Source organism: Exiguobacterium sp. EA-TM-5, from assembly GCF_053878415.1.
In genome coordinates, this window is the sequence record NZ_CM132670.1 from 2614797 (window position 1) to 2672213 (window position 57417).

Annotated in this window: 64 protein-coding genes and 2 other annotated features (2 of these 66 running past the window's edge); of the genes, 12 read left to right on the forward strand and 52 right to left on the reverse strand. The window is 47.2% G+C overall.

All coding sequences use genetic code 11. The features are described 5' to 3' along the window. The 5 genes from ACV3PA_RS13795 to ACV3PA_RS13815 all read left to right on the forward strand — a co-directional run. Position 1, forward strand: partial view of an alanine/glycine:cation symporter family protein gene (locus tag ACV3PA_RS13795; RefSeq protein WP_456125084.1) — a 1-nt sliver only. 1463 nt of this gene lie to the left of the window's left edge; only 1 of the gene's 1464 nt is visible here; its start codon lies off the left edge, out of view; the stop codon is cut by the window's left edge — 1 of its three bases falls inside, at position 1. Between the two features lie 137 nt (positions 2–138). After that, positions 139–1032: a diacylglycerol/lipid kinase family protein gene (locus ACV3PA_RS13800; RefSeq protein ID WP_456125085.1), complete on the forward strand. Its 894-nt coding sequence runs from the start codon at positions 139–141 to the stop codon at positions 1030–1032. A 238-nt stretch (positions 1033–1270) separates the two neighbouring features. Next, entirely contained in the window at positions 1271–1987 is a 717-nt protein-coding gene (locus tag ACV3PA_RS13805) for a peptidoglycan DD-metalloendopeptidase family protein (protein ID WP_456125086.1), read from the forward strand. Between the two features lie 116 nt (positions 1988–2103). After that, positions 2104–4077, forward strand: coding sequence for a penicillin-binding transpeptidase domain-containing protein (locus tag ACV3PA_RS13810; RefSeq protein WP_053452823.1), 1974 nt, complete (start codon positions 2104–2106; stop codon positions 4075–4077). A gap of 16 nt (positions 4078–4093) precedes the next feature. Beyond that, positions 4094–4564 (forward strand): GNAT family N-acetyltransferase, encoded by a 471-nt coding sequence (locus tag ACV3PA_RS13815; protein WP_456125087.1) that lies wholly within the window; start codon positions 4094–4096, stop codon positions 4562–4564. 53 nt (positions 4565–4617) lie between these two features. On the opposite strand, the gene trpA is transcribed toward ACV3PA_RS13815, so the two are convergent. The 15 genes from trpA to ACV3PA_RS13890 all read right to left on the reverse strand — a co-directional run bounded on the left by trpA (position 4618) and on the right by ACV3PA_RS13890 (position 21224). Continuing rightward, complete coding sequence (trpA, locus tag ACV3PA_RS13820; RefSeq protein ID WP_053452821.1) at positions 4618–5400, reverse strand: tryptophan synthase subunit alpha; 783 nt, start codon at positions 5398–5400, stop codon at positions 4618–4620. Then, on the reverse strand, positions 5400–6596 hold the full coding sequence (trpB, locus tag ACV3PA_RS13825) for a tryptophan synthase subunit beta (RefSeq protein WP_053452820.1): 1197 nt from the start codon (positions 6594–6596) through the stop codon (positions 5400–5402). The genes trpA and trpB overlap by 1 nt, the downstream gene beginning before the upstream one ends. Further along, a complete protein-coding gene (locus ACV3PA_RS13830; RefSeq protein WP_053452819.1) occupies positions 6593–7162 on the reverse strand; it encodes a phosphoribosylanthranilate isomerase in 570 nt (189 codons plus the stop codon). The genes trpB and ACV3PA_RS13830 overlap by 4 nt, the downstream gene beginning before the upstream one ends. Beyond that, positions 7159–7926: an indole-3-glycerol phosphate synthase TrpC gene (gene trpC / locus ACV3PA_RS13835; RefSeq protein ID WP_456125088.1), complete on the reverse strand. Its 768-nt coding sequence runs from the start codon at positions 7924–7926 to the stop codon at positions 7159–7161. Before trpC ends, ACV3PA_RS13830 begins: the two co-directional genes overlap by 4 nt. Then, on the reverse strand, positions 7923–8939 hold the full coding sequence (gene trpD / locus ACV3PA_RS13840) for an anthranilate phosphoribosyltransferase (RefSeq protein ID WP_456125089.1): 1017 nt from the start codon (positions 8937–8939) through the stop codon (positions 7923–7925). Before trpD ends, trpC begins: the two co-directional genes overlap by 4 nt. Positions 8940–8945: 6 nt before the next feature. Then, positions 8946–9512 carry an anthranilate synthase component II gene (locus ACV3PA_RS13845; RefSeq protein WP_456125090.1) on the reverse strand — a complete coding sequence of 189 codons (567 nt, stop codon included), beginning with the start codon at positions 9510–9512 and terminating at the stop codon, positions 8946–8948. Next, complete coding sequence (gene trpE / locus ACV3PA_RS13850) at positions 9509–10903, reverse strand: anthranilate synthase component I (RefSeq protein WP_456125091.1); 1395 nt, start codon at positions 10901–10903, stop codon at positions 9509–9511. The genes ACV3PA_RS13845 and trpE overlap by 4 nt, the downstream gene beginning before the upstream one ends. Before the next feature lie 52 nt (positions 10904–10955). Further along, positions 10956–11205, reverse strand: a binding site (T-box leader). A 48-nt stretch (positions 11206–11253) separates the two neighbouring features. Then, positions 11254–11505, reverse strand: a binding site (T-box leader). A gap of 56 nt (positions 11506–11561) precedes the next feature. Further along, positions 11562–12833 (reverse strand): dihydrolipoamide acetyltransferase family protein, encoded by a 1272-nt coding sequence (locus ACV3PA_RS13855; RefSeq protein WP_456125092.1) that lies wholly within the window; start codon positions 12831–12833, stop codon positions 11562–11564. Positions 12834–12847: 14 nt separating this feature from the next. Next, positions 12848–13831, reverse strand: coding sequence for an alpha-ketoacid dehydrogenase subunit beta (locus ACV3PA_RS13860; protein ID WP_023467596.1), 984 nt, complete (start codon positions 13829–13831; stop codon positions 12848–12850). Then, positions 13828–14841 carry a thiamine pyrophosphate-dependent dehydrogenase E1 component subunit alpha gene (locus ACV3PA_RS13865; RefSeq protein ID WP_456125093.1) on the reverse strand — a complete coding sequence of 338 codons (1014 nt, stop codon included), beginning with the start codon at positions 14839–14841 and terminating at the stop codon, positions 13828–13830. The genes ACV3PA_RS13860 and ACV3PA_RS13865 overlap by 4 nt, the downstream gene beginning before the upstream one ends. A 13-nt stretch (positions 14842–14854) precedes the next feature. Further along, entirely contained in the window at positions 14855–16276 is a 1422-nt protein-coding gene (lpdA, locus tag ACV3PA_RS13870) for a dihydrolipoyl dehydrogenase (RefSeq protein ID WP_456125094.1), read from the reverse strand. Beyond that, positions 16246–17349 carry a butyrate kinase gene (buk, locus tag ACV3PA_RS13875; protein WP_456125095.1) on the reverse strand — a complete coding sequence of 368 codons (1104 nt, stop codon included), beginning with the start codon at positions 17347–17349 and terminating at the stop codon, positions 16246–16248. Before buk ends, lpdA begins: the two co-directional genes overlap by 31 nt. A 16-nt stretch (positions 17350–17365) precedes the next feature. After that, positions 17366–18490 (reverse strand): Leu/Phe/Val dehydrogenase, encoded by a 1125-nt coding sequence (locus tag ACV3PA_RS13880; RefSeq protein WP_023467593.1) that lies wholly within the window; start codon positions 18488–18490, stop codon positions 17366–17368. A 13-nt stretch (positions 18491–18503) separates the two neighbouring features. Further along, complete coding sequence (gene yqiS, locus ACV3PA_RS13885; protein WP_456125096.1) at positions 18504–19424, reverse strand: phosphate butyryltransferase; 921 nt, start codon at positions 19422–19424, stop codon at positions 18504–18506. Positions 19425–19568: 144 nt separating this feature from the next. After that, complete coding sequence (locus ACV3PA_RS13890; RefSeq protein ID WP_456125097.1) at positions 19569–21224, reverse strand: sigma-54 interaction domain-containing protein; 1656 nt, start codon at positions 21222–21224, stop codon at positions 19569–19571. A 123-nt stretch (positions 21225–21347) separates the two neighbouring features. On the opposite strand from ACV3PA_RS13890, the gene ACV3PA_RS13895 reads away from it, so the two are divergent. Beyond that, positions 21348–21602, forward strand: a complete 255-nt coding sequence (locus ACV3PA_RS13895) for a DUF2627 family protein (protein WP_053452809.1) — start codon at positions 21348–21350, stop codon at positions 21600–21602. A gap of 680 nt (positions 21603–22282) precedes the next feature. Further along, entirely contained in the window at positions 22283–22861 is a 579-nt protein-coding gene (locus ACV3PA_RS13900) for a dihydrofolate reductase family protein (RefSeq protein ID WP_456125098.1), read from the forward strand. Positions 22862–22897: 36 nt separating this feature from the next. On the opposite strand, the gene spo0A is transcribed toward ACV3PA_RS13900, so the two are convergent. From spo0A to aroQ, 15 genes are all read right to left on the reverse strand, one after another. Further along, complete coding sequence (spo0A, locus tag ACV3PA_RS13905; protein ID WP_082318515.1) at positions 22898–23620, reverse strand: sporulation transcription factor Spo0A; 723 nt, start codon at positions 23618–23620, stop codon at positions 22898–22900. Between the two features lie 3 nt (positions 23621–23623). Beyond that, positions 23624–25330: a DNA repair protein RecN gene (gene recN, locus ACV3PA_RS13910; protein WP_053452808.1), complete on the reverse strand. Its 1707-nt coding sequence runs from the start codon at positions 25328–25330 to the stop codon at positions 23624–23626. Positions 25331–25342: 12 nt separating this feature from the next. Continuing rightward, positions 25343–25792: a transcriptional regulator AhrC/ArgR gene (gene ahrC / locus ACV3PA_RS13915; protein WP_023467586.1), complete on the reverse strand. Its 450-nt coding sequence runs from the start codon at positions 25790–25792 to the stop codon at positions 25343–25345. A gap of 153 nt (positions 25793–25945) precedes the next feature. Next, a complete protein-coding gene (locus tag ACV3PA_RS13920) occupies positions 25946–26752 on the reverse strand; it encodes a TlyA family RNA methyltransferase (RefSeq protein ID WP_456125099.1) in 807 nt (268 codons plus the stop codon). Between the two features lie 6 nt (positions 26753–26758). Beyond that, entirely contained in the window at positions 26759–28645 is a 1887-nt protein-coding gene (dxs, locus tag ACV3PA_RS13925) for a 1-deoxy-D-xylulose-5-phosphate synthase (protein WP_456125100.1), read from the reverse strand. A 117-nt stretch (positions 28646–28762) separates the two neighbouring features. Further along, positions 28763–29632 (reverse strand): polyprenyl synthetase family protein, encoded by an 870-nt coding sequence (locus tag ACV3PA_RS13930; protein ID WP_053452805.1) that lies wholly within the window; start codon positions 29630–29632, stop codon positions 28763–28765. Beyond that, a complete protein-coding gene (gene xseB / locus ACV3PA_RS13935; protein WP_023467583.1) occupies positions 29629–29850 on the reverse strand; it encodes an exodeoxyribonuclease VII small subunit in 222 nt (73 codons plus the stop codon). The genes ACV3PA_RS13930 and xseB overlap by 4 nt, the downstream gene beginning before the upstream one ends. A 2-nt stretch (positions 29851–29852) precedes the next feature. After that, the gene (gene xseA / locus ACV3PA_RS13940; protein WP_456125101.1) at positions 29853–31175 is read right to left on the reverse strand and encodes an exodeoxyribonuclease VII large subunit; all 1323 of its coding nucleotides are present in this window, start codon (positions 31173–31175) and stop codon (positions 29853–29855) included. Beyond that, positions 31172–32005 (reverse strand): bifunctional methylenetetrahydrofolate dehydrogenase/methenyltetrahydrofolate cyclohydrolase FolD, encoded by an 834-nt coding sequence (gene folD / locus ACV3PA_RS13945; protein ID WP_456125102.1) that lies wholly within the window; start codon positions 32003–32005, stop codon positions 31172–31174. The genes xseA and folD overlap by 4 nt, the downstream gene beginning before the upstream one ends. A gap of 71 nt (positions 32006–32076) precedes the next feature. Further along, positions 32077–32481, reverse strand: a complete 405-nt coding sequence (nusB, locus tag ACV3PA_RS13950; protein WP_023467580.1) for a transcription antitermination factor NusB — start codon at positions 32479–32481, stop codon at positions 32077–32079. A gap of 120 nt (positions 32482–32601) precedes the next feature. Continuing rightward, positions 32602–33954, reverse strand: a complete 1353-nt coding sequence (gene accC, locus ACV3PA_RS13955) for an acetyl-CoA carboxylase biotin carboxylase subunit (protein WP_053452803.1) — start codon at positions 33952–33954, stop codon at positions 32602–32604. Between the two features lie 16 nt (positions 33955–33970). Next, complete coding sequence (accB, locus tag ACV3PA_RS13960; RefSeq protein ID WP_053452802.1) at positions 33971–34420, reverse strand: acetyl-CoA carboxylase biotin carboxyl carrier protein; 450 nt, start codon at positions 34418–34420, stop codon at positions 33971–33973. 168 nt (positions 34421–34588) lie between these two features. Continuing rightward, complete coding sequence (efp, locus tag ACV3PA_RS13965) at positions 34589–35155, reverse strand: elongation factor P (RefSeq protein WP_023467577.1); 567 nt, start codon at positions 35153–35155, stop codon at positions 34589–34591. A 34-nt stretch (positions 35156–35189) separates the two neighbouring features. Continuing rightward, positions 35190–36254, reverse strand: coding sequence for a M24 family metallopeptidase (locus ACV3PA_RS13970; RefSeq protein ID WP_035409103.1), 1065 nt, complete (start codon positions 36252–36254; stop codon positions 35190–35192). 14 nt (positions 36255–36268) lie between these two features. After that, complete coding sequence (gene aroQ, locus ACV3PA_RS13975) at positions 36269–36697, reverse strand: type II 3-dehydroquinate dehydratase (RefSeq protein ID WP_456125103.1); 429 nt, start codon at positions 36695–36697, stop codon at positions 36269–36271. Positions 36698–36852: 155 nt separating this feature from the next. Between aroQ and ACV3PA_RS13980 the strand changes: the two genes are divergently transcribed. Further along, complete coding sequence (locus ACV3PA_RS13980) at positions 36853–37785, forward strand: DUF1385 domain-containing protein (RefSeq protein WP_053452800.1); 933 nt, start codon at positions 36853–36855, stop codon at positions 37783–37785. Positions 37786–37805: 20 nt separating this feature from the next. Continuing rightward, positions 37806–38207, forward strand: coding sequence for an SA1362 family protein (locus ACV3PA_RS13985; RefSeq protein ID WP_053452799.1), 402 nt, complete (start codon positions 37806–37808; stop codon positions 38205–38207). Between the two features lie 58 nt (positions 38208–38265). Here the strand turns inward: ACV3PA_RS13985 and hpt are convergent, their stop codons facing one another. The 3 genes from hpt to ACV3PA_RS14000 all read right to left on the reverse strand — a co-directional run bounded on the left by hpt (position 38266) and on the right by ACV3PA_RS14000 (position 40219). Then, positions 38266–38793: a hypoxanthine phosphoribosyltransferase gene (gene hpt / locus ACV3PA_RS13990; RefSeq protein WP_053452798.1), complete on the reverse strand. Its 528-nt coding sequence runs from the start codon at positions 38791–38793 to the stop codon at positions 38266–38268. A gap of 148 nt (positions 38794–38941) precedes the next feature. Next, positions 38942–39364, reverse strand: a complete 423-nt coding sequence (mntR, locus tag ACV3PA_RS13995; RefSeq protein ID WP_035398709.1) for a transcriptional regulator MntR — start codon at positions 39362–39364, stop codon at positions 38942–38944. Between the two features lie 24 nt (positions 39365–39388). Next, the gene (locus ACV3PA_RS14000; protein ID WP_456125104.1) at positions 39389–40219 is read right to left on the reverse strand and encodes a lipoate--protein ligase family protein; all 831 of its coding nucleotides are present in this window, start codon (positions 40217–40219) and stop codon (positions 39389–39391) included. A gap of 138 nt (positions 40220–40357) precedes the next feature. Here ACV3PA_RS14000 and ACV3PA_RS14005 point away from each other — a divergent pair, with 138 nt between their 5' ends. Then, positions 40358–40738, forward strand: a complete 381-nt coding sequence (locus tag ACV3PA_RS14005; protein ID WP_035409116.1) for a rhodanese-like domain-containing protein — start codon at positions 40358–40360, stop codon at positions 40736–40738. A 66-nt stretch (positions 40739–40804) separates the two neighbouring features. Here the strand turns inward: ACV3PA_RS14005 and gcvPB are convergent, their stop codons facing one another. From gcvPB to ACV3PA_RS14065, 12 genes are all read right to left on the reverse strand, one after another. Further along, positions 40805–42274: an aminomethyl-transferring glycine dehydrogenase subunit GcvPB gene (gene gcvPB, locus ACV3PA_RS14010; protein ID WP_053452797.1), complete on the reverse strand. Its 1470-nt coding sequence runs from the start codon at positions 42272–42274 to the stop codon at positions 40805–40807. After that, positions 42267–43613 carry an aminomethyl-transferring glycine dehydrogenase subunit GcvPA gene (gene gcvPA, locus ACV3PA_RS14015; RefSeq protein ID WP_053452796.1) on the reverse strand — a complete coding sequence of 449 codons (1347 nt, stop codon included), beginning with the start codon at positions 43611–43613 and terminating at the stop codon, positions 42267–42269. The genes gcvPB and gcvPA overlap by 8 nt, the downstream gene beginning before the upstream one ends. 13 nt (positions 43614–43626) lie before the next feature. Beyond that, complete coding sequence (gene gcvT, locus ACV3PA_RS14020) at positions 43627–44709, reverse strand: glycine cleavage system aminomethyltransferase GcvT (RefSeq protein WP_456125105.1); 1083 nt, start codon at positions 44707–44709, stop codon at positions 43627–43629. A gap of 184 nt (positions 44710–44893) precedes the next feature. Next, a complete protein-coding gene (locus tag ACV3PA_RS14025) occupies positions 44894–45208 on the reverse strand; it encodes a hypothetical protein (RefSeq protein WP_053452794.1) in 315 nt (104 codons plus the stop codon). Further along, positions 45205–45690, reverse strand: a complete 486-nt coding sequence (locus tag ACV3PA_RS14030) for a shikimate kinase (protein ID WP_053452793.1) — start codon at positions 45688–45690, stop codon at positions 45205–45207. The genes ACV3PA_RS14025 and ACV3PA_RS14030 overlap by 4 nt, the downstream gene beginning before the upstream one ends. Further along, entirely contained in the window at positions 45683–45916 is a 234-nt protein-coding gene (locus ACV3PA_RS14035; protein WP_456125106.1) for a hypothetical protein, read from the reverse strand. Before ACV3PA_RS14035 ends, ACV3PA_RS14030 begins: the two co-directional genes overlap by 8 nt. Positions 45917–45951: 35 nt before the next feature. After that, a complete protein-coding gene (locus tag ACV3PA_RS14040; protein WP_456125107.1) occupies positions 45952–46380 on the reverse strand; it encodes a hypothetical protein in 429 nt (142 codons plus the stop codon). 222 nt (positions 46381–46602) lie between these two features. Next, a complete protein-coding gene (locus ACV3PA_RS14045) occupies positions 46603–47064 on the reverse strand; it encodes a prepilin-type N-terminal cleavage/methylation domain-containing protein (protein ID WP_456125108.1) in 462 nt (153 codons plus the stop codon). Next, entirely contained in the window at positions 47033–47344 is a 312-nt protein-coding gene (locus ACV3PA_RS14050; protein ID WP_023467559.1) for a competence type IV pilus major pilin ComGC, read from the reverse strand. The genes ACV3PA_RS14045 and ACV3PA_RS14050 overlap by 32 nt, the downstream gene beginning before the upstream one ends. A gap of 17 nt (positions 47345–47361) precedes the next feature. Further along, positions 47362–48303, reverse strand: a complete 942-nt coding sequence (locus ACV3PA_RS14055) for a type II secretion system F family protein (protein ID WP_456125109.1) — start codon at positions 48301–48303, stop codon at positions 47362–47364. Between the two features lie 14 nt (positions 48304–48317). Then, a complete protein-coding gene (locus ACV3PA_RS14060) occupies positions 48318–49160 on the reverse strand; it encodes an ATPase, T2SS/T4P/T4SS family (RefSeq protein ID WP_456125110.1) in 843 nt (280 codons plus the stop codon). Between the two features lie 61 nt (positions 49161–49221). Continuing rightward, positions 49222–49608 carry a Spx/MgsR family RNA polymerase-binding regulatory protein gene (locus tag ACV3PA_RS14065; protein WP_035409130.1) on the reverse strand — a complete coding sequence of 129 codons (387 nt, stop codon included), beginning with the start codon at positions 49606–49608 and terminating at the stop codon, positions 49222–49224. Positions 49609–49832: 224 nt separating this feature from the next. Between ACV3PA_RS14065 and ACV3PA_RS14070 the strand changes: the two genes are divergently transcribed. Continuing rightward, a complete protein-coding gene (locus tag ACV3PA_RS14070) occupies positions 49833–50096 on the forward strand; it encodes a DUF2626 family protein (protein ID WP_023467555.1) in 264 nt (87 codons plus the stop codon). 40 nt (positions 50097–50136) lie between these two features. Here the strand turns inward: ACV3PA_RS14070 and ACV3PA_RS14075 are convergent, their stop codons facing one another. After that, positions 50137–50754, reverse strand: a complete 618-nt coding sequence (locus ACV3PA_RS14075; RefSeq protein ID WP_053452788.1) for an MBL fold metallo-hydrolase — start codon at positions 50752–50754, stop codon at positions 50137–50139. A gap of 168 nt (positions 50755–50922) precedes the next feature. Here ACV3PA_RS14075 and ACV3PA_RS14080 point away from each other — a divergent pair, with 168 nt between their 5' ends. Beyond that, on the forward strand, positions 50923–51102 hold the full coding sequence (locus ACV3PA_RS14080; protein ID WP_023467553.1) for a DUF2759 domain-containing protein: 180 nt from the start codon (positions 50923–50925) through the stop codon (positions 51100–51102). A gap of 104 nt (positions 51103–51206) precedes the next feature. Here the strand turns inward: ACV3PA_RS14080 and ACV3PA_RS14085 are convergent, their stop codons facing one another. From ACV3PA_RS14085 to ACV3PA_RS14110, 6 genes are all read right to left on the reverse strand, one after another. Continuing rightward, positions 51207–53129 carry an LTA synthase family protein gene (locus ACV3PA_RS14085; RefSeq protein ID WP_456125111.1) on the reverse strand — a complete coding sequence of 641 codons (1923 nt, stop codon included), beginning with the start codon at positions 53127–53129 and terminating at the stop codon, positions 51207–51209. 216 nt (positions 53130–53345) lie between these two features. Further along, positions 53346–54296: an ROK family glucokinase gene (locus tag ACV3PA_RS14090; RefSeq protein WP_053452786.1), complete on the reverse strand. Its 951-nt coding sequence runs from the start codon at positions 54294–54296 to the stop codon at positions 53346–53348. Between the two features lie 83 nt (positions 54297–54379). Further along, positions 54380–54583, reverse strand: a complete 204-nt coding sequence (locus ACV3PA_RS14095; RefSeq protein ID WP_053452785.1) for a YqgQ family protein — start codon at positions 54581–54583, stop codon at positions 54380–54382. Next, complete coding sequence (locus ACV3PA_RS14100) at positions 54567–55604, reverse strand: M42 family metallopeptidase (protein ID WP_456125112.1); 1038 nt, start codon at positions 55602–55604, stop codon at positions 54567–54569. The genes ACV3PA_RS14095 and ACV3PA_RS14100 overlap by 17 nt, the downstream gene beginning before the upstream one ends. 161 nt (positions 55605–55765) lie before the next feature. Then, positions 55766–56275: a GNAT family N-acetyltransferase gene (locus tag ACV3PA_RS14105; RefSeq protein WP_053452783.1), complete on the reverse strand. Its 510-nt coding sequence runs from the start codon at positions 56273–56275 to the stop codon at positions 55766–55768. A gap of 257 nt (positions 56276–56532) precedes the next feature. Then, positions 56533–57417 carry the 3' portion of an L-lactate dehydrogenase gene (locus tag ACV3PA_RS14110; RefSeq protein WP_053452782.1) on the reverse strand. 72 nt of this gene lie beyond the right edge of the window, so the window shows 885 of its 957 coding nt (coding positions 73–957); its start codon lies off the right edge, out of view; it ends in the stop codon at positions 56533–56535.

The window sequence follows — 57417 nt, forward strand, 5'->3', positions numbered from 1 at the left end:
AAAATTGAACCCTATTCTTTAGCACCGAGTATGCCTTTTGTGCCTACTCGGTGTTTTTTATTTGCCAAAAAGAATTTGGATTATGTTTTCACCGGACAGGGAAAAAGTCAACAGATTGTCCTGAAGGAGGAATTCAATTTGTCTCAAGCCATGCTGATCATCAACCCGTCTTCCGGTAAAGAACTTGGAAAAAAACACGCGACGCTCGCTGAAGAAACACTCGCTACTCGTTTTCAAACCGTCGACGTCCGGTTCACGGAAAAAGAACACGACGCGACAGAATTCGCACGTCACGCCGCTCAGTCTAATTACGATGCTGTCATCGCCATGGGCGGTGATGGTACAGTCAATGAAGTCATTACTGGGATCGCTGAGCAACCACATCGCCCAACTCTTGGCATCGTACCACTCGGAACAGTGAACGATTTATCACGCGCTTTACACATTCCGACTGATCCGGAAGAGGCCATTCAGATTCTAGCAGAAGCCCCTGCCCGACCGCTCGATATCGGTAAATATGATGATCACTATTTCATGAACGTCATCGCCGTTGGTCTGATCGCAGAAGCTGTCGAAGAGGTTAGCGTCGAACAAAAGACATCGCTCGGATCGGTTGCCTATTTCATTGAAGGTCTGAAAGCCTTTAAAGATCATAGTCCTTATCCAATTGAAATCGATTCTGCTGAGAAGCAGTTCGACGGAGAAGCACACTTGTTGATCATTGCTTTGACAAATTCCGTCGGCGGATTCGAATCGTTTGCTGAAGACGCGAAAGTCGATGATGGACTTTTGCACGGTTTCATTATTACGAAGCTCGGCTTCTTTGATGCGCTTCAAGCGTTACCTAAACTCATCACAGGCGGGTTATCAAAGGCTGATCAAATCGAACACTTCACGACGAAACGTGTCGAGATTCGCTCAAAAGAAGAATTGCCGATCAATGCCGATGGAGATACAGCCGGTCATGTTCCCGTAACTGTTGAAGTACTTCCGCAGCATTTAAGCGTATTCTCGCCAGACACATCAAATTAAAATTTCACTACTCTCAAGAGCTGACTTACGGTCAGCTCTTTTGCTTATTTTACCATTACAATATATGTTAATATTGCGTAATTTTGAAATACATTTGAAATATTTTTGTGTTATTGACGATGCTATAATCATCTCAGGCGAAAAATCATTCCCTAAAATAAATAAATATACATAAAATCTTACAATTTTGTAATGATCAGTTCTGTCGCTTCAGATTTTTAAGGAGGAAATACACTCAATGAAACGTTTACTTACAACAATGACAATGACAGCTTTGGTAGTTTCAGGTTTTGCGACAACGAGTGCTTCGAAAGTTGAAGCTGCAACGACGTATAAAGTAAAGGTCACGGCAGACGGGCTTCGTGTTCGTACAGGTCCATCAACGGCTTATAAAATCGTCGGTAGCGTCAATAAAGGACAAACTTTCAATTATCTTGGTGTTTCCGGTTCATGGACGAAAATTTCTTATGGCGGCGCATCACGCTATGTTTCTTCTACATATGTAAAAAAATACAGTACGACGACTTCGTCAAAAGCAACGACTGGTTTCTCGCGCCCAGCAAGTGGTCCGATCACACAAGGATACGGTGCAGCTAGCGGTGTTTACGGCTATACATTCCACAACGGCATCGATATCGGTGCTCCAACAGGTACACCTGTCTACGCATCAGCTGCAGGTAAAGTCATTACGTCTCGCTATTACGGTGCATATGGCAATCATGTCATGATGACACACACTGTTAACGGCATTCAATATACGACGGTGTATGCACACTTGAACAGTCGCTCTGTCTCAGTCGGACAAACGATTGCTAAGGGGTCAAAAATCGGTACAATTGGCGCAACAGGAAATGCGTTCGGTGCTCACCTCCACTTCGAGATGCATCGCGGGTCTTACGTCTATAGCGGAACATCTGCCGCAAACAGTGTTAATCCACTCAATTACTTCAACTAAGCTTGATTCACCGGACTTCTCGTCATGAGAAGTCCGGTTTTGTGTTTCAGATGAAATCTCCTAACAGGAGTGGTACGGTATGATTATGAGTCTAATCCATAATGGAGGCGAAGCACATGAAACGAACGATCCCCCTTCTTTTATCCGCAACGTTTGGCGTGACCTTACTTGCCGGTTGTCAAGATCAACCAACACCAGAAGAACGGCTTGATGCCTACATCAAACTTTGGGAAAAACAAGATTACGATAAGATGTATACGTATGCGAGTACGGCTACTAAAAAGGAGTACGGTAAAAAAGAATTCATCGAGCGAACGAAACAATTATCAAAATCGCTTGATATTAAAAAGTTATCCGTCGAGCGAAAAAAAGCAGAGGAAGCGACGGATGACAAAAAAGCGTCTCTTCCCGTCCAAATCTCATTTGATACGATTGCAGGATCCGTTGCTTACGATAAACAAGTTCCATTGACGTTCGAAAAACAAGGTGAGACCGAAAACTGGTTTATCGACTGGGATACTTCTTTTGTCCTAAAAGATTTTAAAAAGGAGGACAAAGTCCAACTACAAACTGTTGAAGGCAAACGTGGTGATGTACTCGATGCGAACAATAAACCACTCGCGACCTCTGGTAAAGGATATGAAGTCGGTGCGACAGCCGGGCAATTAAAAGACGTCGCAAAAGTCGCTGAATTGCTCGACCGCCCGACCTCTTCGGTCGAAGATTCCTTAAAGGCAAGTTGGGTCAAAGATGGACAATTCGTTCCGCTCAAAACGCTGACCGACGAAGCAACGATTGATAAATTGCGTAACATCTCTGGAATCAGCGTCAAAGAGACAGAAGTCCGAACGTATCCGCTAGGTAAGGCAGCGTCTCATTTGATTGGATATATCGGTTCTGCAACAGCAGACGAAATCAAAGAATCGAAAAATCAAATCAAAGCTGGCGAACAAGTCGGGAAACGTGGGCTTGAACAAGTACTTGATGATCGCTTACGTGGTAAAGCTGGTGCGACGATCACCTTGCAGAAAAAAGACGGTTCAAGCGTTACCGTTGCCGAAACGAAACCGACGGATGGCGAAGATATCGCGTTGACGATTGATGCCGCTCTTCAGAAAAAAACCTATGACACGATGCAGGATGATCCCGGAACAGCATCAGCGATTGATCCGCGGACCGGTGAAACGCGTGTCTTACTCAGTTCTCCTGGCTTTGATCCTTCTGAATTCATGTCAGGAATCTCGCAAGCGCGACTCGATGAACTGACGCAGGATCCGGATCAGCCATTGTTGAACCGATTCACGAGTGCCTTTGCACCCGGTTCGACTCAAAAACCTTTAACAGCCGCTGTCGGATTGAAGAGTGGAACACTCGATCCCGAAAAAGCCTATACGATCAACGGACTGAAGAATAAAATTGATGGCTTTAACGTCACCCGCATCCATGAGACACCGGGTCCGGTCAATCTTCATAATGCACTCGTCTATTCCGACAACATCTACTTCGCCCGTTCGACACTCGAACAAGTCGGAACAAAGGCGTTTACGTCTGGTCTCGAAGCACTCGGGTACGGCGAAAAGCTACCGTTCACGTATCCGTTACGTGCCTCACAGATCTCAAACGACGGCACGATTGCTTCTGATGGACAGCTGATGGACACGTCTTACGGACAAGGTCAGATGTTGACGAATATTCTACATTTGGCATCGATGTATGAGATTTTCCTGACGGATGGAACAATCTATCGTCCGACACTCTTACAAGAAGAAAAAACGAAGCAAGTCTTTAAGAAGGATCTACTCGATGCAGACGATGCGAAGATGATTCGCGATGATCTCTATGATGTCGTTCATAACGGTTATACGCTTCCGGCTGACATCAAGGAAGTTGATGTTGCCGGTAAGACAGGTACCGCAGAATTGAAAAAAGCAGGTGAAACCGACGGCAAAGAGAATGGCTTCTTTGTCGGCTATGATAACGACAAAAAAGATCTTCTTGTTGCCATCATGATCGAGTCAGTCGAAAAAGAAGATCGTGGTAGTCCGTATGTATCCGGACTCGTCGCCGAAGTACTCAAACAAAATCGATGATCGGAGTGATTCCGTAATGATCCGAATAAGCCGCACTTCAGACCTCCCTGCCCTGCTTACAATGACGGCTGAGACATTCGCGCATCATAAGCAGTTGTCGCCTCACTTTCACCCAGATGTAACGACACCATACACGCTGGAGTCTTTAAGTCAGATGGTAGAAACAGAACAACAACTCTGTCTGACAGCGCTCGACGGAGAAACAATCGTTGGTTACTTGTTCGGTAAGTGGACGGCACCAAAATCCGACCGGTTTACGCCCGTTCGGATTTTGAACATCACTGACGTCGGTGTCACGGATTCCCATCGTTCGTCGGGAATCGGTCGCCAGTTGATGCAGGTTGCGGAAGAAGTCGCGCTCGAACGCAAGTTTGATGCGGTTCGCTTAAGCGTTTGGGCGGTCAACGACCGGGCCGCAACGTTTTATGAGGAACTCGGGTTTGAGCCACTGTATATGAGTCTGCAAAAGCCACTCACTCAAAAATAATATTAAACTAGACACGAAAGAGCGGATGATCACTTGATCATCCGCTGTTTTTATTAATGTGAAGGAGTCGTCGCAAGGCGTGCTGCCATCAATTGTTTGATTGTCTCGCGATCGTTCTGATGGAGCAAGTCGACGATTTTACTGCCGACGATGACACCAGAAACCGGTCGACTCAATTGTTTGACGTGTTCCGGTGTACTGATTCCGAATCCGGCAAGTACTGGTACCGGGCTATGGGCTGCGACATTTGCTAAATGGTCTTCGAGCGTCGTATCAAACGTCGTTTGTCCGCCTGTTGTCCCGTTGACTGTGACCGCATAAAGGAATCCTTCGCTTTTATCCGCAATCTTTTGGATCCGCTCCATCGGACTCGTCAAGGAGACGAGTTGGACGAGCGCGATGTCTGACTTGTCTTCTTGTTCGAAGAACTGTTCGCTCTGCTCAAGTGGAAGATCGGGAATGATCAATCCGTCGACACCGACTTCGCGGCACGTCGCAAGAAACGCCGTTAAACCATACCGGAAAATCGGATTCAAGTACGTCATCAAGACGATCGGAACATCGACATTCTGACGCGCGGTCCGGACTGCATCGAGCACGTCCTTTAGTCCGACGTTCGTTTCTAAAGCACGAAGCCCTGCTTCTTGAATGACCGGACCATCGGCGACGGGATCCGAAAACGGTACGCCGACTTCAATCGCTGTCGCGCCAGACTCAGCGAGGAACGCCAGTATTTCTGGGAGTTGATCGATGCCCCCATCTCCCCCCATGACGTACGGGATGAAGGCTTTTTCGCCCTTACTTGTAACGCTACGAATCGCTGTTTCTAATCGCATCATGCTTCCCCCTTTAGTGCGTTTCGAACAGTGACGACATCTTTGTCACCGCGTCCAGATAAACAAATGACCAGAACTTCATCTTCCTTCATCTCAGCAGCGAGTTGTGTCGCATAGGCAATCGCGTGTGCTGATTCGAGTGCAGGGATAATTCCTTCCTTGCGGCTCAATAGTTGTAGTGCTTCGAGTGCTTGTTCGTCGGTCACAGCTTCGTATTTGACGCGACCGATATCTTTGAGCAGACTATGTTCCGGTCCGACACCTGGATAATCAAGTCCTGCTGAGATCGAGTGCGCTTCTTGTACTTGACCGTGTGCATCCTGTAAGAGATACATCATCGATCCGTGCAAGACTCCGACCTCTCCTTTTGTCATCGTCGCTGCGTGTTTATCCGTCTCAACACCACTTCCGGCTGCTTCGATGCCGTACAATTCCACGTCCGTATCATCGATGAACGGATGGAACATCCCGATCGCATTACTGCCACCGCCAACACAAGCAACGATTGCCTCTGGCAGACGCCCTTCTTTTTCGATGATTTGACGACGCGTCTCTTTTCCGATGACCGCTTGGAAATCACGAACAAGTTGCGGGAACGGATGTGGTCCGAGAACGGATCCCATCAAGTAGTGTGTATCGTCAACGTGTTTGACCCAGTAGCGAAGTGCCTCGTTGACGGCATCTTTAAGTGTCCGGCTTCCTTGTGTAACTGGGATAACGGTTGCTCCGAGCAACTCCATCCGGAAGACGTTCAATTCCTGGCGCCGGACGTCCTCTTCACCCATGAAGATGACACATTCGAGATCGAGTAAAGCACAAACCGTTGCTGTTGCGACACCATGTTGCCCCGCACCGGTCTCGGCAACGATTTTCCGTTTACCCATTCGCTCAGCTAGTAATGCTTGTCCGATTGTATTATTGATTTTGTGCGCACCCGTATGATTCAAGTCTTCTCGTTTCAAGTAGATTTTTGCGCCACCCACTGTTTTCGTCAAATGTTCCGCGAAATAAAGCGGTGTCTCACGCCCGACGTATTCTTTCAGTAATTCGTCCATCCGTGTTTGAAACGCTGGATCCTCCTTCACTTCTGCATATGCTTCCTCGAGTTCAATCACTGCGTGCATCAATGTTTCCGGGATATAACGACCACCATATTTACCGTATTGACCTAGTGTATCCGGTTGTGCGTAGCTCATATTTCTCTCTCCTTTACGGCATCTGCAAATGCCTGCATTTTTATAGGATCTTTCCGTCCATCCGTCTCGATACCACTTGAGACATCGACGGCGAACGGTTGATAACGTCTGATTGCTTCTCCTACGTTCCCTGCTGTCAAACCGCCAGCAATGAACAGCGGACGATTGGTTTGAATCTCTCGTGACCAGTCGAATGTCTCGCCACTTCCTGCAACCGGTGCGTCGACAAGCAGGTAATCCGCCTGTTGCTGTGCTTCTGCGATATCCGTCGCCGGGACCGCTTGAATGATTGGGACCGGTAGCTTGCCGTCCGGGATGATGCCATGAATTTGAATGAGATCCAGTTCGACTTGTTCGACGGCGTCGACCACCTGTTGATAGGTCGGGGAGACGAACACACCGACAGCTTGAATCGTGCTCGGAATGTCTCGTCTGAGACGTGCTGCCTCTTCAAGCGTGACCTGTCGTTTACTTTTGGCAAAGACGAAGCCGATGTAATCGGCGAAGCGAACTGCTGCTTCGACATGTTCTCTTTCCCGGAGACCACAGAATTTAATCCGTGTCATACGCGAACGCCACTTGCTTCTCGAATGAAGACTTGCGGATCATCTGCCCGCATCAATGTCTCACCGACGAGAATCCCGTCTGCACCAGCCGCGTGTAACTGCTGTGCTTCTTCGACCGTCTTAATCCCACTTTCACTGATGTACCGGACATTCGGTTGTTTCTGTTTCAGTAATCCGACCGATGTCTGCAAATCGACTTCGAATTTCTTTAAGTTGCGATTGTTGATACCGATGATTTGCGCATCAATCGCCTCTGCTCGAAGTAACTCTTCTTCATTATGAACTTCAACAAGAACTTCTAGCTCCTCCGCTTGTGCATATGCATGTAAATCAGCAAGCGTTTCCTGTTCGAGAGCGGCGACGATCAAGAGAATCAATCGTGCACCGTGTGCTTTGGCACGGTCAATTTGAACCCGGTCGATGATAAAATCCTTACAGAGGACGGGGATATCGACTGCTGAAGCAACTGCTGCTAAATCATCCATAGATCCTTTGAAATACGTCTCGTCCGTCAAGACGGAGATGACAGTGGCACCACTCGCTTCATATTGTTTTGCCTGTGCGACGACGTCGACGTCGAGTGCGATTGCCCCTTTAGAGGGTGAAGCCCGTTTGATTTCCGCGATGACGGATAAATCAGTACCTGCTAATCGCTGTGCGATGGACGGCTTTAATGCCTCTCGCTCAGTTCGTTCGACTCCGTTTAATTTCAATTGTAGAACTTCTGTCCGTTTCGTTTCGATGATGCGCTCTAACATATTCATCCGATTGCTTCCTCCCGAGTCATTTGTCTTAATTGATTTAATCGTTCCATCGCTCGTCCTGAGTCGATGCTATCTGCTGCTAGAGCGATTCCTTCTTCGATCGTCTTCGCCCGGTTCGCTGCAAAGAGGGCGATCCCAGCGTTCAATAGGACGGTGTCGCGATAAGCACCCTTCTCTCCACCCAGAACACGGAGTAATATCGCCGCATTCTCTTGTGCACTTCCACCGCGGATTGCTTCAAGCGGTGCTGTCTTCAGTCCGACTTCCTCTGGATGAAGACTGAAACGAATCAGTTCCCCTTCATCAAGTAAGACGAGTTGGTTCGTTCCGGCAAGGGATGCCTCGTCCATTCCGTTCGCACCGTGTAAGACAATCGCCCGCTTCCGTCCGAGTCGATGTAATGTCAACGCCATCGTCTCAAGCATATCCTCCCGGTAAATTCCTAACAGTTGTGTTTTGAGCGGAACCGGATTCGTCAACGGTCCAATCAAGTTAAAGATTGTCGGAATCCGTAGGTCGCGGCGGACTTTCATAATTTGCTTGACGCGTGGATGCATCCGTTGCGCAAACAAGAAGGCGATTCCATTCGTCTCGAGTTGCTCTGCTAAGCGTTCCGGTGTTGCATCAAGCGAAATACCGAGTGCTTCGAGCACGTCGGCACTCCCCGTCTTACTTGAGACACTCCGGTTACCGTGCTTCGCGACTTTCATTCCTGCACCTGCAAGAACGAAGGCGGCTGTCGTACTGATGTTAAACGATTGCGAACCGTCGCCACCTGTTCCACAGTTATCCATGAAATCACCGGTGACCGGAATGTCGAGTGCGACTTCGCGCATGATTGAAGCGAGTCCCGCTAGTTCTTCCGCTGTCTCCCCTTTTGCTTTTAATGCTACGAGAAAAGCAGCAATTTCGCTATCGGTCACGTCTTCTGCAAATAGTTCGCGTGCTGCCTGTTGCATCTCTTCATATCGTAAATGCTTCGCTTCCGCTAATTTTAATAATGTCTCTTTCATCGTTTGTCACTCCTTCGTCAATTCAATGAATCGTTTAATCATCTGCTGCCCTTGAGGCGTTCCGACGGATTCCGGATGAAACTGGATGCCGAATGTCGGATGTGTCTTGTGTTCGAGCGCCATGATCGTCCGGTCCTCCGTTTCTGCCGTGATGACGAGTTCCGTTGGTAAATCATTTCGCGCGACGATCAGGGAATGGTAGCGCATGACCTCTAGTGTTTCCGTCATCTCATGAAAGAGTTGACCGGTTTGTTGAATCATTGATGTCTTCCCGTGCATGATGACCGGTGCTTCGATGACACGTCCACCGAATGCTTCCCCGATTGCTTGATGCCCGAGGCAGACGCCAAGAATCGGTACTTGACCGGATAGTTGACGAATCAGATCGATGCAGATACCAGCGTCAACCGGACGACCAGGACCGGGTGAGAGAATGATACCGTCCGGCTTCATCTCACGTAGTTCTTCTATGCTGATTGCATCGTTTCGAATGACGTGGACGTCCGTATAAACCGATGCGTATTGATATAGGTTATAGGTAAAGGAATCATAGTTATCAATCAGGACGATCATTTCCAAACCTCCAGTAGTGATTTTGCTTTGTGTAATGTCTCCTGATACTCAAGGCGTGGAATCGAGTCATAGACGATACCAGCACCTGCTTGAACGGAGGCAACGCCATCTTTGATGACCATCGTCCGAATGGCGAGGGCAAAATCCATATTCCCGCGAATGTCGAAATAGCCAACAGCTCCGGCATATACTTCTCGTTTGACCTGTTCATACTGATCAATCAGTTGCATCGCTCGGATTTTCGGAGCACCGGTGACCGTTCCTGCCGGGAGACAAGAGACAAGTGCATCTGCTCCGGTCTTACCGTCTGCTAACGTACCTTCGACGACCGAGACGAGATGCATAACGTTCTTGAATCGTTCGATTTGCATGAAACGTGTCACCTCGACTGTACCAATCTGACAAATCCGTCCTAAGTCGTTGCGTCCAAGATCGACAAGCATTCGATGTTCAGCTCGTTCCTTCTCGTCGTGCAGCAACTCTTCTGCTAACCGTCCATCTTCCTCTTTCGTCTTCCCACGACGACGTGTACCGGCAATCGGATTTGTCGTCACCCTGTCTCCTTTGACTTGGACGAGACTTTCAGGAGAAGCCCCAAGTACGATTGCTTCGCCTAAGTCGATATAAAAGAGATAGGGACTCGGATTATCCTTACGGAGCTTCCGATAAAATTGGAACGGATCACCTGAGAACGTCGCATCAAGTCGTTGCGAGAGAACCAGTTGGAAGACGTCTCCTTGCCGAATATGTGTCTTCGCTTGCTCAACGAGCCCTTCAAACGTCTCTTGATCCATCAATGGTTCATAGATGACATCCCGGAGTGGTCGCTCGATATCCGTTCGTTCTCGCGGTTGCTCGAGTTGCGCTTTTCGTTCTGCCAAACGTTGACGTAAGACGTCACGATCGGTGATGCCACCAAGTGACGTTTGAATCAAATGAACACGATGCTCGAGATGATCGAACAGGATGATTTGGTCGTAGACTGCGAGCAGCGCGTCCGGTAGTTGGCGCGTTCGCTCCGGCACCGCTCCGAGCGTCTCATACGCCCGCATCATGTCGTATCCGACATATCCGATCCCGCCTGCTAAAAACGGTAGGTCTTCTTCGACACCCTTGCGGAGGATCATCTGTTGCATCAGTCGCACTGGATCACCCGTTTCCTGCGTCTGTTGTCCTGTCGTTAACTGCTCCCGCGTTACCGTTCGCCCTTCTGCGCGGATCATTTCTACCGGATCGACACCGATGATTGAATACCGTCCATGATCCGTATGGGCAGAGCTTTCAAGTAAACATTTCTGTGTTCCACTCAGTTGTTGGAAAATCATGATCGGCGTCATCTCATCGCCATTTAGTTCAAGTTGTTCAATGATAAGTGTGTCTGTCTGAACCATCCCTGTTCGCCTCCTGGAATATAAAAAAAGTCCCCCACACAGCGTATGCTGTATGGAGGACGATTATCTCGCGGTGCCACCTCTCGATTGGAACGATTCGACCGTTCCCACTCTGTCTGATGCGTCTAAATAAGAGACATCATAGCCTACGATAACGGGGGCATCCGTCGCGACCTACTTCTTCGTTCAGCCACGCTCTCATGAGACCATTCACGAAACCTCGCCGTACGGAAGTCACACCATTCTTCCGCTCTCTGAAACGCCGATGTTGTCTCGTTACTTAACTCACTCTACGATTTGTTCGATTCGATTGTATACGAAAAGGGTCTTCTCGCCCATTCATGTAGAACATGAAGGACGGGAAGACCCGCGGTACCACCTTCGTTGACGATGCTGACACCGTCCCCTTTGAAACGAACCGGACCATTGTCCTGATTCGTCGACCCCAATAACGGGAGGAACCCGTCAGAGCCTACTACCCACTTAAAGGATTCGGTCTGAAGCTCAGAAGGCCATTCGCTTGTTGCCCGATACTGATTCGCACCACCCATCAGCTCTCTTAAATCGTTTCACAAGTTACTTGTCTTCGTCTTTGCTATCGTGTGTTGAATTGATTCTTATATTACGATGCTTCTTCTTCCCTGTCAACTGGAAACTCTCAGTATAAGGAAAGTTGGTTCGGATCAATCGATTCGAGCGATTGCTTGACGGTTTGGAGGAACTGTCCAGCAACAAGTCCGTCGAGTACCCGGTGGTCGATCGACATACAGAGATTGACCATGTCGCGTGCTGCGAACATGCCGTTCACCCAAACTGGACGTTTGACGATCGATTCAACAGATAGAATCGCTGCTTGCGGGAAGTTAAGAATCGGCGCCGATTGAATCGAACCGAATGAGCCCGTATTGTTGACGGTAAACGTCCCACCTTGCATCTCAGCAGACGACAACGTACCAGCTTGTGCACGTTTACCAAAGTCATCGATCGCGCGTGCGATGCCTTTGATACTTAATTCATCCGCATTCTTAACGACCGGTACGAATAGAGCATCCTGCGTCGCGACAGCAAGTGACAGGTTGATCGCTTTCTTTTGAATGATCTTATCCCCCGCCCATGTCGAGTTCATGATTGGATGTTTCTTCAATCCTTCAACCGTCGCCTTCATGAAGAATGGTAAGAACGTCAATTTGACGCCTTCTTGTTTGAAGAACGCATCTTTATGACGGTTACGTGCTTCGACCAGGTTCGTCACATCGACTTCGATCATTAACCACGCATGTGGTGCTTCGTGTTTCGCACGTACCATGTTTGAAGCGATTGCTTGGCGTACACCGGCAGTCGGGATCTCGATGTCACCTGTCTCTGTCGGTTGTGGCGCACTAACTGGACGTTTCGGTGCTAGTGGTGCTTCGACTGCTGGAGTCGCTACCGGAGATGCTTGCGCTTCCGGTTTTGGTTCTGCGGTTTGTGGTGTCGGAATCGATCCGGATTCGATCAGTTTCAACAGATCTTTCCGAGTAATCCGTCCGCCAGCTCCCGTACCCGTCACTTGTTCGAGATCAATGCCGTGTTCTCCCGATAGTTTCAAGACCGCTGGTGAATAGCGTTTTTTCATCGATGTATCAGACGACGTCGTTTCTTCGACAGCCGGCACTTCTTGTTCTGTCGCAGCGACTTCTGTTGATCCTCCGCTGACTTGCATCGTGACAATCGCGTCACCAACTTGCAATGTCTCGCCTTCTTCTGCAAGGAGTGTCTCGATCACACCATCAAACGAAGATGGGACTTCTGCCGTTACCTTATCGGTAATGACTTCTGCAATCGGATCATATTTTTTGACAGTATCGCCCGGTTTGACGAGCCACATTGAAATCGTTCCTTCTGTGACGCTTTCCCCAAGTTGTGGCATCGTAAGTGTTTCAGTCTTCATCGGTCAGTTCCCCCTTAGTATGCGTGCAACGTCCGGATTTTATCTTCAATTTTCTCACTTGAGATGTTGAAGAACTTCTCCATTGTCGGAGCGTATGGCATGGCTGGTACGTCTGGACCACAGAGTCGTTCAATCGGTGCATCGAGATCGAACAATGCTTCTTCTGCAATGATTGCCGACACTTCGCTCATGACGCTACCTTCTTTATTATCTTCCGTGACGAGCAAGACTTTCCCCGTCTTTTTCGCCGCTTCGACGACTGCTTCGCGGTCGATTGGATAAACAGTCCGTAAATCAAGGATGTGGACATCAATCCCGTCTTTTTCAAGGCGCGTTGCTGCTTCCAGTGCCATATGGACACACAGACCATACGTGATGATCGTGACATCTTCTCCTTCACGTTTGACGTCTGCTTTACCGATTTCGACCGTATAGTCGCCTTCTGGAACATCACCTTTCAATAGGCGATAGCCACGTTTGTGCTCAAAGAACAAGACCGGATCATTCGAACGAATCGCTGCCTTCAACAATCCTTTTGCGTCGTATGGATTAGACGGGATGACGATTTTTAGACCTGGCGTCGAATTGAACATCGCCTCGACTGATTGGGAATGATAGAGTGCTCCGTGAATGCCGCCGCCGAACGGTGCGCGGATAACGATTGGACATGTCCAGTCATTGTTCGAGCGGTACCGAATCTTGGCTGCTTCACTGACGATTTGGTTGACCGCTGGCATGATGAAGTCGGCGAACTGCATTTCAGCGATTGGACGCATCCCGTACATCGCAGCCCCGATTCCGACACCGGCAATCGCACTCTCAGCGAGTGGTGCATCAATGACACGTTCTTCTCCGAATTGTTCGAGCAACCCTTGTGTCGCGCGGAAGACACCGCCTCGGACACCGACATCTTCGCCGAGGATGAAGACGGATTCGTCCCGTTCCATCTCTTCTTTGATTGCACTATTGATCGCTTCGATTAAACTTAACGTCGTCATTTCGTTTCCTCCTCGTCGTACACGTAACGTAATGCATTTTCTGGCGCATCATAAGCTGCTGCTTCCGCATAAGCTGTCGCTTCATCGACTTCTTTTTCCATCGTTTGTTCGATGGCTGTCGCTGATTCTTCCGTCAAAACGCCCATTTCAATCAGACGCGCCCGGAAAAGTTTGATTCCGTCACGTGTCTTTAAGGCATCGAGTTCTTCAGCAGAACGATACGATTTATCATCATCATCCGATGAGTGTGGAACGAGGCGTTCGACTTCGACCTCGATCAATGTTGGACCTTCGCCCCGTAATCCACGTTCGCGTGCTTCCTTGACGACCTTGTAGACAGCGAGTGGATCGATACCGTCCACCGTATAACCAGGCATTCCGTAGCCGATCGCACGGTCAGCAACGTGTTTTGCCGACAATTGCTTCGAAAGTGGTGTCGAAATTGCATACTTATTGTTTTCACAGAACAAGATGACAGGGAGCTTATGAATCCCAGCGAAGTTTGCCCCTTCATGGAAATCCCCTTGGTTTGATGAACCTTCACCGAACGAGACATAAGCAACGAGTGGTTCCTTACGCATCTTCGCAGCCAGTGCGATCCCAACGGCATGAGGTACTTGTGTCGTAACTGGACTTGAACCTGTCACGATATTTAAAGCACGTGAACCATAGTGTCCTGGCATTTGACGACCACCTGAGTTTGGATCTTCTGCTTTGGCGAATGCCGACAGCATGATATCGCGTGATGTTTGACCGAAGTGCAAGACGACCCCTAAATCACGGTAATACGGCAAAATATAATCCGTTCCTTTTTCAAGTGCGAAAGCCGCACCGACTTGAGCCGCTTCTTGCCCTTGGCACGAGACGAGGAATGGAATTTTACCTGCACGGTTCAACTTCCACATCCGTTCATCGATTTTCCGCGCACGGACCATCGTTTCGAACATGTGAATCGCGTCTTGTTCTGTCAATCCGAGTTCTACCAATTCTTTGAATTCTATTTTTTCCATTCGTAATTCCTCCTTAGGCGTGAACCGCAAGTCCGTCGACGGCTAGTGCTGCTTCTCCGAATGCTTCTGACAAGGCTGGATGCGGATGCACGAGCTGTCCGACTTCCCATGCCGTTGCATTGAGTACGAGTGCTAATCCACCTTCACTAATCAATTCCGTTGCTTTTGGTCCAACGATGTGAACGCCGACGAGATCATCTGTCTTCGCATCGGAGACGAGCTTGATGAATCCTGCTGCCTCTCCTTCAATCCGCGCTTTCCCTAATCCATTGAACGAGAAGCTCCCTACTTTGACGTCCATTCCGGCACGTTTCGCTTCGTCTTCCGTCAAACCGACCGATGCCGCTTCCGGTACGCTGTAGATACAACGTGGGACGAACGCATATTCAAGTGGTGTCGTCGTTCCGTTTACGATTGCTTCGACTGCTTTGACCCCTTCTGCCGACGCGACATGCGCGAGTTGCAAGCGACCGATGACATCTCCGATCGCATAAATATGTTGATCCTTTGTCCGGAAATGTTCATCGACTTGGATGAAGCCGTTTTCGACTACGATATTCGTATTTTCGATCCCGATACCTTCAACGTTCGCCATCCGACCAATGGCAACGAGCAATTTATCCGCTTCAAGTGTCGTCTGTTCTCCGTTCCGGTCGATTGCAATTGAAACACCGTCTTCCGACATACGGAACGTATCGCTTTGAGCAGCTGCACCGGTATGAATTTTGACGCCACGCTTTTTCAATTGACGAGCCACTTCACGGCTGACTGCTGCGTCTTCCGTCGGTAAAATCCGGTCGCTGAATTCAACGACCGTTACTGCCACGTCGAAATCCGTCAACATCGATGCCCATTCGACACCGATGACGCCACCACCGATGATGACAATCGATTTTGGCAAGTCTGCCATGTCCAACGCATCATCCGAACTGAGGACATACTCTGAATCAAAAGCGAGTCCGTTTAATGGACGTGGGCGCGATCCGGTTGCAACAATCAATTGACGCGGAAGAATCAATTCTCCTTCGCCTTCTTCCGGCTCGACACTGATCGTCCCTGGCATCGGTGAAAAGATACTTGGTCCAAGAATCGATCCCCGACCATGGAATACTTCAATTTTCCCTTTTTTCATCAAATGCTGAATGCCTGCTTCTAATCCATCCACGATCTCTTGTTTCCGTTGTTTGACCTGTTCGAATCGTAAAAACGATTCCGGTACATCCACGCCATATGTAGCAGCGTGTTTGACCGTCTGATAGACTGCTGCTGATTTCAAAAAGGCTTTGGATGGGATACAGCCACGATGTAGGCATGTGCCACCCAGTTTCCCTTGTTCTACGATTGCTACCGACTTCCCGGCTTGTGCTGCACGAATCGCAGCGACATATCCACCGGGTCCACCACCTAGGACAACGACGTCGAATTCTCTAGCCATGTTGGTTCGCCTCCATATTCCTTAACTTCCTCTTCCCCACGTAAGACACGCAACACTCCTTCTGCGAGCGCCTGTAACTCATCCTCACCTGGGCTACGTACGACTTGACCAAGATGTGCGACACGTTCTTCGATCGCGGTCGTCAACCGATCACTATAAGCAAGTCCGCCCGTTAAGATGATCGCATCGAGCTGTCCGAACAATACGGCACTTTGACCGGCAATCTCTTTCGCAATCCGGTACGCCATTGCGTCATATAAGAGGGCTGCTTGCTCGTCTCCTGCTTCAATGCGTCGTTCGATTTCGATCGCGTCGAACGTACCCAAGTGCGCGACAAGTCCGCCTGACCCAACGACCAGACGCTTCATCTCTTCAAGTTTATACTTGGTACTATAACATAGTTCTACTAGTTGACCAACAGGTAGCGATCCGCTCCGCTCTGGTGAAAACGGACCTTCTCCGTCAAGTCCATTATTCACATCGATGACACGTCCGTCTTGGTGTACACCGACCGTAATGCCGCCGCCCATGTGCGCGATAATTAGGCGCAATTCCTCATACGGACGTCCGATTTCCTTCGCGTACCGTTTCGCAACAGCTTTTTGGTTCAAGGCATGAAAAATACTCTTTCGTTCAAGTTCAGGTAAGCCTGTAATCCGTGCAATCGGTTCTAGCTCGTCAACGACGACCGGATCGACAATGAACGACGGAATGTCGAGTGTCCGCGCGATTTCGTCCGCGAGGAGTCCACCGAGGTTCGATGCATGAACACCAAAAATGCCACTGAGTAAGTCTTCTCGCATTTCCCGATTCACGGCATACGTTCCACTAACGAGCGGCCGGAGTAGACCACCACGTCCGACCACTGCAGTAAGCGCTTTCAAATCAATCTGCTCTTCAGCTAACACTTCGAGCAATACATGACGACGCATCTCCAGCTGCGCTGGAAGCGGTCCCCCGACCGCTTCCGCTGGATGGCGTAACGTCTTCGTGAACACCTGATTCGCTCCTTCGAAAATACCAATCTTCGTCGAAGTCGAACCGGGATTGATCGTTAAAATACGTTCGCTCATGGATATCCTCCTCTGATCAGCCACGTGATCCTAGAATGTTTTTATCACGACGCAAGAACTGACTGCGGGCACTACGCATCGTTGCAATGCGCTCTTCTGCCATTTTTTCAGCAGCACGGTATGTCGGTAAATGATCACGTTTTGCAATTTCGAATACTTTCGTAACAGCATCATAGACAAGTTCAACTTTTTTCATGGCGCGGTCACGATTGTATCCGTCGAGTTCATCGGCAACGTTGATGACACCACCGGCATTGATGACGAAGTCTGGTACGTATAAGATATCGCGCTCCTCTAACATGTCACCGTGGCGATCTTCTTTAAGTTGATTATTCGCTGCTCCAGCGATGATCTTGACTTTCAATTGCGGGATTGTTTCGTCGTTTAATGTTGCACCGAGGGCACATGGTGCAAAGATGTCCGCTTCGACGCTATAGATGTCTTCTGGTGCGACGATCAACGCACCGAATGCTTCTTCTGCACGTTGTAGCGCTTCTTGGTTGATGTCCGTGACGATCAACTTCGCTCCTTCTTCATGTAAATGACGGCACAGGTTGAAAGCAACGTTACCGACACCTTGAATCGCAATCGTTTTACCACCGAGTGAATCTGTTCCGTACACTTCTTTTGCTGCTGCTTTCATACCACGGTAGACACCGTACGCCGTGACTGGTGATGGGTTCCCACTTGATCCGAATGCTGGGCTGACACCTGTAACGAAGTCCGTCTCCATGTGAATGTAATCCATGTCTGCTACTGTTGTGTTGACATCTTCAGCTGTGATGTAACGACCGTTGAGTGACTGAACATAGCGACCGAATGCCCGGAAGAGTGCTTCTGATTTTTGTGTCTTCGCATCACCGATGATGACAGCTTTACCGCCGCCGAGGTTCAAACCAGCCGCTGCGTTCTTATACGTCATACCTTTTGATAAACGAAGCGCATCAATCAATGCTTCCTCGTCTGATGCATAGTTCCACATGCGAAGTCCACCAAGTGCTGGACCGAGTGTCGTATCATGAATCGCGATGATGGCTTTTAAACCAGATACTTTATCGTGACAAAAAACAACTTGTTCGTAATCTTCCATCTCCATTGTTTCAAAGATACTGAAGCGTGATTCTACGTTTGTTTCGACCATTTTAAGTTCCTCCTCAAGTTGTTTGTTTCACTTTTTTCGTTTGTTGAGCATTTAATAGCGCAAAGGCTAATGAGTACATTTTTGCTTCTGCTGTATCAGCACGGCTTGTCAATACGACCGGAGCCCGTGCTCCGACGAGAATCGCCGCAACGGATGCATGTGCGAAATACATCAGTGATTTGTAGATGACGTTTCCGACTTCGATTTGTGGGACGACGAGTAGGTCCGCTTGACCTGCTACGTCTCCTGTTAATCCTTTTTGCTGTGCAGCTACAAGATTCACGGCATTGTCGAGCGCGAGTGGTCCGTCTACAAGGCAATCCTTGATTTGACCACGTCGGTTCATTTGTGTCAAAAGAGCAGCATCAATCGTTGCCTGCATCGTCGGATTGACGACTTCGACGGCAGCTAAGACCGCAACTTTCGGTAATCCGTACCCGAGCGCCCGTAAAGCGGAGACACCATTCTCGATGATCTTCACCTTGTCTTCAAGTGACGGTTGGATATGAATCGCTGCATCGGTCAATCCAATTGCCGATTCACGTCCTGGTACTTCAAACAATGCGACATGCGACAAGACATTCCCTGAACGTAGACCCGTTTCCTTACTCAAGACAGCTTTCATGAACGTTGCTGTTGGAACGAGTCCTTTCATCAACACGCTCGCATCCCCTTTGCGAACGGCATGAGCAGCGCGTTCAGCCGCTTCTTGCGATGTAGAGGTATGGGTAATCACGAATTGTGACTCCCGTAATGCCCGTTTTTGAATCATCTGCTGGATTCGCGTTGCATCCCCGAACAAATGAAAACGCGCTAAGTCGTTCTCAATTGCTAATGCGACAGCATCCATCACTTCTTCGTCATCCGCAGCCGCAATCGCAACGACGGAATCTTCGAGTCGAGCTGCCTGCTCGACCATTTCACTGAATCTCACCGTATTCCCCCCTTACCTGTCATACATAAATAGTAATAGCAATTTTCGTGCCAAATTAAAAGAGACGGTAGGACAAGCAAGAACGTCTTTAATTTTGCACGCTTTTGCATTTTTTGCAATATATTGCACGCAAAAATTTGCGTTTCACGAATAGATGTTAAATCGTTCCACTTTATAATAGAGTGCGCGGAGTGAAATCCCGAGTTGCTTCGCCGCTTCTGTTTTGTTGCCATTAAAGGCAGTAAGCGCTTCCCGAATCAACCGTTCTTCGACGTGTGACATCTCATCTGATAAATGCTTGATTTCCTTTTTCTGTCTGGTTGCAACTTTTGTTGTTTGTGGAACGACCAGTTGAAGGTGTCCTTTCCGTAAGACCGTTTCCGTTTTATCAGTAAAAATCAAGGCGCGTCCAATGACATTTTCGAGTTCACGAACGTTTCCTTTCCACGGTTGCTTCTTCATTGCTTCAAGTACATCATCCGAGATCCGCCCAACCGATCGTCCATAACTCTGATTCAATTTACGCAGTAAATGTAATGTTAAAGGAGCAATATCATCCGGACGCTCCCGGAGTGATGGAATGTGAATTGGTAAACGATTGATTCGATAATAGAGATCTTCTCGGAACTCATTCATAATGATTTTTTGTTCCAGATTGGCATTCGTCGCTGCGATGATTCGAACGTCGACCGGAATCGCCTTTGTTCCACCAACACGAACGACTTCATTTTCCTGCAACACGCGTAACAGTTTGGCCTGGACGTCGAGCGGCAGTTCTCCGATTTCATCTAAGAACAATGAACCACCGTGTGCTTCTTCGAAGTAACCTCGCTTGCCGCCGCGCCGTGCCCCTGAGAACGCTCCATCCTCGTAACCGAATAGTTCACTTTCGAGTAACGTCGGTGCAATCGCCGCACAGTTGACGCGGACGAATTGTTCATATTTACGTTCGCTCGCCGCATGGATCGCGTGTGCGAACAACTCTTTTCCGGTTCCGGATTCACCACGAATCAACACGTTAACTGGCATCGTTGCTGCAAGTTTTGCTTGGTCGACGACGAAGCGCATCGCCTCACTCTCAGCAATGATATCGTCAAACGTATACTTCGCTTCGAGTGTCCGAATTTTTTGACGTGCTGCCTTTAATTCCTTGGTGAGTGCTTTCATTTCTGATATATCTCGAATGACACCGACAGAACCACGGACTTGTCCATCGACGATAACAGGTGCAGCATTCACGATGATGTCCCGTTGATCTTGCCCGATCTTCATACGAACATCTCGCACATTCTCGCCTGTATTCAAGACTTTTAAATGAACCGAATCTTGCATTCCGATGTCGGCACTTGCCGGTTTTCCAACGACATCCCGTTCCGTGAAACCCGTCATTCGTGTGTATGCCGGATTGATCATCATCGTTTGACCGTCTTGATCAGCGACGGAAATCGCTTCACTCGTACAATGAATGATGGCTTCGAGCATTTTTTCTTTTTCAGTCAGACGCTCGAGTAACACTCTGACGAACTCTCCCGGCAAAACCGCTGCTCCTGGAAAATCATGAATCAATTGTTCCAGTACGCCATTTTCTCCCGTAGCGTCAATAATAAAATCAACATCTGTCCCTTCGAATGCAGACCAGTTCGTTTCGATACGAATCTCAGCGCGACGTGCAAGCGCTACCCCAGGTGCGTCCATGTTTGGATCGACAAGGCCAATGACCGTTAATAATGGTGAACGTTGGAACGCATGCAGGACTTCCGTCCCCCCTTGACCAGCCCCAATGACAAGTAGATGATGCATATGAATCTCCCCCTTTGAAACTGCTTACATTTCTATCGTACTCGGAATAAAATAGGGAAGCAAACCCGATTCGCAGAACGATCGATTTTTTGATACAATACGCTTGGAAAGGAGTGGCGTCCTATGCGTATCATTGGTTTGCTCTCGTTATTGATTCCTGGCATCATCGGTGCAATTGGTATTAAACTCATGCGTGACAGCGTATTTCTAATTGCTCAAGTCCCCTTTAAATACTTAGGCGATGCAGGATATGTATATGTCTTACAAGGCCTCGTTGGTTTGATTCTTGCGATGGGTGGCATCGGTTTTGTCGCAGGATATGTCTTTTATCGCGATCGTAAGCGTGGTAAAGTCTCCGACCGCTATCAAAAAAAATGAACACAGAAAAAGGTCCCCATCTCTTGAACTCATTTCAAGCGCGGGACCTTTTACTCGTATAAAATTGGTTTCACTTACGGATGAACTCCTCTCATAGTTAGAACTATTCGTGTACTCCAAAACCTTAGGTGTTCCTCTTAATGAAGAGGTGGAAAGAAATCAGATCTGGCTATCGGGCTAACGATAGAATGGTATTTCAGTTCCATCATCTGACTGTACTCAGGACCTAGGTGGAGCGTAATGTCATCCGCTTGAAGCAGTCAAACATTCGGTTGCTAACAATCACTGCTAGACAACACTCCTTTTCACGAACTGTACTTTTTCATTTTAGACGATCCGTTACCTTCCACTTTTCCCTAGCTTCGAAATCATGGAAGCTCCCATTCATTCGAGATTTCCCATCTAGAATGAACAAGATACCTTGGTACGACTTCTACCAAGAGAATGTCGTCCGGCATTCTTGAGCCATTTACAGTTGGCGTTCTGAGATGATGTTCATCAACGGGATTTCCGGAGTCCTCGCCGACTCGACGTTCATCTGACGTCTTGCCAAATCATTTGGTATCTTTATTATAACAAACATTTCAGTTTATGCAATATTTATTTGTAAACGCTTTTATTTTTTTTTAAGGCTACGTACGGTATGCTGGATGAAGAACATAATCGAAAGGAGATCGTGTATGCGAAAAATCATCGTATTCGAACATCTATCTTTAGACGGTGTCGTTCAAGCACCGAGCGGCAAAGATGAGGATGTGAGCAACGATTTCAAGCACGGTGGGTGGACTGCTCCATTTCAACACCCTGAGATCGGTCAGGTCATTCGAGGATGGATGCATGAGGACTGCTCCCTGTTGCTTGGTCGCGCGACTTACGAGCAATGGTCGAGTTATTGGCCACATCATGCCGATATCTGGCCAGTAGCTGATCGTGCTATGAAGTATGTCGCTACGCGTCATGCACCACCTGTCCTTTGGCAGCCGACGACATATTTGAATCAACCGACTTCTGAACTCACACGCTTGAAGCAACAAGACGGACCACCGCTTCACGTCTGGGGGAGTAGTCAACTCGTTCATGCGCTTTATCAAGCCGATCTGATAGATGAACTTCGATTGATCATCTATCCCGTCATCATTGGTTCGGGTAAACGCCTGTTTCCCGACCACGGAATGGCGCCCCTCACTTGGAACGTCAAGGAACGACAGACGTTTGAAAACGGCGTGTTGATTGTTTGTTATGAACGAAATAAGAATTAAAAACACACCGTCTATCCATTAGACGGTGTGTTTGCTTTAACCAGATTGTTCTTGATTCATATGGCTCGATACATATGAGATGAATTCCGAGTTCTTCGGACTTTTCTCTTGTTCGATGCGACCATTAAAGAGTTCGTGCTGTTGCATCCCTTCATTCCATGCCGACTTGATGGCGTGACGCATTGCCCGTTCGACACGTGAAGCCGTCGTTTGATGTTTTTTGGCGATTGTCGGGTATAGTTCCTTTGTGATCAAACCGAGTAAATCTTCGCGTTCGAGCACCATCAATACAGCATCTTTTAAATACGTAAACCCTTTGATGTGCGGGGCAATCCCCACTTCTCGGAGTGTCGTACCGACTTTCAAGTCAATCGTTTCAACCGTCGGCGCTTGTCCTTGATTCGTCACAAGACGAATTTTTTGGACAAGCTGGTCCATACTGAACGGTTTAAGTAAGAAATACGATGCCCCAAGGGTAACCGCCTGTTGTGAGACTTCGTCCTTACCGAAAGCACTCAGCATGATGACAGCAGGATTCTTCTTTTTCTTCATCAACTCTTCGAGCACACCGAGCCCATCTAAATGGGGCATGATGATGTCGAGAAGTAATACATCGACTTCATGTTCTTTCATACGTTCGAGACAACTCTCGCCGTTGTAGGCGACGCAAACGACTTCCATGTCTTCTTGCGCAGTGATATGTTGGCGAATCAATTCAACCATTTCGCGATTATCATCTGCTATCCCGACTTTAATCAATCCTTACACCCCATTTTTAAGCGATTCTTTCATCGTCTTCGCCTGATCCATCAATTCTTCGGCATGACGTAACGTCAAATCCGTCATATGCGCACCGGAAATCATCCGTCCGAGCTCGTTTCCTCGGTCTGACTGAGACAAGACGTTAACTTGAGTCGTCGTACGGTCCGTCTCTTCGATTTTTCGAATATACAGATGTTGATCAGCCATTGAAGCGACTTGTGGTAAGTGCGTGATACAGAGCACTTGTCCGTCTACTGACAAACGATAGATTTTTTCAGCCATCGCTTGTGCGACACGACCCGAGACACCCGTATCGACTTCATCAAAAATGATGGAAGAGACTCCGACCGAGCGTGAGAAGATTGATTTCAGTCCGAGCATGATTCGAGATAATTCTCCGCCTGACGCGACTTTTCCAAGTGACTTAAACGGCTCTCCCGCATTCGTCATGATAAAGAACTCGACTTGGTCGATTCCGTTCTTCCGTAACATCGGCGTTTTCCCGTCCTGAAGAAAACGAATTTCGAATCGTGCTTTTTCCATGTAAAGCTCACGTAATTCCAAATGAATCGCTTCACTTAATTGAATCGCTGCTTTACGTCGTTGTTGTGAGAGTCGACCACCAATCTCAAACAATTCGCCTTCGAGCTGTTCGACTTCGGCTTTTAATCGTTCAATCCGTTCATCTCGATTCGTCATCGTATCGAGTTCGACTCGAATCTTCTCACCGTACGCGATGACTTCTTCGATCGTCGCCCCATATTTTCGTTTCAGCTGTTGAAAGACCGATAAACGTTGTTCGATCTCATCAAGTCGATTGGAATCAAACTCGAGTGTTTCGAGTTGATCCCGGATGGCATAACCTACTTCTTCTAGTCCATAAAAGGCGCTCGCGATCGCGTCACTCTGCTGAGAAAACTGTTCATCGATGCTCGATGCTTGCTGTAATTCACGCATCGCGTCTCCAACAGAGTCGATGCCGCGCATCTCATCATGTAGAGCATCATACGCAGTTTTCAACGATGCATATAATTTCTCGAAGTTCGCGAGGCGATTTCGTTCAACGAGCAATTCATCTTCCTCATGTGCCCGAAGTTTTGCCCCTTCAATCTCTTCCGTCTGAAACGATAATAAATCGATGCGTTGTGCGAGCTCTTGCTCACTTTGTGCGAGTGATTGCAAAGCCGCCCGTTTTTCTTCGTATGCTTGATACCCCGATTGATAGGCTTGTAGTAACGGTGCAATCGTCTCTTGCGCGAAGTCATCGAGAATCGCTTGATGATACGTACTGTCCATTAAATGCTGATGTTCATGTTGCCCGTGCATGTCGACGAGGACGCGCCCGAACTCACGTAAGATCGTCAGTGTGACCAGCTTGTTGTTGACGCGACAGACACTTTTCCCGGTCGCGAACAGATCACGTCTTAAGATGATCAATCCATCTTCGATATCGATGCCATATTCTTCTGCGAGATCATAGACGAGATGGTCGTCTTCAATCAGAAATAGTCCTTCTAACTCCGCTCGATCTTCCCCGTATCGAACGAATTCCGAAGAACCACGTCCACCAATCAACAAACCGATTGCGTCGAGAACGATCGATTTACCGGCACCTGTTTCCCCAGTCAAGACGGTCATTCCTTTTTTAAAGTCGATCTGTAGCTCGTCAATGATCGCAAATTGTTTGATCGATAATTCAGCTAGCATCCTGTCAACTCCTTACAGCATTTCTAAGATTCGTTCCGTCACTTCTTTCGCCTGCTCCTCACTCCGTGCGATCAACAGGATCGTATCATCCCCACACACCGTTCCAAGCAGTTCGTTCCAGCTCAAATGATCCAATAAGACAGCGACTGCATTCGCATTTCCAGGTAGGACATGCATGACAATCAGATTTTGAGCAGAATCAATCGAGATGAAGCTATCCCCGAGCAGACGCCGCAATTTCCCGAGTGGGTTGAAGCGTTGATCGGCAGGTAAGCTATATTTATAACGTCCATCATTCAACGGGACTTTGACGAGATGGAGTTCCTTGATATCTCGTGATACCGTTGCCTGTGTCACCTTATATCCTGCATTTCGTAATTCCTCTACCAATTCATCCTGGGTTTCTACTTCCGATTGGGTGATGATTTCCCGAATCTTAATCAATCGTTGCCCCTTTGTCATCCCTGCACCTCACAGTATTCTTCGATGTTACTATTGTAATCCAATAAATCATTAAAAGTCCACGTTTGCCATTTTATTATGAGGTTTCATCGTACTGAACAACAACGAAGACGGACCCATGAACCGGATCCGCCTTCGTTTTCATCTGTTCATTTAAAGACTAGCGTGTGCTCGCTTGACCGTCTCTACCGCATTAACGGATGCATCGAGTCCTGGTTGACCAAGACGGGCATGTAACAAGAACTCGATATTACCCTCTCCACCAGTAATCGGTGAGTAATCGAGTTGCTTGACGTAGAATCCTTGTTGAATGAAGAATTCGATCATCTCATCGAGCACTCGGACATGAATCCGTTCGTCCCGCACGATCCCTTTTTTACCAATATCATCGCGCCCTGCTTCGAATTGCGGTTTAACGAGCGCCATGACATCTCCTCCTTCGACGAGAATCGTTTTCAGTGGAGGAAGCATCAACCGTAACGAGATGAATGAGACATCAATCGTCGCGAACTGTGGCGAGACAGAGAACATGTCTGGTGTGGCATGCCGGAAATTCGTTTTTTCCATTACCGTCACGCGATCATCTGAACGAAGTTTCCAGTCCAGCTGATTCGAACCGACATCGAGGGCGTACATATGCGCTGCTCCATTTTGTAAGGAACAGTCCGTAAAACCACCCGTTGAAGATCCGATATCAAGACCCGTTTTGCCCGTGACATCAAAATCGAATACTTGAAGTGCCTTTTCCATCTTAAAGCCGCCACGACCAACATACGGCATCAATTGACCTTTGACATGCAGATCAATATCCGATTTGACCTTTTCACCGGCCTTCTCCAGTCGTTCCGTCCCGCTAAAGACGAGTCCAGCCATGATCGACCGCTTCGCTTTTTCACGCGTTTCAAACAAACCGCGCTCGACGAGAAGAACGTCGAGGCGGATTTTTTTTACATTTTCCATGAATCGTCACACACTCTGTTTCTTTCCTTGATTGACGAAAGCGCGTACTTCTTCTGCGATTTGTCCAGGTAATAATCCGATTTCTTCAAGTAACTCATTGACACCGCCATGCTCGATATACCAATCCGGAATACCGAAACGCTTGACACGTGGGAATGCTTCCTGCTCGTTCGCATGCTCAAGAACAGCTGATCCAAATCCACCTTTTAGGACAGCTTCTTCGAGCGTCACAAGTGGGATGCCTTCTGCATAAAGTGCATTCAGCATTTTCTCATCAAGCGGTTTGATCGTCCGAGCATTGATGACACGAACCGAAAGTTCGTCCGCTAGGAGATTTGCAATCTTAAGTGCATCCTGCACTTGTGGTCCGAACGCAAGAATCGCGACATCCGTTCCTTCGCGTTCGACTTCCCATGTATCAAGTGAAATTTCGTGCAATGTCTCATCCATTGGTACACCAATTCCTTCGCCACGCGGGAAACGAACGGCGATTGGTCCTTCGTATTTAACAGCAGAATAGAGTAAGTGCTGCAGTTCATTCTCATCTTTTGCCATGACGATTCGAATATTCGGCACATGGCGCATGAAGGCAATATCGAAGACCCCTTGGTGTGTCTCTCCATCTGCTCCGACGAGTCCTGATCGGTCAATCGTAAACGTCACGTCGAGATTTTGACGCGCGACATCATGGACGAGTTGATCGTATGCGCGCTGGAAGAATGTCGAGTAGATCGACACAACCGGTTTCATGTCTTGCGTCGCTTGACCTGCAGCGAACGTGACAGCGTGTTGTTCCGCGATCCCAACATCAAACATCCGCTCTGGGAATTCTTTTTCAAAACAATCGAGTTTAGAACCGACACTCATCGCTGGCGTGATCAATGTCAGCTTTTCATCATCGCGTGCTATCTTCGTTAAGGTATCCGCTACCGTAAAGGAATAACTTGGTGCTTTTGATTTCCCTTTGATAACTTCGCCAGACTCCATCTTGTATGGTCCAAGACCATGCCACGTGCCGACTCCGTCGAACTCTGCCGGGCGATAGCCCTTCCCTTTTTTCGTGATGACGTGAAGCAGGACAGGTCCTTCTTCTTTTTTTACGTAGTTGAGTTGTTCGATCAAATCATTAAGATCGTGTCCATCGACCGGACCATAATAGTTGAAGCCGAGCTCTTCGAAGAACATACCAGGCACAAGTGCTCCTTTGACGGCTTCCTTCAATTTCTCGCTTCCTTTTTCAAGGCGTCCGCCAATGACCGGAATTTTTTTAATTAACGTTTCGAGCTCATCTTGTGCATAACGCACTTTGCGTGATGAACGAATCCGTCCGAGCATTTGATGCATCGCCCCAACGTTTGGTGCAATCGACATCTCGTTATCGTTCAAGATGACGATGACATTTTGTTGTTCTGCTCCGATGTGATTCAATGCTTCAAGTGCCATACCACCTGTCAAAGCACCGTCACCGATGATTGCGACTGCACGATCATCCTTACCGCTCAGTTCATTCGAGACAGCAATCCCCATTGCTGCTGACAGAGACGTCGAGCTGTGTCCTGTCTCCCAAACGTCGTGCACACTCTCATTACGTTTCGGGAATCCACAGAGTCCCTTATGCTTGCGAAGCGTATCAAACTGGCTCGCACGTCCTGTGAGAATCTTGTGCACATATGCTTGGTGTCCGACATCCCAGACGAACTTGTCATTCGGACTGTTGAATTCACGATGCAACGCAAGCGTCAACTCGACGACACCAAGGTTCGGTGCTAAGTGGCCACCTGTCGTAGCTAATTCTTCAATCAAAAAGCGTCGAATGTCGCCAGCGAGGACTTCGAGTTCGGAGACCGACATACGCTTTAAAAATGACGGATCCTGTATTTCTGTCAATTTCATACCTTACCGCCTCTTTTCCTTACAATCTTATAGGGTTTGTACCCTACATTGTACTAGAACAATCTATTGAGCGCCATTGTCAGCATAGAAAAAGACGACGCAGATGCGTCGTCCTGCTTAATGGTCGCGCTTGACCACGAAGTCGAGCAGTTCCTTAAGTGTCGTCGCTTCGACCGATAATGCATCAATCGCTTGTTCCGCTGCTTCCACTTGGGCTGTCAGCGCACGTTTCGCCCCTTCAAGACCAAGTAATTTTGGATACGTTGCTTTTTCGTTGCCTTCGTCACTCCCAACCGGCTTCCCGATTTTTTCGGCATCTCCTGTTACATCCAAGATGTCGTCTTGGATTTGGAAGGCGATTCCGAGATGACGACCGTATTGTTGTAAGTGCTCAAGATCCGTCGAACTGACTGTTGCAAGCAAGCCACCCGCTTCAACAGCAAAGACGAGAAGTGCTCCCGTTTTCCGGCGATGAATCGATTCAAGCTCTGCTACATCGTTAATACCGCCACGCTCTCCGAGCATATCGTCGAGTTGACCACCAACCATACCCGTAGCACCCGCTGCCGCTGCCAACCGTTCGACAAGGGCAAGCTTCACTTCTGGCGAAGCCGGTGTCTCAAGAAGACAGCTAAAAGCGTTCGTGAGCAAGGCGTCTCCTGCTAAAATCGCTGTCGCTTCATCAAAAGCGATATGATTCGTTGGACGTCCACGACGGAGATCGTCGTCGTCCATTGCTGGAAGATCATCGTGAATCAGAGAATATGTATGAATCATCTCGAGCGCCGCAGCAGTCGCATCACCTTTTGAACGATCGATTGAAAAGGCATCGAGTACCGCATAAATCAAGGCTGGACGAATTCGTTTCCCACCCGCATCGAGTGAATACCGCATCGAGTCGCGTAAACGCTCCGGTGCATCGAGTCGCTCCATGAATTCTTCCATCTTGTTTTCGACTTGTGTCTTCCACTCATTCAAGGCAATCATTGCGCTCCTCCTTTTTCCCGTAGCGTACCATCTTGCTCCAGGATTTGATCGAGTTTTTTTTCAGCAACGGATAACTTTCCTTGGCAGAGAGCTGTCAACTTAACGCCCTCTTCATAAAGAGCCATCGCTTGTTCAAGAGGCGCTTCGCCCTCTTCTAGTAACGTGACGATTTCTTCTAGTCGTTCTAGTGCTTCTTCAAAAGATTGTTCGGTCTCCATCCTTATTCCCCATCCTCTCGTTTAGCACGAATCGTTCCATCATGGAAGCGGATATCGAACGAAGACGCTGTCAATGCCTTCGCGGAACGGACAATTTGTCCATCCTGTTCGACATACGTATAGCCGCGCATCAGGACATGCGTCGGACTGACGGAGTCGAGTCGCGCGAGCACATGACGCACCTGTTGTTGTTTCGATTGTAAGATCCGACGAACAATTTCGAGTCGACGACGCGATTGTTCAATCGTCGCCTTTTGTTGCACGAATCGATCACGTACCGGTACCCTCATTAAACGTGTGTGAAGACGCTCCACCTGTTGCTGGTTTTGCGCTACTACATGCTGGATCTCTTTTTGGAGCGACATCTCTGCTCGGTCCAATTGCTCTTGCTTCAATCCAAGTAGGACACGTGGTGATTTCAGTCCGTAACTCGTAGCAAGACGCGTCACTTGCTCCTGTTTACTCTTGAGAAGTTGTGCATACGTCCGTTCTAAACGTCGTTGCACATCCTGGACACGACGGACGAGTGCATCTGCTTCTGGTGTGACGAGTTCTGCCGCTGCCGTTGGTGTAGCGGCGCGAACGTCCGCAACGAAATCACTGATCGTAAAATCGGTTTCGTGACCGACGGCCGAGACGATCGGAATGCGTGATTCGAATACAGCTGTCACAACAGACATTTCATTAAATGCCCACAATTCTTCGATTGAACCGCCACCACGACCGATGATTAAGACGTCACAGGCAGCATGCTCATTCATCAACTGAATAGCACGATTGATTTGCGGTGCCGCGTCCGCTCCCTGTACAAGAACCGGGGCGAACACGATGGCTGCTTGCGGATAACGGCGACGGAGTGTCGTTGCGATATCATGAAGCGCTGCTCCTTTTGGAGACGTGATGATTCCGATGCGCTCCGGAAAAGCAGGTAACGGTTTTTTGATTTCTGGATCAAACCACCCACGCTCTTCGAGATCCACTTTTAAGCGTGAGAATGCCTCATATAGCGCCCCCACCCCATCTTCCGTCATCCGTTCGACATAGAGCTGCATCTCACCAGATGATACGTATACGGATAAGCGCGCCGTGACGACGACACGCATGCCATCGCGAACGTCTGCCTTGACGCGACTCGCATCACGGGCGAACATGACGGCTTTCATCCGCGACTGTTCATCCTTCAACGTAAAATAAAGGTGACCAGAAGAGTGTCGTTTAAAGTTCGACACTTCTCCCACCACCTGGACTTGTTGCAGAAGGGCGTCGCCTTCTAGTTCACGTTTGACATATTGGACTAAATCGGAAACGTGAAGAGGTTCGCTCATCGCGCAGCCTCAATCGTGTTGTGCAGTAGCATCGTAATCGTCATCGGACCAACACCACCCGGAACAGGTGTAATCATCGATGCAACATCTTGAATCGTATCAAATTCAACATCACCAACGAGTTTTCCATCGACGCGGTTTACACCAACATCAATGACGACAGCGCCCGGTTTCACCATATCCGCAGTAATCAGCTTTGGTACGCCGACTGCCACGATTAAGATATCCGCTTGGCGCGTCATCACACCGAGGTCTTTAGTTTTTGAATGACAATAGGAAACGGTAGCCGATTCATTCAAGAACAACATACCGACGGGTTTACCGACGATTTGGCTACGTCCGACAACGACGACATGTTGACCTGCAATCGGTACGTTCATCTCTTTGACGAGATGGAGAATACCGTTTGGTGTACATGGTAAAAACGTCGGTTCACCAATCATCATTTTCCCAACAGAGACAGGATGGAAACCATCGACGTCTTTTTCAGGAGAAATCGCAAAAATGACTTTGCTTTCATCAATATGGTTAGGTAACGGCAATTGAACGAGAATCCCGTGGACACTCGCATCAACGTTCAGACGTTCGATCAAGTGAAGGAGCTCTGATTCCGTTGTTTCTGCCGGAAGCCGGATCAACTCCGAATCCATGCCGATTTCCTTCGCCGCCTTTTCTTTACCACGTACATAAGATTGACTAGCAGGATCTTCGCCAATCAGGATGACAGTCAATTGCGGTTGAATCCGCTGTTCTTTCAGACGTGCGACTTCTTCTTTCAGCTTCATACGATATGAATGGGCTACCTGTTTTCCATCGATTACTACTGCCATGATTTGTCCACTCCCCCAAAAAGTTCGATTCACTCTTCTGTCTGTTTGTCTCTATTCGGTTTTACATCGGTTTATGAGTTTTCTTTGACGACGCCTTGTGCAACTTTACCGAGAACACCGTTGACGATTTTCGTTGCTTCTTCGTCTGCGAACGCTTTCGTCAATTCGATAGCTTCGTTAATCGTCACTCGAACAGGAATGTTCGTTTCAAACAATAATTCGTAAACGGCTAAACGAAGAATCGTCCGCTCGATGTTTCCGAGTCGTTCGAACGACCAATTCACGAGTGCTTCGCGAATGTGTTGATCAATCGTTGCTTTGTTTGTTTCGACGCCGTTCACCAATTGCTCGACGAATGTGTCGTATTCCTTACCTTCTACCGCGAATTCAATGGCCTCTTGTGCAGTTAGATCCGAGAGTTCCATTTGGAACAAAGATTGGACTGCGAGTTCGCGTGCCATGTGTCGTTTCATCATGATTTTGCGTGCTCCTTTTTTTGTCGTTCTCAATCAGTTAGTTTAGCACATTCCTCTTTTAAAAAACATAGAGAACGCCAAAAAAAGACGGGAGTTCGTCACACAAACTCCCGTCCTGATTCAGTTTACGATCGTACCTTTTAACTCACGCTCAGCGAATTTCGTCGTGAATGTACCACGACGGAATACCGGGTGACTTAAGACACGTTCATGGAACGGAATCGTTGTTTTAACACCTTCGATCCAAAATTCAGCTAATGCCCGCTCCATCTTCGCACATGCTTCTTCACGTGTTTCCGCATGAACGATCAACTTTGCGACCATCGAATCATAATACGGCGGAATCATATAACCTGGATAGACCGCACTATCGATTCGCACGCCCATGCCACCTGGTGTCACGTATTGTGTGACGCGTCCAGCAGACGGACGGAAGTCATGGTCTGGATCCTCGGCATTGATGCGGCATTCGATCGAATGACCATGGAATTTGATATCCTTTTGTTTGACGGCAAGTGGATGGTCAAGCGCGACTTGCAGTTGTGCTTGAACAAGGTCGAAGCCTGTGATCATTTCCGTTACCGGGTGCTCGACTTGAATCCGTGTATTCATCTCCATGAAGAAGAACTCTTCCGTCTCTTCGACGAAAATGAATTCAATCGTTCCAGCTCCCGTATACTGAATCGCTTGTGCGGCTTTAACGGCAGCCTCACCCATCTTCAGACGTGTCGCTTCACTGACTGCAGGCGATGGCGCTTCCTCGATCAGCTTCTGCATCCGGCGCTGAACCGTACAATCTCGTTCACCGAGGTGAATGACATTGCCGTGCCGGTCCGCAAGCACTTGTACTTCGACGTGGCGGAATTCTTCGATAAAACGTTCTAAGTACACATCACCGTTTCCGAAAGCTTGTTTTGCTTCACGGCGTGTCTCACTCAAGCCATTGATCAACTCTTCTTCCGAGCGGGCAACACGAATCCCTTTACCGCCACCACCAGCTGTCGCTTTGATGATGACCGGATAACCGATTTCTTGCGCGAGCGCGACCGCTTCTTCGTCCGTGACCGTTCCATCTGAACCCGGCACGACGGGTACTCCACACTCGATCATCGTCTTCTTCGCGACATCTTTTATCCCCATCTGACGGATCGCATCCGACGTCGGACCAACGAATTTGATCCCACACGCTTCACACATTTCGGCAAAGTCGACGTTCTCGGCTAAGAAACCATATCCTGGGTGAATCATCGTGACTTGACGGTTCGTCGCAATCGCGAGGATATTCGTAACGTTTAAGTAAGACGACGCAGAACTCGCTTCCCCGATACAATACGCCTCATCTGCTAAGCGAACATGTAGCGCTTCCTTATCTGCTGTCGAGTAGACAGCAACGGTCTGTATTCCAAGTTCCTTTGCCGCTCGAATGATGCGGACGGCAATTTCACCACGATTGGCAATCAATAATTTTTCCATGCTGTTCACCTCAGTTTTACGGACGGATCCGGAAGAGTGGTTGACCAAATTCAACGAGATCTCCATCGGCGACAAGAATCTCGACGACCGTTCCAGATACTTCCGAGTTTAAGTTGTTGAAGAGTTTCATTGCTTCAAGGACACAGATGACTTGACCGACTTCGATCCGATCCCCGACTTTGACGTATGCCGGTTTATCTGGATTCGGACGCGAATAGAACGTTCCGACCATTAACGCATTGATCGTGACTGTGTCGTCTGCGACGACTTCTTCTTCAACAGGTGCTGCTACTTGCTTTACAGGAGCAGGTGCTGCTACTGAAGAAGCTGGCGCTTGATGCGAAACCGTCACCGTCTCTCCTTGTTTCTTCAACTTTAATTTATACGTATCCGTCTCGAGTGAGAGTTCGTTTACACTCGACTGATCGAGCATTTCGAGTACTTGTTTCAACTGATCGATTTTCATCTGTCATTCTTCCCCCATCTATGCTGTATTCACAATTATTATACCAGGTGCTAATGCCTACTCAAATACTTATATTAACTGGTCATACCATTGGATGCAAGTCATGCTGGATGAAAAAAGACGCCTCTCGACCTGATAGAAGGTGAGAGACGTCTTGTCGTTTCAATATTATCCGTTGTAACGACCTGTGAAATCACCTGTACGTGTATCAACCGTTACTTTTTCGCCTGCTTCAATGAAGAGTGGCACTTGAATGATGTGTCCTGTTTCTACAGTCGCATTTTTCTTAACGTTCGAAGCTGTATCACCTTTTACGCCAGGCTCTGCTTCAACGATCGTCATGACGACTGTGTTCGGTAATTCAAGACCGAGGATTTCGCCGTTGTAAACTGCAATCTGAACTTCCATGTTTTCAAGCAAGTATGGAAGAGCTGCTTCGACTTGTGCTGTCGTCAATTCCAACTGCTCATAAGATTCTGTATCCATGAAGACGTATGTCTCACCCATTGGGTAGAGGTACTGCATCTTGTTACGCTCGATGTGCGCACGTTCAACACGCTCACCACCACGGAACGTCATCTCTTGGATGTTTCCGTTACGAATGTTACGCATTTTCGTCCGAACGAAAGCTGCTCCTTTACCCGGTTTAACATGTTGGAACTCAAGTACTTGCCAAATCATACCGTCTGAAGTCTTAATCGTTAATCCTGTTTTTAAATCGTTTACTGATACCATGAATGGTTCCTCCTAAAATGTCCCGTCACCCTACTTAGAGAGTGATCAGTTCTTTTGGTGAAGACGAAAGAATTTCTCGACCTGTTTCCGTGATCAAGACGTCATCTTCAATCCGGCATCCGCCGACTTGTGGCACATAGATGCCCGGTTCGACCGTAACGATCATGCCCGGTTCAAGTTTCGTCTCAGAACGGAAAGACAAGCCAGGTCCTTCATGTACTTCTAGACCGATGCCGTGTCCTGTCGAGTGACCGAAGTACTCGCCATATCCTGCTTCTTTGATGATATCACGTGTCAACGCGTCTGCTTCAATCCCTGTGATGCCTGGTTTTAAGCCATCGACACCCGCAAGTTGTGCTTGCAAGACCGTATCGTAGATCTTCTGCAATTCAGCGTTGATCGGACCGACTGCGACAGTCCGTGTGATATCTGAAACGTAACCGTTCAAGAGCGCCCCGAAATCAAGCGTCACGAGTTCACCCGTCGCAATGACCTTCGAACTGGCAACACCGTGCGGCAAGGCAGAACGATAGCCCGATGCAACGATCGTATCGAAAGAAGAAGACGTCGCTCCATGCTTACGCATGAAGAATTCTAGTTCATTTGATACTTCAAGTTCCGTCCGTCCTGGTTGAATGTACGTCAAGATGTGTTGGAAGGTCGCGTCTGCGAGCTCCACCGCTTCCTTAATCATCTTAATCTCTGATGAATCCTTAATCAAGCGTAGGTTTTCGATGATTCCCGTCGTTGGAACGAGTTCGATCGACGAAGCTTGATCGTACGCTTCAAAAGCACCAAGTGTCATCGCATCCTTTTCGACGCCAACCGCACGAACACGTGCCCCTGCCATCAACTCGCCCATCGTCTCTGGAATCGATCGTTCGATTTGGACGATCTCCATTCCTTTAACTTGATCTGCCGCTTGCTCCGTGTAACGGAAATCCGTCACGAAGTATGCTTGCTCTTCTGTTACGAGACATGCACCGCTTGAACCTGTGAAGCCTGAAATATAACGGATATTCTCTGCTTTCGTGACGAGTAATCCTGGAAGATCCCGTTCTTTTAATGCCGCTTGTAACGCTTCGATTCGTTGTTTCATGATTGATTTCCCCCTTATTCCGATTGTTGTAAAGCTTGGATCGCTTCCGTTGCCAGGCGATATCCGGTCATGCCGAGTCCAGCGATCACACCTCTGCAGACAGGTGCAATCATCGAATGATGCCGAAAAGATTCGCGTGCATGGACGTTCGATAGATGAACCTCGATGACGGGTGCTTCGATCGCAGCGATTGCGTCACGGAGAGCGATACTCGTATGCGTATAGGCAGCCGCATTCAAGACGATGCCGTCCGCCCCCCGTTCCTCATGAAGAACATCAATCAAACGTCCTTCATGGTTCGATTGTTCAAACCGAAACTGAATGTTCGGAAAATAAACGCGAAGATCGTGTTCTAAGTCGGCTAATGTCGCCGTTCCATATGTATCCGGTTCGCGTATTCCGAGTAAATTCAAGTTTGGTCCGTTTAATATCAAGACACGCAAAAAAACACCTCCTTGAATTCTTTTTTATTGTATCATAACCCGATTTCCGACTCCTAAAGATTACCTCGTTTTGACGAGTCGAACATAGTTTTTTTAGCGTAAATCAAGTACACTGACGATACACCTTATTTTATGAAGACGGGATGCGTTCTATTATGAAAACGACTAATCCGCCGGTCGGTGGTCAAGCCATCGTCGAAGGCGTCATGTTCCAAAATGCGACCCACGCAGTCTCTGCGATTCGTCGAAATGACGATTCAATCGAGACCTTTGCCCAGAAAAAACCGATTCGCCCACGAATCGCCAAAGGAAAACGAATTCCACTTCTACGCGGTCTCTTTGCTTTAATGGAGTCTTCTGCGAATGGCGCCAGTCATATGAACTTCGCAAGTGATCGATACGGCGTCAAACCGGGGGAGGAAGAGCCAGAAGAAACGACTGCTAGTCCCTTAACGAAATGGCTCGGCGTCGCCGTTGTCGGAATCCTATCATTTTTCTTCGGTAAGTTACTCTTCACACTATTACCTGCTTTCCTTGCATCACTGTTTGATGTATTTCCTGCCTTATCTGGACATGTCATTCAGAATGTCATCGAAGCAGCAATCAAGTTAACACTTTTGTTCAGTTATCTCTACGTAATTTCGTTGACCCCACTCGTCAAACGACTTTTTCAATACCATGGTGCCGAGCATAAAGTCATCAACTGTGTCGAGTCCGGACGTTCATTAACAGTCGAAAACGTCCGTATCAGTAGTCGACTTCATTATCGATGTGGATCGAGTTTCTTGATTTTCACCGTCATCGTCGGTTTTTTCGTCTACCTGATCGTTCCAACGGATCCTTTGTGGTTACGTCTCGTCTGCCGAATTGCTTTATTACCAGTCGTCATCGGTCTTTCGTTTGAAGTATTGCAACTAACAAATAAGGCACAGCACATCAAAGGACTTCGTGTCATTGCGTTGCCTGGTCTATGGTTACAGTACTTGACGACGAAAGAACCGGATGATTCACAAATTGAGGTTGCGATTTATGCGTTTGAAGCATTAGAAAAACAGGAACATAACCTACATGAGAATGCACTGGGTTAATCGATAACAGGGGTGATATTATGATCAGACAACGCATTGGTTCTACATTTGCACTCGTCGTGTTACTGTTCGCTTTTGTCGGCTTTGGATATAAACTCGTCAACAATCCAAGTAGTCTGTTTTCACAATTGCTGTTCTTCGGGATTACCGCCGGGATCATCTTCCTACTCTTTAAGTTCCTGACTCGTAATCGCAGCGTCGGAAATGGTACGAACGCGCAGTATCGTAAATCTGTCGCTCAATCAAAAAAAATGCATGGTACTTCGAATTCTGTTCGCCGGACAGACTTCAAGAAAAAACCGGTCAAGTCTTCGAAAGCACCCGCATCGAATAAAGTCAGACCGTTACGTGATCGTTCTAAAGCTCCTCATCTGACGGTCATCGAAGGTAAAAAAGGTAAAAAGAAAAAACGTGCTTTTTGATGATAAAAAGTATATTAAACAAGGAGGTTCGTCGCATATGACGAACCTCCTTGTGTTTTCACTCCGTTTCGACCCAGCCGATGTAAGGAAGATTACGATATTCCTCGGCACAATCAATCCCGTACCCGACAACGAAATAATCCGGAATCTCGAATCCGACGTAGTCCGCGACGAGCTCTACTTCCCGACGCGCCGGTTTATCGAGTAACGTACATACCTTCAGAACGCCTGGCTGATGCAATTTCATATGATCGCATAAGAAATGAAGTGTCCGTCCTGTATCGATGATGTCTTCAACAACAACGACATATTTTCCTTGAACATCGAGATCGAGATCCTTCTTCAATTGAACACGACCTGAAGAAACGGTCTTCGTCCCGTAAGAAGAACACGCGACCGTATCAATTTGGACGCTCCCTTTGATTTCGCGCATCAAATCTGCTGCAAAGACCATTGACCCCTTTAATACGACGACAAGAACGATTTGACGTCCAGCAGCATCTACTTCAATCTGTTGCGCTAATTCACGGACCTTTTCTTTCAGTTGTGACTCTGACACTAATTTTTCTTTTATCGTAATCTCCATGACTAGGTGCGAACACCCGCCACCCCCTTCGTCCATTTTCAGGCTCAGTATAGCACAACACCCTTAAAATGCGCACTTTATCATAAAATTGTAATAGAACGTTCGTGTTTGAGATATTTTTTATATAAAAGCAACTAAAAAACAAGCCTCAATCCTCTGGATGGGCTTGTTGATAGCGGTGCAATTCCTCTTTCAAACCAGGACGTTCAGCGAAGAACTGAATCATACCATTGATTTTATCCAACGCTTCGATACTAATGTGGTGTTCGATCCCTTCGACATCCTTATAGATCAGTTCTTCATCGACACCAACGAGACGAAGAAAATCTTCAAGTAAAGCGTGTCGCTCCACGAGACGCTTCCCGATTTTACGTCCCTTAGGGGTCAGCATCAGACCTCGATACTTTTCATACACGAGATACGTCTCACGATCGAGCTTTTGTACCATCTTCGTTACCGATGACGGGTGGACTCCTAACGACTCCGCAATATCCGATACACGAGCATATCCTTTGTCTTCGATCAATTTATAAATTTGTTCCAAATAATCTTCCATACTCGGAGTTGGCACGACATCACCTTCCCATTTCATTCATTAGCGTTTCCAATTCCACTCATAACTACGGTATTTCTCGGCAAGTCGCTCAATCTCCTGCCACTGTTCACTCGTGAACGTCAACGGAGCGAACGATAAGTCAAGAGCATCCTTAAACCCTTTCGTGAATGCCTCTCGCACTTCATCAAACGTAACAGCACGACCCGCTAGCTCGTTTAAGGCAACGGCTTTTCCAGAAAAACGGGCTTTCATCCGCTCGCGCGTCGACTCGTCTTCATACAAGAAACAGTCGAACAATTCGCCTTCATCAACAGAGAGTGGGACCGAACCGTGCTGTAAGACGACTCCTTGATGACGGACTTGTGCACTGCCAGCGACCTTCCGTTTTCCAACAGCTAGTTCGTAATACGATGCCGCATCAAAACAAACTGCCGATTTCGGTTTTCGCAACTCTTCTTTTTCTTCTTCCGTCAAGGGAACGGAAAACTCGACCGGAATACCGAGGTGATGGTATCCTTTTCGAATCCCTTCCGTCAACATCCGATAACTTTCGATGACCGTCCGTGGTAAACCTTCTGTATTCTCCGGGATGACGACACTATATGTCAACTCGTCTGCATGCAAGACAGCGCGTCCTCCCGTCATCCGGCGAACGATCGGAATGCCGAGTTCTGCAATTCGCTCGCGATCAATATCACGCGTGGCCCGTTGAAAATGACCAACACTTAATCCACGTGGTTCCCATGAATAAAAACGAAGCGTCGGTGCGATTTCTCCCCGCCCGACGAACTGAATCAATGCTTCATCAATTGCCATGTTCATTGCCGGCTCCATTGCAGCCGTCGTCAACACTTGCCACTCTCTGTTCACTTGAACACCCCCAAAACGTTTCCGTCTTAGTGTATCAAACCCATTCTCTGTCGCGCAATCACGAGTCGATTGCCGAAATCGATTTCGTTGACTATAATGAAACAGAGGTTAAACGAACGAAGGGGTTGGAAGTTGAATATGGAAACTGGAACTATCGTTACGATCGTATTATGGGTCGCGTTGATCGCCTACATCGCTTGGCGTTTCATGCCGGTCAAAGGCATCACGAAATTGTCACAAGAAGAATTCCGCGCAAACTACCGTAAGGCACAAATCGTCGATGTCCGTGAGACACAAGAATTCAAAGGTGGACACATCGTCGGCGCTCGGAACATCCCGGTCAGCCAAATGAAGATGCGCTCGAAAGAATTACGAAAAGACATGCCGATTTACTTGTATTGCCAAGGAAGCATGCGTTCTTCACAGGCTGCAAAAGTCTTGAAAAAAGCAGGCTATACGAATCTGTATCAGTTAAAAGGCGGATTCAAGCAATGGTCAGGAAAAATCAAACGGAGCTGACGCTTCGTTCATCGTAAAAAGAGGATTTCTCCTTCTTCGGAGAAATCCTCTTTTTCATGGAAAAGATTATGCGTGTACTTCTTGTTTTGGTTGATAACGTAAGACTGGCTTGCGCGCAGCAAGTGTCTCGTCCATCCGTTTAACGACCGTCGTGTGCGGTGCGTTTAAGACGACGTCTGGCGTCTCTTCGACCTCTTTTGCGATTTGGAGCATCGCATCACAGAAGGCATCGAGTGTTTCTTTCGACTCTGTTTCCGTCGGTTCGATCATGATACATTCCTCAACGTTCAACGGGAAGTAGATTGTTGGTGGATGGTATCCGAAGTCAAGCAGACGTTTTGCGATATCGAGCGTCCGAACCCCAAGTGCCTTCTGACGTTTACCCGACAAGACAAATTCGTGTTTACAGTAAACATCGTACGGAGCGTCAAACGCACCTTTGAGACGAGCCAACATATAGTTCGCATTCAAGACTGCTTCTTTGGATACACGAGCGAGTCCCGCGCCGCCCATCGTCCGAATGTAGCTATAGGCACGAACGTTGATGCCGAAGTTCCCATAGAACGGTTTGACGCGACCGATTGCTTCTGGGCGATCGTAATCAAGAACATAACGTTCTTCCTCTTTGCGGACGATTGGTTTTGGCAAGTACGGGATCAAATCTTGTTTGACACCGACTGGTCCTGATCCTGGTCCACCACCACCGTGTGGTCCGGTGAACGTCTTATGCAAGTTCAAGTGGACGACGTCAAAGCCCATATCTCCCGGACGTGCGATACCCATGATCGCGTTCGAGTTCGCACCATCATAGTACAGTTTTCCGCCCGCTTCGTGAACCGCTTTTGCGATTTCAACGATATCGGATTCGAACAGACCTAGTGTGTTCGGATTCGTCAACATGAGTGCCGCCGTATCTTCACCGACTTTTTTCTTTAAGTCCGCAAGATCAACAAGACCACGCTCGTCCGATAAGACCGTCACCGTATCAAAACCAGCGACCGATGCCGATGCCGGGTTCGTTCCGTGCGCCGAATCTGGTACGAGAACTTTCGTCCGTTTGAAATCACCACGCGCATGGTGGTAGGCCTTAATTAACATCAAACCGGTCCACTCGCCGTGCGCTCCCGCTGCCGGCTGAAGTGTTACTTCATCCATACCTGTAATGACAGCGAGTTTTTCTTGAAGATCATACATCAGACCAAGTGCACCTTGAACACTCTCGACCGGTTGGAGCGGATGAATGTGCGCAAACCCAGGGAGGCGCGCCATATCTTCATTAATTTTCGGGTTGTATTTCATCGTACATGAGCCGAGTGGGTAGAATCCAGAATCCACACCATGATTACGGTTTGAAAGCGCCGTATAGTGTCGGACGAGATCGAGTTCCGATACTTCTGGTAATGCCACGTCTTCTTGGCGTAACATCGAAGCCGGTAACAATTCTTCTACTGCCACTTCATCGACAGTCGGTAGCGGTAAGCTATAGGCGATGCGTCCCGGTTTCGAAATTTCAAAGATCAATGTTTGCTCATTCATGTGTGAGTCCCCCTAACGCTGTCACGAATTGATCCAACTCTTCTTTCGTCCGTAATTCCGTTGCACAAACGAGCATTTCGTTCTGACGCGTTGCGTCATAAGCACCTAGCGGTAGACCACCGATGATCCCGTGCTCGAGCAATTGCTGACTCGCACGTGTCGCATCGATTGGTAACGTGACGACGAATTCATTGAAGCTCGGTCCATCGTCGACGATCGTGAATCCAGCTTGCTTGAGCTTTTGTTTTAACGCATGCGCTGTTTGTAAGTTACGTGTCGCAAGTTCGCGCATTCCCCGTTTACCAAGTGCACTCATCGCAATCGAAGCCGCTAATGCGTTCAACGCTTGGTTCGAGCAGATGTTAGATGTCGCCTTATCGCGACGAATGTGTTGTTCACGTGCTTGTAACGTCAGAACAAAGCCACGTTTTCCGTTCTCATCGACCGTCTGTCCAACGAGACGACCTGGAATCTTACGCATCAACGCTTTTGTCGTCGTGAAATAACCACACGTCGGACCACCAAAACTTTGTGGAATCCCGAACGGCTGGCAATCTCCGATTGTGATATCCGCACCAAGTTTACCTGGCGCTTCTAAGATACCGAGCGCAAGTGGATTCGCAGAGACGATGAAGAGCGCACCGCGTGCATGAGTCGCATCTGCCAATGCTTGTAATTCTTCGACGCGTCCATAGAAGTTCGGATACTGGACGATGACACAAGCGACGTCTTCAATCGCATCCAGTTGATCGATTCGTGTCACACCTTGCTCTAGCGACAACGTCTCGACGTTTAGTCCAGGACCATTTGCATACGTCCGAACGACATCGTGCGCTTCCGGATGGACACCATCTGAAAGAACGATCGTTTTTTTCTTCGTATGAGCGCAAGCGAGCATCGCCGCTTCCGCTAACGCCGTGATACCGTCATACATCGACGAGTTTGCGACATCCATGCCTGTCAATTCACAAATCATCGATTGGAATTCAAAAATCGCTTGTAATTCCCCTTGCGAAATCTCTGGTTGATATGGTGTATAAGCCGTGTAGAACTCTGAACGAAGTAACATGTGGTTGACGACGGCTGGAGCATAGTGATCGTAGATGCCAGCGCCAAGGAACGATGGATATTGTTTCGTATTCATATTTTGGTCGGCAAGCTTCGAGAGCGTCCGAATCAAGTCTGTTTCCGGAAGTGGAATCCCGACTTCTTCCAATGTACCGTTATCACGGACGGATGCCGGGATATCAGCGAGTAAATCTTCGATCGACGCTGCACCGATCGTTTGTAACATCGCTTGCTCATCTTCTGCTGTCATTGGTAAATAACGAAAATCCATAGAAATATCCCCCTTATTTCGTGCGACGATAAAACGGTGTCGCTGTTCGTTTCGCTGCTAGACGTTTTCCGCGTACTTCCACTTCAAATTGCTCTTGTTCCGCTACTTCTGCTGGAACGAGTGCCCAAGCGATCGCTTTTCCGACTGTCGGTGGTAACGTACCCGTCGTCACGACACCCACGACTTCTCCGTCATGCCAAACCGGTGCATCTTGACGTGCAATCCCTTTATCGAGTAGTTCAAGACCAATCAATCGACGTGGTGCACCTTGTTCTTTTTGTTGTAACAAGACTTCAGAACCAACGAACGTTTTGACTTGTGGTTTGACGGCAAAGCCCATGCCAGCTTCGATTGGTGAAATCGTCGCTGATAACTCATGTCCATAAAGCGGAAGACATGCCTCAAAACGCAATGTATCGCGTGCCCCGAGTCCGCACGGTACGACATCTTGCTCAAGCAGTGCTTGCCAGACAGCAGGTGCGTCACCGGCTGCCATATAAAGTTCAAATCCGTCTTCGCCTGTATAACCGCTACGCGAGACGATCATTTCTACTCCAGCAACCGTTCCCCGTTGAAACTTGAAAAAACCGATCTCTGATAAGTCGAGTGACGTCATGCCGGAGAGAACTGCTTCCGCACGAGGTCCTTGGACAGCGATTTGACCGTATTGATCTGATTGATTATCAAGTGTGACGTCCCCTGATACATACTGACGTAAATGTTGTTCATCTTTTTCAATGTTCGAGGCATTGACGACGAGAAGATAGTCCGTTTCTGCTAAACGATATACGAGTAAATCATCGACCGTACCACCGTCTTCTTGACATAAGACGTTATATTGCGCTTGCCCCACCGCAATCTTCGAAATATCATTCGATAACGTGGCTTGTAAAAACGAAAGAGCATCTGGTCCGCTAACGAACAGTTCACCCATGTGCGAGACGTCGAACATACCGACGTTCTCCCTTACTGCAACGTGCTCTTCTTTAATCGAGGAAAACAAAACTGGCATTTCAAATCCCGCAAAATCCACCATCTTACCGGTTTGCGAAACCGTTTCGAATAACGGTGTTCTTTTCAATGTCGTTTGACTCATACAAATCCCCCTATTCACGAACGTTTTTACTCTCTCTTCTCTTTAATGTTCCATTTTCAAATCCATCTTACCAATTAAAATCATAATTATCTAGTATTATTCGGAAAAAGGAACATACGAAAAAGAGAGAAAGGACCCTGTCCCTTCTCTCCTATTGTTTCATATTCTTCCCATGAAAGCCATTTCAAAATTGTTTAATCCCGGCAGTTCGTTTGATTTCCTCTTGAAGTCGTCGACCTTCCGTAACCAACTGACTTGCTCCTTGCTTGACGCGATTTCCTTCTTCCGTAATTCGATTGATGTTTCCTTTGATTTGATCGATGCGATGCGTCGTATGATCAATGTTCGTTTGAAGTGTTTGCTGACGAATCGTAAAGCGTTCCATCAGTTGTTTTAACTGTCGAATGTCCTGAGACAACTTCTTTTTGTAGAGACTAAATCCAAATAGCACAAGTCCTACGATGGACAATAAAATAATACCTAACGTAATCCAAATCATGACTTCTCCTCCAATACAGTTTCAATCGCACGAGCGAGTTCATCGATTGATGCCGTTCCTTCGAGCCGAACAGTGGCTATCTCAGCATATAAAGAATAGCGACGTTCAAACAATTGTTTCACCTGTTCCCGTTCTGTCACGAGCGGACGATTCGGATCGGAAGCGATACGCTCCCAAATCAAATCAAATGGTGTATCGATCCAAATGATTGTTCCAGAATCTTTCATGAACGATCGGTTCTCCGGACGTTCAACGATCCCGCCGCCTGTGACAACGAGTTCCGCTTTGCTATTCTTCAACAATTCGCCTTCACGTGTACGGAATCCTGCTTCACCGTGCTCGACGAAATAAGCAGCAATCGTTTTTTCTTGTTCCCGCTCAAATCGTTCATCTAGTTCGTCGACCTCATATTGCGTACACAATCGACGTCCGACGGCTGATTTACCAGTTCCCATAAAGCCAATCAAATAAACCTTACTCATGTGTAACGACCGCCTCAATTCTTTGACCATTCTCTAATCTCGCTTCCATTTTAAAGCCTTTATCGGTCACTGTACAGCTGACTTGCCCGATTGGATAGCGAAGAGTCTCCTCCTTCGTACAATCTACTTTCGCTGCACGAACGAGTGACTCAAGTTGGAGTGCTTCTTGTTCTAACTGATGGTGACGTATCTCTTCATCGATCTGCTGACAAGAAATCAAGATCACGATACCCATTCCTAAAAGCAACAATAAGGTTTGAATTAAGATGAATCCTTCTTGACGCACCGGAAAGAACGTCTGTTGTCGTTTAACTGAATCGAGATGATCTCGGCATTTCCTGTCACCATGTAGTGTTTGACGTCGCGGGCGTATGTCAGTTCACCTCCCTGTTCTTTCTTGAGGCGTAATTGATCTTGTACGCGAACGAGACGCCATTTTTCAGCTGCCTCTCCTGGATTGACGTCCATCCCGCGGATTTCGTCTCCAACGCGCTCACACATTGTACTTCGCCACATCAGTCGTTCTACTGTATGAAAGAACAATTCTTCATTCATCCGATTGACTTCCGGCGGACGGACGAGTGGTGTCAACGTCAAAATCGCTAACAGAAGAAGTGGACTGAGCCAGAGGACGAATGACAATTCGAGGAGGGTCATTCCGGATTCCGCTCGCAAGACACATCGTTTCATTACACCACGCTCCTTGCTTCAGAACATATGACACGGATCGATTTTCGACTTGATCCGTTGCCATCTGTTCCAGTTGCTCCGTCTCGCGTTCCCATTTCATCTGTTTTGCTCGTAAATCGAGATAAGGGTCAATCGCTACCATCAAGAAGGTACCGATTGCAACGATGGAAAGAATCGTCTCAAGCAAAGAAAATCCATCTTCTTGCGTAAAGTTCACGACCATTACCTCACTTTCCGAATCGCCATTTGATAGTTCCCAAGTAAAAACTTAATCTCGTATTCAGCTGTCGCCGAACGACAAGACCAGGTTGCTGCATAGATTGAGTGATAACTTTTAAAATAGATGATCCGATTCGAAGGTGGGACTGTACACGTATGACCATTTTGAAACGTCCGTTGCCATAACAGTCGATCATCCGCTAGGACAAGGTAACCCGTGCCATCACCTCGAATTCGAAACTGCATTAATGATTGATCCTCTTTCGAGTACTGCATGAGCCGGAGCGTTTGAATATCTTGTTCCATTAAACGTACCTCTTGTTCGAGTGGGATCCAGTCCGGACGCTTCTCAAACAGTGCCGGTAACAATAAAACAAGTAAACAAGCAATGATCGTCAGCACCGCCGTCATCTCGAGTAGCGTAAACCCTTTCTCACTTCGTAAGTTCGCCGGTCTTCGGATCATAGGTGTACGTCTCCTGATCACAGACAAGGGCATTTGGTTTATCAGCGGTTCCGCGATTGATCGTCTGGAGCGATTCCGGATACTTCTTCTCTTTGGCATAGTAAAGGTTTACCTCCGACCGAATGACCCGAATGTTCGCTTCGCAACTGACACCTTTGGCTTGATCTTTCCCGCTCGTCATCGTCGGAATCAAGACGAGCAGTAACAATGAGATGATCAGTAAGACAGCTGCCATTTCAAGTAAGGTGAATCCATCTTGTCGTTTTAAGAATTGTTTCATCATATCGTCTCCTCTGTCTAAAATGGAAGCTGCTGAATCGCTAGCTGAATCGGATAATACAAGATGAGAAACAACGTTCCGGTCATGATCGTTAATCCGCCGTATAAAATCGGCTCAATCCACAGCAATTTCTTCTCCAGTTCTTCTTCCATTGCTTCATGTAAGAGTGTCGCTTGTTCAAGTAACAATGGACCAAGATCACCACTTTCTCGCGCCAAATGGACGATCCCAATCGTCTCAGCTTCGATGATTTCATCTTCACCAAGCGCTTCTGCAAGTGGCTCTCCTGCTTGCTGTTTAGCATGCAAACGCGCATACAGATGACCTTTTTTATTCGCTTGTCCTTGCTCGAGGTGACGAAATGTCTCTTCGAGTGAGAAACCAGCATCAATGAATGAGCCCACTTCGATTGTAAATAAATAGCTGTAATACAGACGAATCAAGCGCTGTAGTGGTTTGAGTCGTAAAATACGGGTCAATGGGAAGAGACGGAAAAAGAGGTAGCTAGAGGTTAACAAAAGAACAGGAATACTTGCGAGAACATATTTTGCTGAGGGATGAAGAAGGAGATGAAGAAAAGAGGGGAGGGTTTTTGGATCCGACATCTCGAGGAGAGACGGGAATACATAGAGGGCGTAAAAGAAGAACAGGAGGAATAAACTGGTCGCTAAAACAAGCGGATAGCGGATCATCTTCCAAAATTTTGACCGCATTTCTGTTTCGAGATCGAGTAATTTCACGATTTGACGAAGAACAAGCAACGGTCGTTCCGTCTTTTCTCCGACAAACAGGAGGCGTTTTAGTGCATTTGTTAAAGCAAGTGGTTCAAGTGACGCTGCGAAGGAGTCTCCTTTTTCAAGACGTCGCTCCATTTCCCCGACCACCTCAGAGAACGGATGACGCTCAAATCGTTTCAGAATGAGCAACGTTTCTTTTGCCGAGATGCCTTTTGATAACAAGCGATGATATCGCTTTAAGAACCGACTTTGATCGCGGCTTGTAAGTTTCTGACGGTACAGCGTACATCCTCTCCTTTCCGTTCGAGATGGATGATTCGTTGACAGACAGCTAGTTCTGACTCTTCAATACCTAAACTACGTAATCGTAATCGCGCCTCGTCAATACTTCCTGCGTGTAACGTAAACAACACGACGTGCCCACTGAGTGCGGCATTGATCGTCAAACGCGCTGCTTCCCTCGTCCGCACTTCACCAAAAGCAATCCAGTCCGGATCCGCCCGTAATATTTCTTCAAAACATCGCGTAGCAGTAAACCCAGCCTTTTCATTTAGTTCCAGTTGTAAGACATTCGGTACCGTACATTCCACTGGATCTTCAATCGAGATGATTCGTTTTTCATCCATTGCATGCATTAAGGAGTATAACATCGTCGTTTTCCCAGCTCCTGTTGATCCCGAGATGATGATACAGCCATGTCGCTGGTCTGCTAACCAGTCGAAATCGAGCTGGTCATGTAGCGTCCGTAATGCCAACTCTCGCGAAACCGTCGATCGATAAAAACGCCACGACATCGCATCTCCCTGTCGACTCGGCAACAAAGAGACGCGCATTCCCTTTTTCCCATGCGGATACAAACCACTTTGCGGAATTCGTTCATTTTGTTCTTTTAAGTTCGCTTCATACCGAACATGACTGACGAGCGTTCGGTAAAGTGTGAGTTCGACATCTTCTTGTTCACATAGTCCGTCGTTCGTTCGACAAACAATCCGGACGCACGCTTCGTTCGGTACGAAATGAACATCTGTTGCACCAAGCATTTCGAATCGTTCCATGAGATCTGTCGTCCATTCCTTCACTCCGATTCACCTCCTACAACACACAATACACAAAAAAAAGAAGCCGACCAAATCGGCTTCTTTAGGATACGTGTGCAATTGTCCGATGTTTACGCTTCGCCAATGTCTCAAGACCTGGTTTATCGTAACCGATAACAAGTTGTTTTCCATCAGTGATGATTGGGCGGCGTAACAATTTCGGATTGTCACTCATGAGGCGTAATAACTCACTAAGTTTCATGTCTTCAATATCAATACCGAGGTCTTTAAAAGCTTGGCTGCGTGTTGCGAGCAAACTTTCAATCCCATCCGTCGATAATTTCAACAGTTCCATGAGTTCATCAACTGTTGGAGCATTTCTGAACAGATGACGTTCCTCTACATCAACATGTTCCTCTTTTAACCATGATTTCGTTTTACGACATGATGTACAACTTGGATATGTGAAAAAGACTAGTTCATTCGCCATTTTTGCTCCTCCTCTCAAAGTGTGGGGTTTCATTACAGTTACTATAGCATGCTATTTTGACTTTGTACACCTTTTGTACAACTATTGTACAACTTTTTTTGAAACTTCATCTTTTGTTCACAGTTATTCCTTAACAATCACTAGAACAGGATAGACGGATGATTGTTTGCTTGGTAAAATAAGTACGTATATTGACTATCTGTCGGATTTAGGGGGTTATAGGAATGGGGAGAATGTACCGCGTACTCGGTTTCTGGACTGGTATTATCGCAGTCATGGCATTTATCGGCGCATTGGGTGGCGATGCAAGCTCAAGTGAGCATACGGATTCATTTTTAGTCATGGGCTTTGTCTTCTTGGCACAAACCGTCTTTTTTGCAGCGCTTGGTTACTTGCGCTTAACTGAAAAAACGTATGTCTACATCTTTGGAGCTTACTTAACTGTATTTTTCATCGTCTTTACGTACTGGTCGAATTTCCAGATGTAATCAAAAAAACTCGTCATCCTTTTGGATGGCGAGTTTTCTATTATAGGAATGGATTAGATTTCATTTCCTGACGAATCGTCGTACTCGGACCGTGCCCCGGATAAACCGTTGTATCTGCCGGTAGTTCAGCAATGATTCGATCAAGTGAACGCATCAACACATCCTGATCCCCACCATAAAGATCCGTCCGCCCTACTCCTTGCTGGAATAAGAGATCTCCACCGAACGCAATCCGCTCTCCTTTGAAGTAGAACGTCACACTTCCTGGTGAATGACCAGGCGTCTCTAATACATGCATCGAAAAGCTACCAATTGTCAATCGTCCTGGTTGCAACATTTGGTCTGCTGGTTTCATCCGCATTGGTGGCATACCGAATTTTGCTGAACCATTCCATTCTGGATTACCAAGCCAGCCTGCTTCTTCCGTATGAACATAAACCGGTGCTTTTGTAAAACGCCGTAACATATCGACACCTCCGATATGGTCAAAATGGGCATGCGTCAACAAGATTCCTTTTAAAGATGCTCCTCGACTTTCAATTTCATCAAAAAAACGCATATCCTCTGTCCCAGGATCAATAACGAGACATTCTTTGTCCTTAAACAATAAATAACCATTTTCAGATGCCATACCGGAAGTGATCATTACGATTTCCATTCTATAAAACCCCTTTACAATAGTCTCTTCCCCTACTATACACGAAATTGTCGAAAGTTCCTGCAACGCCCTCTCGACTTTATCCCGCGAGTCGGATAAACTAAAAAGTGAGATTTAAGTGAAATCTTCGTGAAATTCATAACGTGATTGTTTAAGGGGGAGTACGTCATGCATTTGGATCAACCAATCGGTTGGCTTTTCTTCTTCGTCGCACTCGTCGGCGTTTGGGCCGTCGTTCGTTCACTTAAGAAACGCCAAATGTTTCCACTCGTATTCGCAGGCCTAACTGTCGTCTTATTCGGCTGGTTCGGGATTGCGACATTGATTTACGGCGGTATTCCATCGTAATCAGCATACGCTAAAAAGAGAGGTGCCTCGTGCATCTCTCTTTTTATTTGTCTTTCTACAAAAAAAAAACGAATCCACTCGAAAGTAGATTCGTTCTCATCGTCTTATTTTGAAGTTTGCAGGAAACGGAGCAAGTCACCATAGATGACTTTATCTGAGAGTTCTAATTCTTTCTCAGATTGTTTCGTGGACTGTTTACACATCTCTGCTAGTTCCCCATCTACTTCTTCTCCTGTCTTGCGGTCATAACATGTTTCTTGCGTGTAGACCGTTTTGTCTGTTACGACAGAACCGTCACGGAACAACGCATAATCTTTATGTTGTTTCGAGAAGAGATCGGTACCGAACAAGACCTCATTCTTGAAATCATGACCTAACAGGTGAAGCAATGTTGGTTTGATATCGATTTGACTCGCAACATTTTCGTGTTTAACACCTTTCGATTGACCCGGCAAATGGATCACGAATGGCACACGTTGAAGTTGCGCAACATCATACGGTGTTAATTCATCTTTTTTCATAAGCTCTGCCATCGCAGCATTATGGTTTGTCGAAATACCATAATGATCACCATAGACCATGAAGATCGTATCATCCCACGTACCATCTTTTTTCAGACCTTCAATGAATTTACCGAGTGCCATATCTTGATATGCCAGTGCCTGAACGTAATGATTGAGCGTCGTAGAACTCGTCTCAAGCGGTGGTACAAGTTCGTCTTCTGGTTTTGGCATCTCAAATGGATAGTGGTTCGTTAACGTGATGAACTTTGAATAGAACGGACGTGGTAAATCTTTTAACATCGGTAGTGACTGTTCGAAGAACTTGTCATCGAGCAAGCCCCACTCCGTCAAATCTGCTGGGTCCCCTAAATCATAATCCGTCTCCGAGAAGAAACGATCGACGCCAAAGCTATTGTAGACGATGTCTCGGTTCCAGAATGACTTATTATTCGCATGGAAAACAGCTGAATAATAGCCATCTTCTTTCAACATTTCAGGTGTTGCACGGAATTCGTTCTCCCCATTCGTAAAGAATGCAGATCCTCGACCAAGTGGATAGATTGAGTTCTCAAGAATAAATTCGGCATCTGACGTTTTCCCTTGTCCTGTATTATGATAGAAGTTATCCCATGAATGAGATTGCTTGATCAATTTATTCAGGTTCGGTGTAATCTCTTGACCGTTTGGTGCTTTTAAGCCAACTGCAAACGATTGAGCCGATTCAAAAGATACGACGATAACGTTCTTACCTTTGTATTTCCCGAACATAGCAGGGTTCGGTGCAGCATGTTTCGAATCGATGAAGTTCTGCACTTCTGATAATTCAGAGCTATCTGCAAGTGCTTTTTGCGCAGATGTCTTCGACTGGATGAGTGCGTCATACATATGGAAGTTAAATGTTCCAATGTTTTTAACGAGTAATTCCCGGTCAAAAGCACGTGTCAATAATTCTGGGCGTTCTGTCTCAGCAAGCGTCAAGTTTCCAAGGAAAACGACGACTGCTGCAACGAATGCGAGAATCGCACGTCCGCGTGACGCGACGTTTTTTGACATGTCCATTTTCCGTAAGAAAAACGGTAAGATGATCAAATCGCCGACGATTAGTAAGTCAGCCCAGCTTAAAAGGGATCCAAGTGAAGCAGAGACCGTCTCCGCGTTCGAAGTTTGGAACAGTACTGGCAACGTCAGATAGTCATTGAAGAAGCGGAAGAAAATGATGTCCGCATATAAAACGAGTGTCGCGACGAATAGTGTGCCGTAGATGAACCATTTTTGAACATTTCCTCGGAAAAAGAAGCTGAACCCGAACATGAAGAGCGCTGAACTAATTGGATTAATTAGTAGAATGAATGCTTGCGCAGAGTTCGTTACGGGAACGTTGAAGAAAAGTGTATACGCTAAATACGTTTTTAACCAAATCAATAAGGTCGCAATCCAAAAGAGTTTGTGCTCTTTATAAGTGCTGCGAACGCCTTGACCCATCTTTAGGCGCATTCGCGACCAGATGTTTGCGTCTTGCTGCATAAAAACCTGCCTCCTAATTTACATGTGCTTTCTGTTTTCAGTTCACACAACTTACCTCATAATTTACATATACCCATATCACGTGAAAATTTTACGCTTAGTTTTACAAAAATGCAACCGGAATCCGGAAGATACTTAACAATCACATATTTACTATACGTTTGTAAACAAAAAAAAGATTCGCCGAAGCGAACCTTTTGCTGAAATTGAATATTATCATTTTGTGAGGAACATTTGTTTAGCAAGCCATGCGCATCCGATGACTCCTGCATCGTTACCAAGTTCAGCAATTTTAAACGTCGTCGACCCGAAGACCCGTGGTAAAGCAAAGCGTTCGAATTGTTGACGTAGTGGAGCAAGTAACGTCTCTCCCGCTTTCGAAACACCACCACCAATGACGATGATTTCCGGATTAATACTATTTGCTAGGTTAGAAATGGCAAGTCCGAGGTGAAATGTCACCTCTTCCACGACTTCCGTTGCAATCCGGTCTCTTTTCTCATACGCTTCGAATACATCTTTTGCTGTCACTGCCTTGATGTCGTTAAGTAAAGTCTCTTGCCCTTTACGCTTCTCAAGACCAAGACGAGCGATCCCTGTTGCGGACGCAATCGTCTCAAGGCATCCTTTCCGTCCGCAGCCACACATGACGCCACCTTCAGGCAACATCGTAATATGACCGATTTCTCCAGCCATTCCGACTGTTCCGTGTACGATTTGTCCGTTCGTGATTAGACCACCACCGACACCCGTACCAAGTGTGACCGCCAGCAATTCTGTTGCGCCACTACCGGCACCTTTCCACATCTCACCGATTGCCGCAGCGTTCGCATCATTCTCAAGCACTGCTGGCAAACCTGTCAGGCGCTCGAATTCACCGACGAGTTCGAAGTTATTCCATCCGATATTAACTGCTTTTTCGACGACACCTGTATTGAAATCAATAAACCCTGGCGCGCCAATGCCCGCTCCGACGAAATCTTCTGGACGTTTATTGCTTTCTTGACACTTCTCAAAGAATGATTTGGCGATATCCCCTGGAATCTGTACACCGTCATTCAAAATGACTGTTTCAATCTCCCATTTTTCGACGATGATACCCTGCAAATCCAAAATTGCCATCTTGACTGTCGTTCCACCGATATCAATACCGAGTAACCATTTCATTGCTCTGTCTCCCCTATGCTCATATAATATCTACTTGTTCATTTTAACGGACACACTCGTATTGCGCAAAGGGTTGCGCAATCTTAAATATCGTTGTTTTGTGAACGCTTTAATTCATGACGTAAGATGAGTTTTGCTGAATCATACTGACGTTGCTCCAAAACGCCTGCTTCTTGCAATTCATCGAGTTCAAGCATCATCATTGCGATATCGGATGCCCGGTCCCCAAGATAGATGAATGTCCCGTACGTCTTGAGTAACTGTTGAACGTCATACAGTGTCTTCATCAACCATCGGCTCCTTTACATACGCATGTAGCAAATCATAGGTCGCTTGTAACGACGTCTCATGTGTTCGCTCGTAAGAATGGCTCGATTCAATCCCTGGACCAAACAGTCCATGTCGAACGTCATGTCCCGCACGCACTGCTGCCGAGGCGTCCGAGCTATAGAACGGATAGATATCAACTTTATAAGGAATACTATTGCGTTGCGCTAAACGCGTTAACTGGTGACGTAACGCCAAGTCATATGGACCAGAACCATCTTTTGCACAAATCGAGACCGTGAATTCGTCGGAGTGCTGACCATCTCCTAACGCACCCATGTCGACTGCGATATATTCTGCGACTTCTTCTGTGAATCCAGCATTGCCACCGAAGCCAACCTCTTCGTAATTTGAAATCAGGATCTGTACCGTGTGTGGTAGGTCGATGGTTTTCCATTCTTTGATCAATTCGAGCAACAAAGCAACCGATGCTTTATCATCGAGATGGCGCGACTTCACGAATCCTGTTTCTGTATAAAGGAAACGCGGATCGAACGTTACGATATCTCCGACTTCAATCCCCGCAACACGTGTCTCTTCTGCTGTCGTCGAACGAATATCGAGTCGTACTTCGATATTATCAGCAGATCGTTCCGTTTTATTCGTCTCGCGCGATGTATGCACACTTGAATGATGGAAGACAATCGTACCAGAAATCGTCTGACCGTCCATCTTATGAATGAGACAGTTCTCACCTTCGATCGCTGTCCAAGCATATCCACCTAATTGTGATAAACTGAGTCGCCCAGTAGGCAAAATTTCCTTTACCATTGCCCCAAGTGTATCGACATGTGCCGTCAGTAACCGAGTGCGAGTTGAAGCGCCAGGCAAAGTCGCTAAGATGGCCCCTTTCTCGAGTTTTCGATACGTGATCCCTTCTCCGATCAACCGCTTTTCTACATATGTAATCGCTTCTTTCGTCGAACCTGTCGGACTTGGAATCGAGACCAGCTCTTCAATCGTACGTATGACTTCTTTCATATTCATTCGCTCCCTTTCAATCGGACTACAACGTGCTATCCGCTTTGTTTTTATGATAACAAATATTCATTCTTTGTCGGTACTGATATCCTACATGTACCACACGAAAAAGCTGTAGCACTTTTTTGCTACAGCTTTTTCGTCCACACCATATGCTGAACTTAGACGTATTTTTTCATCCAAATATCATCGCGGTATGTGCCATCTTCTAATTTTACAGAGTCTGGGTCTTCAGCATATACCTCAAAGCCAAGCGATTCATAAAGGCTTTGCGCTGCTTCATTTCCTGATAATACGGCAAGAATGACTTGCTCAACGTCAGGTAACTTCTTCGCCTCGTCGATTAATGCTTCCATTAGAGCACGCCCTGTACCACCACGATATTCAGGCGATACATATACTCCGGAAATCATCGCTTTGTGCGATTCACGTGATAGTTCATACGGTTTGACCTGACCAAACCCAAACAACGTATCCCCATCGAACATACCCAGCCAAACCTCATCGGAGTCGGGTTCTCCTTCAAGCCCTTCTTGTACTTCGCGGAGCGGGGTTTGCTGTTCATCATCAAACGAATGACCAAATGCATCTGGATGATTCTTTAATCCCTCAAGGCGTAGATTCCAGTATTGTTCTGCATCCTCTTTAGTTAATTTTCGAAAAGTATACATGACTGTCGGTTCTCTCCTTTTTTGGGTTTCATGACGTACAAAAAAATAACGGAAAAACGCTTCTATCTTTTACTTAACCTTTTTCTAGTAAAATAAAACCTAGATTTTTTCTCTTTTATTTCAGACAAATTGGATCTGATTTTGACCTTACCTTCTCCATTCATCAAAAAAACTCAAGTGCGGACATTAAGAAATGCGTCCAATACTTGAGCTTTTAATCCTCTATTTCGTAAAAATCTTTGTCTTGATATATGATGTTATCCTTGCAAAACGGGTTCAAGTGTCTGACGCAATACCTCAGCAGAATGATGGAATTTTTTTAATTCTTCTTCCGTCAATGAGACTTCAATGATTTCACGAACACCTTGACGATTGATGATTGCCGGTACTCCAATGTGAATGCCGGAGATTCCGTATTGTCCGTCGACATGCGCTCCGACCGTCAACAAGCAGTTTTCATTCCCAAGGATAGCTCGAACGATGCGAACGAGTCCAAGTCCAATCGCATAATAAGTGGCCCCTTTACGCTCGATGATATGATACGCAGCATCTCGGACGTTGATGTAGATTTGATCGAGATCTGCTTGAGAATAACGATCGTCTTCAGCAAGCAGTTCGTCAATCGTCTTTCCATAGATTCGGCTATTGCTCCAGGCTGCAAATTCCGTATCACCATGTTCGCCAAGAATGTAGGCGTGGGCATTGCGAGAGTCAATGTGAAAGTATTCTCCTAGCATTTGGCGCAGACGTGCTGTATCAAGCACCGTTCCTGATCCAAATACGCGAGATTTTGGAAGACCAGAATATTTCCAAGCTAGATGAGCCATGATATCAACCGGATTGGAAGCCACGACGATGATCCCGTCAAACCCGGAATCCATGATTTGACGAATCATTTCTTTCATGATCAACGCATTCTTTGCGACAAGATCGAGTCTTGTCTCGCCTGGTTTTTGAGGAGCACCCGCCGTGATGACGACGACCTCAGCTTCACGGCAATCCGTATAATCACCAGCCCAGATGCGCATTGGTGAAGAGCTAAACGGTGTTCCATGGTTCAAGTCCATCGCTTCCCCTTCAGCCTTTGCTTTGTTGACATCAATGATGACCAGTTCCTCACAAAGTCCGGCTGTTGACATCTG

Bases quoted from the DNA above. Each gene is read 5' to 3' on its own strand.
- ahrC (WP_023467586.1), bottom strand. From the start codon at position 25,792: ATGACAAAGGGGCAACGATTGATTAAGATTCGGGAAATCATCACCCAA.
- nusB (WP_023467580.1), bottom strand. From the start codon at position 32,481: ATGATGAAACGACACATGGCACGCGAACTCGCAGTCCAATCTTTGTTC.
- ACV3PA_RS13845 (WP_456125090.1), bottom strand. From the start codon at position 9,512: ATGATCGTCCTGATTGATAACTATGATTCCTTTACCTATAACCTATAT.
- ACV3PA_RS14025 (WP_053452794.1), bottom strand. From the start codon at position 45,208: ATGATTTGGATTACGTTAGGTATTATTTTATTGTCCATCGTAGGACTT.
- ACV3PA_RS13970 (WP_035409103.1), bottom strand. From the start codon at position 36,254: ATGAAACAACGAATCGAAGCGTTACAAGCGGCATTAAAAGAACGGGAT.
- ACV3PA_RS13900 (WP_456125098.1), top strand. From the start codon at position 22,283: ATGCGAAAAATCATCGTATTCGAACATCTATCTTTAGACGGTGTCGTT.
- ACV3PA_RS14095 (WP_053452785.1), bottom strand. From the start codon at position 54,583: ATGAAGACACTGTATGACGTTCAACAGTTACTCAAGACGTACGGGACA.
- trpB (WP_053452820.1), bottom strand. From the start codon at position 6,596: ATGAGCTACGCACAACCGGATACACTAGGTCAATACGGTAAATATGGT.
- ACV3PA_RS14030 (WP_053452793.1), bottom strand. From the start codon at position 45,690: ATGAGTAAGGTTTATTTGATTGGCTTTATGGGAACTGGTAAATCAGCC.
- xseA (WP_456125101.1), bottom strand. From the start codon at position 31,175: ATGAGCGAACCTCTTCACGTTTCCGATTTAGTCCAATATGTCAAACGT.
- ACV3PA_RS13805 (WP_456125086.1), top strand. From the start codon at position 1,271: ATGAAACGTTTACTTACAACAATGACAATGACAGCTTTGGTAGTTTCA.
- ACV3PA_RS14075 (WP_053452788.1), bottom strand. From the start codon at position 50,754: ATGGAAATCGTAATGATCACTTCCGGTATGGCATCTGAAAATGGTTAT.
- ACV3PA_RS13880 (WP_023467593.1), bottom strand. From the start codon at position 18,490: ATGGTCGAAACAAACGTAGAATCACGCTTCAGTATCTTTGAAACAATG.
- ACV3PA_RS14085 (WP_456125111.1), bottom strand. From the start codon at position 53,129: ATGCAGCAAGACGCAAACATCTGGTCGCGAATGCGCCTAAAGATGGGT.
- accB (WP_053452802.1), bottom strand. From the start codon at position 34,420: ATGAAAATCGATCAGTTGAAACAAGTACTCGAAATGCTCGATCAGTCG.
- ACV3PA_RS13895 (WP_053452809.1), top strand. From the start codon at position 21,348: ATGCGTATCATTGGTTTGCTCTCGTTATTGATTCCTGGCATCATCGGT.
- trpD (WP_456125089.1), bottom strand. From the start codon at position 8,939: ATGAAAGAGACATTATTAAAATTAGCGGAAGCGAAGCATTTACGATAT.
- ACV3PA_RS14090 (WP_053452786.1), bottom strand. From the start codon at position 54,296: ATGAAATGGTTACTCGGTATTGATATCGGTGGAACGACAGTCAAGATG.
- ACV3PA_RS14100 (WP_456125112.1), bottom strand. From the start codon at position 55,604: ATGAAAGAAGTCATACGTACGATTGAAGAGCTGGTCTCGATTCCAAGT.
- dxs (WP_456125100.1), bottom strand. From the start codon at position 28,645: ATGAAATTGACAGAAATACAGGATCCGTCATTTTTAAAGCGTATGTCG.
- buk (WP_456125095.1), bottom strand. From the start codon at position 17,349: ATGAGCGAACGTATTTTAACGATCAATCCCGGTTCGACTTCGACGAAG.
- xseB (WP_023467583.1), bottom strand. From the start codon at position 29,850: ATGGAGACCGAACAATCTTTTGAAGAAGCACTAGAACGACTAGAAGAA.
- gcvPB (WP_053452797.1), bottom strand. From the start codon at position 42,274: ATGAATGAGCAAACATTGATCTTTGAAATTTCGAAACCGGGACGCATC.
- hpt (WP_053452798.1), bottom strand. From the start codon at position 38,793: ATGGAGATTACGATAAAAGAAAAATTAGTGTCAGAGTCACAACTGAAA.
- ACV3PA_RS13930 (WP_053452805.1), bottom strand. From the start codon at position 29,632: ATGATTGCCTTGAATGAGTGGAAGACACAAGTCGAAAACAAGATGGAA.
- ACV3PA_RS14080 (WP_023467553.1), top strand. From the start codon at position 50,923: ATGCATTTGGATCAACCAATCGGTTGGCTTTTCTTCTTCGTCGCACTC.
- trpC (WP_456125088.1), bottom strand. From the start codon at position 7,926: ATGAATATGTTAGAGCGCATCATCGAAACGAAACGGACAGAAGTTCTA.
- ACV3PA_RS13865 (WP_456125093.1), bottom strand. From the start codon at position 14,841: ATGGAAAAAATAGAATTCAAAGAATTGGTAGAACTCGGATTGACAGAA.
- ACV3PA_RS13855 (WP_456125092.1), bottom strand. From the start codon at position 12,833: ATGAAGACTGAAACACTTACGATGCCACAACTTGGGGAAAGCGTCACA.
- ACV3PA_RS14070 (WP_023467555.1), top strand. From the start codon at position 49,833: ATGGGGAGAATGTACCGCGTACTCGGTTTCTGGACTGGTATTATCGCA.
- ACV3PA_RS13890 (WP_456125097.1), bottom strand. From the start codon at position 21,224: ATGCATCATCTACTTGTCATTGGGGCTGGTCAAGGGGGGACGGAAGTC.
- trpE (WP_456125091.1), bottom strand. From the start codon at position 10,903: ATGGTTCAGACAGACACACTTATCATTGAACAACTTGAACTAAATGGC.
- ACV3PA_RS14045 (WP_456125108.1), bottom strand. From the start codon at position 47,064: ATGATCCGAAGACCGGCGAACTTACGAAGTGAGAAAGGGTTTACGCTA.
- ACV3PA_RS13980 (WP_053452800.1), top strand. From the start codon at position 36,853: ATGAAAACGACTAATCCGCCGGTCGGTGGTCAAGCCATCGTCGAAGGC.
- ACV3PA_RS13810 (WP_053452823.1), top strand. From the start codon at position 2,104: ATGAAACGAACGATCCCCCTTCTTTTATCCGCAACGTTTGGCGTGACC.
- ACV3PA_RS14005 (WP_035409116.1), top strand. From the start codon at position 40,358: ATGGAAACTGGAACTATCGTTACGATCGTATTATGGGTCGCGTTGATC.
- trpA (WP_053452821.1), bottom strand. From the start codon at position 5,400: ATGCGATTAGAAACAGCGATTCGTAGCGTTACAAGTAAGGGCGAAAAA.
- ACV3PA_RS13830 (WP_053452819.1), bottom strand. From the start codon at position 7,162: ATGACACGGATTAAATTCTGTGGTCTCCGGGAAAGAGAACATGTCGAA.
- lpdA (WP_456125094.1), bottom strand. From the start codon at position 16,276: ATGGCTAGAGAATTCGACGTCGTTGTCCTAGGTGGTGGACCCGGTGGA.
- ACV3PA_RS13920 (WP_456125099.1), bottom strand. From the start codon at position 26,752: ATGGAAAATGTAAAAAAAATCCGCCTCGACGTTCTTCTCGTCGAGCGC.
- ACV3PA_RS13815 (WP_456125087.1), top strand. From the start codon at position 4,094: ATGATCCGAATAAGCCGCACTTCAGACCTCCCTGCCCTGCTTACAATG.
- ACV3PA_RS14040 (WP_456125107.1), bottom strand. From the start codon at position 46,380: ATGAAACGATGTGTCTTGCGAGCGGAATCCGGAATGACCCTCCTCGAA.
- gcvT (WP_456125105.1), bottom strand. From the start codon at position 44,709: ATGAGTCAAACGACATTGAAAAGAACACCGTTATTCGAAACGGTTTCG.
- ACV3PA_RS14105 (WP_053452783.1), bottom strand. From the start codon at position 56,275: ATGTATACTTTTCGAAAATTAACTAAAGAGGATGCAGAACAATACTGG.
- folD (WP_456125102.1), bottom strand. From the start codon at position 32,005: ATGGCAGTAGTAATCGATGGAAAACAGGTAGCCCATTCATATCGTATG.
- efp (WP_023467577.1), bottom strand. From the start codon at position 35,155: ATGGTATCAGTAAACGATTTAAAAACAGGATTAACGATTAAGACTTCA.
- ACV3PA_RS13860 (WP_023467596.1), bottom strand. From the start codon at position 13,831: ATGACGACGTTAAGTTTAATCGAAGCGATCAATAGTGCAATCAAAGAA.
- recN (WP_053452808.1), bottom strand. From the start codon at position 25,330: ATGCTAGCTGAATTATCGATCAAACAATTTGCGATCATTGACGAGCTA.
- ACV3PA_RS14065 (WP_035409130.1), bottom strand. From the start codon at position 49,608: ATGGCGAATGAACTAGTCTTTTTCACATATCCAAGTTGTACATCATGT.
- gcvPA (WP_053452796.1), bottom strand. From the start codon at position 43,613: ATGGATTTTCGTTATTTACCAATGACAGCAGAAGATGAGCAAGCGATG.
- ACV3PA_RS13985 (WP_053452799.1), top strand. From the start codon at position 37,806: ATGATCAGACAACGCATTGGTTCTACATTTGCACTCGTCGTGTTACTG.
- accC (WP_053452803.1), bottom strand. From the start codon at position 33,954: ATGGAAAAATTATTGATTGCCAATCGTGGTGAAATTGCCGTCCGCATC.
- ACV3PA_RS14050 (WP_023467559.1), bottom strand. From the start codon at position 47,344: ATGAAACAATTCTTAAAACGACAAGATGGATTCACCTTACTTGAAATG.